Source organism: Agrobacterium sp. P15N1-A (assembly GCF_044626815.1).
Classification (GTDB): Bacteria; Pseudomonadota; Alphaproteobacteria; order Rhizobiales; family Rhizobiaceae; genus Agrobacterium; species Agrobacterium leguminum.
This window is the reverse complement of the sequence record NZ_JBIUPF010000001.1, coordinates 1,391,980-1,447,703: the sequence shown is the minus strand read 5'-3', so window position 1 is coordinate 1,447,703 and position 55,724 is coordinate 1,391,980. Positions and strand designations below refer to the sequence as shown.

Here is a 55,724-nt window from a genome sequence, read left to right as displayed (position 1 = left end):
TTCGACCTTCTGCTTCATCGCATCGCCGAGCTTGTTGGTGACCATCAGCGGGCCGTTCGGGATCAGCGGCGACTTCCAGACTTCGACGATATCGTCCATGTCGAGGTTGCCCTTCTTGACCATCTGGTAGAGGTTGCCGGCGGTGTAGCCTTCTTCCCACTTGCCGACGCCCGAACCGAAGGTGGTGCCGACGTCGAACTTCTTGTCGAGAACGGCGAGAACGAGGTTCTCATGGCCGCCGCCGAAGCCGGTTTCGGAGAAGTATTCCTTGACCGGAACGCCGGTTTCCTTCGGGATAGCCACGTTCGGGACGAGGAAGCCGGAGGTGGAGTCAGGGTCGGCGAAGCCGATCTTCTTACCCTTGGCGTCAGCCAGCGTCTTGATACCGCTGTCCTTGCGGGCAACCATGATCGTGTAGTAGCCGGTCGAACCATCGGCGCCGGCGGTGGTCAGGATCGGATCGACGGCCTTCGGATCGGCCAGAGCGATCTTGGCGTAGGAGGACGCACCCATGGAAGCGATGTCGATGGTGCCGCCGAGAAGGCCCTGGATGACGCCGTTATAGTCCGGCGACGGGAAAACCTGAACTTCGGAAACGCCGGTCGCGGCCTTCAGGCCATCGGCAACGCACTTGGTGTTGCGGATCTGGTCGGCTTCGTTTTCGGAACCGTCGAGACCGATGCGCAGAACCTTGACGTCCTGAGCCATGGCGGAACCGGCCAGAACGCCAAGGGCGACTGCCGAAAGAAGGACTTTCTTCAACATGGACTTTCTCCTGTTTCCCGGCGAGCCGGAGTTTGTTGTGAAGTATCGGCCCTTGACGCGGGCGCAAACGATGCTGAGCGGTTCCTCAGAGCCCGGCGAGAGCGAGCGGTTCGGGGCCGGCAGATTGCTGCACCGGACGCGCGGGAAGCTGCGCGCCGGGAATATTGATGCTGGTCGAGGTCATGGTCTCATCGATGCCCGACCCCTGCGAATCGGTTCCGTAAATCTCCGTAACGGCCGCAGCCGTCAGCTCAGTAGGGGTTCCGTCGAAAACGACGCGGCCCTGAGACATGCCGATGATGCGTTCGCAATAATTGCGCGCCGTATCCAGCGTATGCAGGTTGGTGATGACAGTGATGCCCTCGCGCTCGTTGATGTCGCGCAGCGCGTCCATCACAATCTTGGCATTGAGCGGGTCGAGCGATGCGATCGGCTCATCGGCCAGAACCATCTTCGGAGACTGCATCAGGGCGCGGGCGATGGCGACGCGCTGCTGCTGACCGCCGGAAAGCGTGCCGGCAGCCTGCATGGCCACATGTTCGATGCCGAGCCTTTCCAGGGCGGCTATCGCCATCAGGCGCTCATCATTGGTGAAGATGTTGAACAGGCTGAGCGCCGTTGAACGGTGGTTGAGGCGACCGAGCATGACATTGGTGAGAACATCGAGGCGCGGCACCAGATTGAACTGCTGGAAGATCATGGCGCAGTCGCGCTGCCAGCTGCGAAGCGCAGCACCCTTCAGCGCCGAAACTTCCGTGTCGTTGAAATGGATGGAACCCGAGGACGGATCGACGAGGCGGTTGATCATGCGCAGCAGCGTCGATTTTCCCGCACCCGAGCGTCCGATAACGCCAACCATCTGGCCCTGCGGAATTTCGACATTCACGGAATCGACCGCAGTGTGGTTGCCGAAACGGCGCGTGACTTGCTTCAGGTGAAAGCTCATTTCCCCGTCCAATCTTCTTTTTGACGGGGTTCGGCGTAACAGCGGTGCGTGAAGTGTGGATGTCAGTTTGATGAATAAAATATTACAGATTTCAAGGATCTCATGTCCGCCTGTTTGCCGACAAAGCTTTCGGGAGGAATCTCGGACCGTTCAAATCCGCGTGTCTTTTTTGATCGCATAAACAAAAATCCCGGGATTTGTGTCCCGGGATTTGCAGGTGTTCGGCAGAGTGAGATTTCATCCGCCATATTTCGCGACGAAATCCTCGGCGTCCAGGCTGCGGAAATCGTCGAGAGCGACGCGCAATGTAGCGTGGTCCCAGTCCCACCACTTCAGATTATCCATTTGCCGGCCCAGTTCCGCCGGGAAGCGCTCCCGGATCAGCCGGGCGGGCACGCCGCCGACGATGGTATAGGGCGCGACGTCTTTTGAGACGACTGCACCCGCCCCGATCACCGCGCCATTTCCGACCGTGACGCCGGGCAGGATCGTCGCACCATGGCCGATCCACACATCATGGCCGATGATCACGCGTTTGGCGCGGCGGGCGGCGAAGAAGTCCGTCTCATCCTCCGCATCGTCCCAATAGCTGTGGGCACGATAGGTGAAGTGATGCAGCGTCGCCCGCTGCATCGGGTGATTGGTGGCGTTGATGCGGACGGAAGCGGCGATGTTGACGAATTTGCCGATGGTGGCGCACCAGATCGCACCATCCTGCATGACATAGGAGTAATCGCCCATCTCGACCTCCTCGATGCGGCAGCGTTCCGAAACTTCGGTATAGCGGCCAATCGAGGAATTGCTGACACGGGCGGTCTCATGGATGACGGGTTCCAGGCCGACCTTGACGCTCATGCCGCTGCCTTTCTGGGAGAAAACTGTGAGACGTCCAGAATGCGGTCGGCGACGGCTTCCCGCACCTCCTCGTCATGGAAAATGCCGAGCAGTGCCGTGCCCTTCTGTTTTTTCTCGACGATCATATCGACGACGACACGCCGGTTAAGGGCGTCCAGCGAGGCTGTCGGCTCGTCCAGAAGCAGGATCGCATGGTCGGTGATGAAACCGCGTGCGATATTCACGCGCTGCTGCTCGCCGCCCGAAAAGGTCGCAGGCGGGAGCGACCATAGTTCCCGTGGCAGGTTGAGCTTCGAAAGCAGCATGGCTGCATGTTCGCGGGCTTCATCGGCGGCAACCTTGCGCGCCAGAAGCGGCTCGGCGACGACATCTATGGCAGCGACACGCGGCACGGTGCGCAGGAACTGGCTGACATAACCGATGGTGCGGTGACGAATATCGAGGATCGTGCGCGGCGAGGCGTTGCCGATATCGACGACCTGGCCCTCATGACGGACGAGAATCTGCCCGCTGTCGATGGCGTAATTGCCATAGAGCATTTTCAGGATCGAGCTTTTGCCGATGCCGGAGGGACCGCCGAGCACGACGCATTCGCCGCCGCAAACGGAGAAATTGACATCGCGCACAACGGGCAATTCGATACCGTCGCGAAGATGCATGGTGAAGCTTTTGAAGACTTCCGAAACGATGAGAGGCGTCGGCATGGCGTCAAACCTGCAGAATAGAGGAAACAAGCAATTGCGTGTAGGGCTCGCGCGGATCGTCCAGCACCCGATCGGTCAGTCCGTGCTCGATGACGTCACCGCCTTTCATCACCATCATGCGATGGGAAAGCAGCCGCGCCACGGCCAGATCATGGGTGACGACGACGACGGCGAGACCGAGATCGTTGACCAGACCGCGGACCAGATCGAGCAGGCGCGCCTGCACGGAGACATCAAGGCCGCCGGTCGGTTCGTCCATGAAGACGAGGCGCGGCGAGGTGACGAGGTTGCGGGCGATCTGCAGGCGCTGCCGCATGCCGCCGGAAAAAGCGCGCGGCTGGTCATCGATGCGGTCGGTGCCGATTTCCACCCGCTCCAGCCATTCGCTGGCCGATTGCCGGATATTGCCGTAATGTCGGTTGCCGACGGCCATCAGCCGCTCGCCGACATTGGCGCCGGCCGAAACCGCCATGCGCAGCCCGTCCGCCGGGTTCTGGTGCACGAAGCCCCAGTCGGTGCGCATCAGGAAACGCCGTTCAGCCTCACCCATGTGGTAAAGGTCACGTACCGAACCGTCGCGCATGCGATATTCCACGCTGCCCGCCGTTGGGATCAGCCGGGTGGAAATGCAGTTGAGTAGCGTGGTCTTGCCGGAACCGGATTCACCGACAATGGCCAGAACCTCGCCCGGATAAAGCTCGAAGGAGACGTTGCGGCAGCCGGCGCGGTCGCCATAATATTTAGAAACGTCCCTGACTTTCAGAAGCGGTGCGTCGCTCATTCTGCGGCCTCCTTCACATCCGCCAGCAGATGGCCCTTGTGGCCATGGGCGCGGCGGTCCTCGCAATGGTCGGTATCGGAGCAGACGAACATCCGCCCGCCCTTATCATCAAGCACCACCTCGTCCAGATAGACATTCTCCGCACCGCACAGCGCGCAGGGCTTGTCGAAGCGCTGGATTTCGAAGGGATGGTCCTCGAAATCGAGGCTGACGACGTCGGTATAGGGTGGCACGGCATAGATGCGCTTTTCGCGTCCTGCGCCGAAGAGCTGCAGGGCGTCCGACATATTCATTTTCGGATTGTCGAATTTCGGCGTCGGCGAGGGGTCCATCACGTAACGCCCGGCCACCTTCACCGGATAGGCATAGGTGGTGGAGATGCGTCCGTTGCGGGCGATGTCCTCGTAAAGCTTGACATGCATCAGGCCGTATTCCTCCAGCGCGTGCATGACACGCGTTTCGGTCTCGCGCGGTTCGAGGAAGCGTAACGGCTCGGGAATGGGAACCTGATAGACGAGGACCTGACCCGAATGCAGTTCCTCTTCGGGAATACGGTGCCGCGTCTGGATGATGGTTGCATCCCTGGTGCGGGTGGTGACGGCAACATTTGCCACCTTCTGGAAAAAGGCGCGGATGGAAACCGCATTGGTCGTGTCGTCCGCGCCCTGATCGATAACCTTCAGCACATCCTCTGGGCCGAGGATGGAAGCGGTTACCTGCACACCGCCGGTGCCCCAGCCATAGGGCATGGGCATTTCGCGGGAAGCGAAGGGAACCTGATAACCGGGAATGGCGATGGCTTTCAGGATCGCCCGGCGGATCATCCGCTTGGTCTGTTCGTCCAGATAGGCGAAGTTGTAGGCAGCCAGCCCGTCGTCAAATGAAACTTCTTCAAGCATTGCGCGTTAGCCTTGTGAAAAAAGGAGTACAAGCTCATGGAGATTGGAATTCTTGCAGCCGTGTTCTTTGCTGTGTTTGCAGCATCGACCGTCTTTTGCGCTTACTGGTTTGGCGAGCAACACAGCCGCTGAGCTACTCGGCCGCATCGCCCATCCATTCCGCACCATCGGCGTTAATCGCTTCGAAATCGGCACGCATTTTCCTGACCAGACCGAGTTCGGCCTGGAAATCCACGTAATGCGGCAGTTTCAGATGTTCTACGAAACCCGTCGCCTGAACGTTGTCGGCGTGTGAAATGACGAATTCCTCGTCCTGCGCGGGGGCCACGACGTCCTCGCCGAATTCGCCCGCCCGCAGCGCCCGGTCGACCAGCGACATGGCCATCGCCTTGCGCTCGCTCTGGCCGAACACCAGACCGTAGCCGCGGGTGAATTGCGGCGGCGCCTTGGCCGAACCCTTGAACTGGTTGACCATCTGGCATTCGGTGACCTGTATGTCGCCAAGCGAGACGGAGAAGCCGAGTTCCGGCACGTCCAGTTCAACCTCGACCTCGCCGATGCGGATTTCACCGACGAACGGATGGGTGCGGCCGTAACCACGTTGCGTCGAATAAGCGAGCGCCAGAAGGAAACCCTCATCACCGCGCGCCAGCGATTGCAGGCGTAGGTCACGCGGCATCGGAAATTCCATCGGCTCCCGCGTCAGGTCGCCGGCAATATGGTCAGCCGGCATATCGCCGTCGGTCTCGATCAGTCCCTCTTGCGCCAGAATATCGGAAACTCGCATGACATGTTCCGGCTCGCCTTCGCGCTGGGTGGCTGTCTCAACGGCCTCGTCCTCGAGAAGCGAAGGATCGAGCAGGCGATGGGTGTAATCGAAGGTCGGCCCCAGCAATTGCCCGCCCGGCAAATCCTTGTAGGTCGCGGAAACACGCCGCTGCACCGTCATGTCAGCGGTATCCACCGGAACCGAATAACCGAAACGCGGCAGGGTCGTGCGGTAGGCGCGCAGCAGAAAAATGGCCTCGATCATGTCGCCGCGGGCCTGCTTGACGGCAAGGGCTGCAAGTGACTGATCGTAAAGAGACGCTTCCGCCATCACCCGGTCGACGGCGAGCGAAAGCTGCGAAACGATCTGCGACACCGTCATGGCGGGCATGTCGCGGTCTCCGCGCCGCTTGTCGGCCAGAAGCCGGTGGGCGTTGGCAATGGCGGTTTCCCCGCCTTTGACAGCAACATACATCTTACGCCTCCACGGGTTGAATGCGCGTCGTGCGCGGCAGGCAGACAAATCTGTCGGCGGATGTCAGGATGACGTCGACGCCGCGCGGGAAAATGGCGTTGTTCTCCGCCCACAGCCGCGGGAATATGTCCGGCAGGCCGGTGGGGCTGATGATGTTGACGTGGCGGATACCGGGGCCGGAGAGCAGCAATTCCCGCCCGCCATCCAGATCAGGCAACTCGATGATGAGCGTGGTGGAGCGGTCGGGATATTCCTGACTTCCCTGCGCGAAGAGACCGAAGGAGGCTATGGCGCTGCCCGCTTCGATGACGGCGAAATGCGCTGCGCTTTTTTCTTCAGTCGGAACCGCACCGGTATGAAATCCGATCCAGCCGGGGACGGTGGTTTTCCGCAGGGCGCCGCTCAGCCAGACCGGCGTATCGTGATCGCAGAGCGCCAGCAGGACCGCGCCGGTGGCGGGGGCGAGAGGCGATGGCGGGGCGACCGCGGTTTCGATTGTCTGCGGCGTGCCCGGCCGGGCCATGCCATCCATGAGTTTCTTGAAAATCCGTTGGGAATCGAAGACGGCGTCGGAAAAACCGCCCGTCAATGCTTCGGCCTTGACGCTCATCAATCTTCTCCTCGAACCATGGTGAAGAAATCGACCCGGGTGGCGGCGGTCTCTTTTGTTTTCCTGTCCTTCTCCTCGGCCAGTCGTTTCTCGACCGGTGAAAGAAGCTCGGTTTCGATGAAGCCGCGGGTCGGGCTTTCTTGCCAGAGCGCATCGAAAACGGCGGCGTACCAGGCCTTCTTGCGGCCGGTGCCGAGAACATGGGCGTGACCGACGGTGCCCGAGGCAAGCTTGACGGTTGCCCGTGTTACGGTCGTCTCACCCAGATTGAAGGGTGCGCCGCCGCCGCCGATGCGGCCCTTTACCATGACGAGGCCGGTTTCCGGCCCGCGCACATTTTCCGTCCGGGGGCTCTCATCCTGCCGGTTCCAGACGCTTTCGAGTTCGTGCACGGTGGCGCGGGCAAGAATCGCCGCCACCCGCTTTCTGTCTGCATGCAAATCCGCAGTTTCGTGAATCATCGCTTGACCTATAATGTATATTGATATAGACAACTATACAATATAAGTTACATTTAACGTTGATGAATGACAAGCGTGTGACATGGGCCCTTCGGCAGCGATGAAAAGAAAGAACGGCGTGGCGCTCTGGCGGCAGATCGCCGACAGGATCAGAGGCGAGATCGCGGCGGGCGATCACGATGAAACCGGCATGTTGCCGCCGGAAATGACGCTGGCCGAAAAATTCGGCGTCAACCGCCATACCGTCCGAAGCGCCATTGCGGCGCTGGCCAGCGAAGGTATTCTCGAGCCGATGCAGGGGCGCGGGACCATGATCGCCCGCAAGGAGCGCCTGAGTTTTCCGATTTCACGGCGCACGCGATTTACGGAGGGCATCGGCGATCAGGTTAAGGAAATGGAAGCGCTGCTTCTGTCCCATACGACCGAACCGGCCAATGCCGATCTGGCGGCGCGGCTGCAATTGCCGGCGGGTGCGCCGCTCATACGTCTCGAAACGCTCCGCAAGGCCGATAACCGCCCGGTGTCCCGCTCGACCACATGGTTTCCGGCCGATCGTTTCGCCGGAATAGGGGAGGCCTATCAGAAGAGCGGCTCGATAACCGCTGCCTTCAATATGCTGGGCGTGGCGGACTACGTGCGTATTTCCACCGTCATCTCCGCCAGCCATGCGGATACGCAGGATCTGGCCGATCTCGAATTGTCGCCGGGCGCGATCCTGCTTGTTACTCAAGCATTGAACGCCGATATGGATGGCGTACCGGTGCAATACGCCATCAGCCGCTTTTCGGCCGATACGGTCGAATTCACGGTGGAGAATTAAGCCGAAAGCTTACTCCGCCTGCGAAAGCCCCAGCACATCCAGCATCGAATAGAAGCCCGGCTTCTTGTCGAAGGCCCAGACGGCTGCAGCAATCGCGCCGCGTGCGAAAATGGAGCGGTCGCCGGCATAGTGCGAAAGCTCCACGCGCTCGCCCTCTCCGGCGAAGATCACCGAATGTTCGCCGATCACCGAGCCGCCACGCAGCGTGGCAAACCCGATGGTCCCCGCTTCACGCGCACCCGTATGCCCGTCGCGCACGCGAACGGACGATGTGGTGAGATCGACCTTGCGGCCCGCCGCCGCCGCCTCGCCGAGCAGAAGGGCGGTGCCGGAGGGCGCATCCACCTTGTGCTTGTGGTGCATTTCAAGGATTTCGATATCCCAGTTCTGCGCATCCAGCGCCTGCGCCGCCTGCTGTGTAAGAACACTGAGCAGGTTGACGCCGAGGCTCATATTGCCCGACTTGACGATGCGCGCATGACGCGATGCGGCCTTGAATTTTTCCTCGTCTTCCGCCGAGCAGCCCGTGGTGCCGATCACATGCACGATGCGGGCCTGCGCGGCGAGGCCGGCAAAGGTGACGCTGGTTGCCGGCGAAGTGAAATCGATCACCCCTTCTGCGTGGAGAAATGCCTGCAGCGGATCGCTGGTGATCTCGACGCCGATGGGCCCAAGACCGGCAATCTCGCCGGCATCGCGGCCGACAAAGGCCGAGCCTTCGCGCGCGACGGCGGCATGCAGCTGGACGCCGGGGGTCTGGTGAATGAGGCGGATCAGCGCCTGTCCCATGCGGCCCGCCGCGCCGACCACCACCAGTTTCATGCCGCTGCTGCCCATGCTGTCACTCACTTTTCATCTCGGGCGGATCGAAATTCGCCGGTATCGGTCGATTGATGTTTTCAGCAGCGACGTTAAAGACCGCCCGCCTGTTTCGCAAGCATCACATAAGAACAGGCCGGGCGATCAAGCCCTCCAGCGTCGTCCGTCCAGCGACAGGCCGAAATCGGACGGCGTTCTCGAATAGGTGGCAAGCCCGGAAAGAGCCGCCTGCGGATGGGTAACGACGAAGGTGGGAATGGTCCGCATCAGCGCGCTGTGCGGCGCCTTGTCTTCGAAGGCGGCCCGGAATTCCGGGCTCTTCAGCGCCGGAATGATCTTCTGCGAAATGCCGCCGGCCAGATAGACACCGCCCTTGGCCATGAAGATCAGCGCGAGGTCACCGGCGACGCGGCCGAGATAGGTGCTGAAAAGGGACAGGGTCTCTTTCGCCTGCGGATTCTCGCCCGAAAGCCCTTGAGACGTAATGTCGGCCGGATCGGAAAAGACGGGCTCGATGCCATCGGCGGTGCAGACGGCCCGGTAAAGATTGACCAGCCCGCGCCCGCACAGGATCTGCTCCCCGGCGACACGGCCCTCGATGGTTTCGATATGCGGGAAAACCGCATAGTCGCGCGCGCTTCTCGGGCCGATATCGATATGGCCGCCTTCGCCGGGCACGGGGAACCACATATGGCGGGCGTACACCAGCCCGGCGACGCCAAGCCCCGTGCCCGGTCCAAGAACGACGCGCGATGCCAGCACATCCTTGCGGCCGGAGCCGATGGATTCGCGGTTGTCGTCGTCAAGCGCTGCAATCGCCAGAGCCTGCGCCTCGAAGTCGTTGATGACGATGACATCTTTCAAGCCAAGATTGGCCAGCATGTCCTTTGGCTTGACGACCCAATGGCAGTTGGTGAGCGGTATCTCGTCACCTTCGATCGGGCCGGCGATCGCCAGAATGGTCGAGACAGGCTGCAGCGAGGTCTTGTCCAGAACCGCCTGCTGGATGGCGTCGTCGATGGTCGGATATTCCGCCGTCTTCACGGTGGTGAGGTGCACCGGTTCGGCAAAGGAATCGATCAGAATGGAAAAGCGGGCATTGGTGCCGCCGATGTCGCCAAGAAGGATCGGAAAGGACAGATATTCGGTATCGGACGTCTTCGGCATTGCCTGTTCCATGTTGGGAGGTTCAGTTGGCGACGTGGAAGTCGATGAGATTTTCTGCGGTGGCGCGGTTGAGCGCCATGGGAATATCGTAAACCGTAGCAAGCCGCGTCAGCGCCTTCACATCCACGTCATGGGGCATGGCTGTCAGCGGATCGGTGAAGAAGATCAGCATGTCCACCTCGCCGGTGGCGATCATCGCGCCGATCTGCTGGTCGCCGCCGAGAGGTCCGCTTTTGAGGCGAATGACTTCAAGACCCGGACAGGCTTCCTGCACGCGCCCACCCGTCGTGCCGGTGGCGACGATCCTGAAGCCGGCAAGCGCCTTCTGGTGATGACGGGCGAAATCCGCCATATCGTCCTTTTTCTCGTCATGAGCGATGAGCGCGATACAGCGTTGTCCTTCCATGGTCCCAGCCCGTTCCATCAAGAATTAAATCGATTTGAAGCCTTCTATAACAGCTTGCCGCCATTTGAAAAGGGAAGCTGTTGAATGCCCCATTTCTGTTTCAGTTCAATGTCGGGCGCTGGGTGGGAAGCGGAATATCCGAAGGCGGCTGCAGGGCGGGGGCTGCCTGAATGACCTGTTCCACGCTTTGCTGGCGCGTTGCCGGAGCAGGGGAGTAGGCCTGGGCCGCAAGTCCCTCGGGGTTAGTGGAAGGGGCGGCGGCCACGGCGGCGCAGGCCGAGGGCAGATCGGAAACCATGACCGGGCGCGGTTTCACCGGTTTGGCATTGGGGTCCTTTTTCGGCGGCGCCCATGGTTCCTTGCTGAACCACCAGGCAAGCGACTTGTCGCAGCCGTCGCCTTTGCCCACGGCCGCCTGCGGTTTGCAATTGGGCGCGCCGGGCGGGCATTCGAGACGGATGTGGAAATGCTCGTCATGGCCGTAGATCGGCCTGATCTTGCCCATGAAGGTGCGGTCGCCGGTCCATGTCTGGCAGAGTTTCTGCTTGATGGCGGGGTTGACGAAGACACGCTCCACCTGCGGATAGCTTGCCGCCATCATCACCAGCCGGGCATTGAGCGGTGACCACTTGCGGTCATCGACCGTCAGGAACTTGCTCTTGTCCAGCATGGAGATGAAAGGCACCGTTTCGCGCTGCTCCACGCTCAGCCGTGGGGTCGGCATAGGTCGCCACCAGATGTCCACATCGAGGCCGATCTGGTGCGAAGCATGGCCTGTCAGCATCGGCCCGCCGCGCGGTTGGGAAATATCGCCCAGCAGCAGGCCCGGCCAGCCGATCTTCTGGGCATCCTGCGAAAATTGCTCGAGGAAGGAAATCATCTGCGGCTGGCCCCAGCGCCGGTTGCGGGAAAGGCGCATGGCCTGCCAGCCGGGACCGTCCGTCGGCATGGCGATGGCGCCGGACTGGCAGCCCTTGGCATAGGATCCGATCGGCTGCGAGCCCGTGGCGGAAGGCAGCGCCATGTGGCCGAACACTTCTTTCGCGGGCCTGTCCTCGGCCGATGCGGTTTCCATCTGCAACTGCAGCGCGGAGACGACCGAAATCGCCAGCATGGCCGCCTTGAAAACTCTCGATGATCCCGCCGTCATATAGTCGTGCCCGTCCGATCAGATGATTCTCTTCCCCTTAAGATAAACTGGAACGGGATTTTGTTGAAACCATGTTTCGCCCGCATCTCGCAAAGCGCGAAGATAAAGGCGTCGATAAAGAGCTTGTGAGCCGGCGCATCTGTTTTTTGCCAATCTTTGTTTTATGCTCTCTCCAACAAACGCGAAAACAGGGACATTCCCCCGATGATATTGGCACCACTGAAATCCCGTCTCCTCATTGCTCTTGCGGCATCCGCCCTGCTGATACCGGCGGCGGCCTCCGCACAATCGGCCGATGTGTGGCGAAAGGGGATTTCGACGGTCGGGGAACTGAAACATCCCGATGGCTTCGATCATTTCGACTATGTGAACACCAAGGCGCCGAAAGGCGGCACCCTTCGCCTGTCGACGGCGGGCACCTTCGATACCCTCAATCCGCTGCTCGCCAAGGGCGAGGCGGCGACCGGCCTTTCGCTGGTTTTCGATACATTGATGAAATCGACGGAAGAGGAGCTGTCGGCCTCCTACGGTCTTCTGGCCGAGGGCGTGAGCTACCCGGACGATATTTCGAAAGCCACATTCCGGCTGCGTGCGGAGGCCAAATGGGCCGATGGCAAGCCGGTGACGCCGGAAGATGTCGTCTTCAGCTTCGAAAAAGCCAAGGATTTGAGTCCGCAGCTTGCGACCTATTACACCCACGTCACCAAGGCGGAGGTGAGCGGCGAAAGGGACATTACCTTCACTTTCGATGAAAAGAACAATCGCGAATTGCCGCAGATTGTCGGGCAATTGCTGATCGTTCCCAAGCACTGGTGGGAAGCCGCCGGCCCGGATGGCAAGCCGCGCGACATATCGCGCGGCACGCTGGAGCCGGTGATGGGTTCCGGCGCCTACAAGATTGCGGCAGTCTCTCCCGGCTCGACAATCACTTACGAGCGCCGCGACGACTACTGGGGCAAGGACGTCAACGTGAATGTGGGGATGAACAATTTCAAAACCATCGCCTACACCTTCTTTGCCGATCAGGATGTGGAATTCCAGGCCTTCAAGTCCGGCACCGTTGATTTTCGCCAGGAAGCCTCCTCCAGCCGCTGGGTCACGGGTTATGATTTTCCGGCCGTCAAGGAAGGCCGCGTCAAGAAGGAAGAACTGCCGAATATCTATCGTTCCGTTGGCATCATGCAGGCCTTCGTGCCGAACATGCGCCGCGAAAAATTCCAGAACCCGAACCTGCGCAAGGCGCTCAATTACGCCTTCGATTTCGAGGAGCTGAACCGCACCCTGGCTTACAGCCAGTTCCAGCGCATCAACAGCTTCTTCATGGGCAGCGAACTGGCCTCTTCCGGCCTGCCCACCGGTCGAGAGCTGGAAATTCTTCAGGAGCTGAAGGATCAGGTTCCGCCGGAGGTCTTCACCACCGAATATCGCAACCCGGTCGCGGGTGATCCGGCCAAGCAGCGTGACAATCTGCGCGAAGCGGTCAAACTGATGAAGGAAGCCGGTTACGAGCTGCGCGGCAACCGCATGGTCAATGCGAAAACCGGACAGCCGCTCGATATGGAGTTTCTGATCGATTCCGCCGGCATGGAAAGAACCATCCTGCCTTATGTCCAGAATCTGAAGAAGATCGGCATCAACGCGACGATCCGTACCGTCGACGCCTCGCAATATACCAACCGCACCCGCAGCTTCGATTATGACGTGATCGTCAAGCTCTGGGCGACCTCGGCCAACCCCGGAAACGAACAGGCGGATTTCTGGGGCTCGGCCGCCGCCGACCGGCAAGGGTCCAACAATATCGCCGGCATCAAGAACCCCGCCGTCGATGCCTTGGTCAGAAAGGTCATCTTTGCGCCCAACCGGGATGAGCAGGTGGCGGCGGCACGCGCTCTCGACCGGGTGCTTTTGGCAAACAGCTATGTCATCCCGCAATTCTACCGTGGTGAGATGTTCATCGCCTACTGGAACACGCTTATCCGTCCGGAAAGCCTGCCCCAATATGGCGTCGGTTTTCCAGATGCATGGTGGTCCAACCAGGCCGGAAACTGACGCCGGCCTTGCTTTCGTGGCGAAGGCTTGATTCACATAGGGCGAGACGAATCGCTCAAAGCGCAGGCTGCGCTTTCAGGAAAGGACCGGGTTTGACTGAGACGAAAACCGCTGACGTATCGGCCGGGAGCAGAGGCTGATGGGCGCCTATATCCTCAGACGTCTGGCGCTGATGATCCCGACCATCGTCGGCATTATGGGCATTTCGTTTCTCGTCATCCAGTTCGCGCCGGGCGGGCCGGTGGAACAGGTCGTCGCGCAATTGACGGGGCAGGGCGACAGCGCCTCCGACCGGCTCTCGGGTGGTGGCGATCTTATGGGCCAGTCCGGCGGTTTCGATGACAGCGGTTCGAAATATCGCGGTGCGCAGGGTCTCGATCCGGAGCTGATCGCCAAGCTCGAAAAGCAGTTCGGCTTCGACAAACCGCCGCTCACCCGCTTTCTCGAAATGATGTGGAACTACATCCGCTTCGATTTCGGCGACAGTTTCTTCCGCAATTCCTCTGTCATTGATCTTATCATCGACAAGCTGCCGGTCTCGGCCTCGCTCGGTTTCTGGATCCTGATCATTTCATACATCATCTCCATTCCGCTCGGCATCAAGAAAGCCGTGTCCGACGGCTCGACCTTCGACGTCTGGACCTCCGGCATCATCATCATCGGTTATGCCGTGCCGAGCTTCCTTTTCGGCATTCTGCTTATCGTCCTCTTCGCCGGCGGATCCTTCTTCGACTGGTTCCCGCTGCGCGGCCTTGTGTCGGACAATTTCGCGCAACTGAACTGGTGGCAGAAGATCATCGACTATTTCTGGCACCTGACCCTGCCGCTGATCGCGCTGTCGCTCTCGGCCTTCGCGACGACGACGCTGCTGACCAAGAATTCCTTCATCGACGAGATCAAGAAGCAATATGTCATCACCGCCCGCGCCAAGGGGCTCACCGAGCGCAGGGTTCTTTATGGTCATGTCTTCCGCAACGCGATGCTGATCGTGATCGCCGGTTTTCCCGGCGCCTTCATCTCGGCCTTCTTCACCGGCTCGCTGCTGATCGAGAATATCTTCTCGCTCGACGGTCTAGGTCGCCTCGGTTATCTCTCGGTCGTCAATCGTGATTACCCGATCGTGTTCGGCACGCTCTTCATCTTCTCGCTGATGGGCCTCGTGGTCGGCCTGATTTCCGACCTGATCTATACATGGATCGATCCGCGCATCGATTTCGAGCGGAGGGACGTGTGATGACGCTTGCCCATGCCGCCGAAACGGAAACGCTGGTAAAGCCGAAGCGCCCGTGGTTTTCGCCCACCACCAAGCGCCGCTGGCAGAATTTCAAGGCAAACCGGCGCGGTTACTGGTCCTTCTGGCTGTTCCTGATCCTGTTTTTCCTGAGCCTGATTGCGGAATTCATCGCCAATGACAAACCCATTCTCGCCTCTTACAAGGGCGAGATTCTGGTGCCGGTCATGGTCGATTATCCGGAGGAAAAATTCGGCGGGTTCCTGGCCCAGACCGACTACAAATCCTCCTTCATTCAGGACGAGATCAACGCCAATGGCTGGATGATCTGGCCGCCGATCCGCTATTCCTATCAGACCGTCAATTCCAATATTCCGCATTCTGCGCCGACCGCGCCCTTCTGGCTGATGGATAAAAAGGATCGCTGCTCGGCTTACCCGCAAGGCGATGCCGATCCCGGCTGCACGCTTGGCAATCTCAACTGGCTCGGAACCGACAATCAGGCGCGCGATGTCACTGCGCGGATGATCTATGGATTCCGCATTTCCGTGCTGTTCGGCCTGACGCTGACCATTGCGTCGGCCCTTGTCGGCGTCACCGCCGGTGCGATCCAGGGTTATTTCGGCGGCTGGACTGACCTTTTGTTGCAGCGTTTCATCGAAATCTGGTCGTCCATGCCGGTGCTCTACATCCTGCTCATCATCGCGGCCATCCTGCCTCCAGGCTTCTTCGTACTGCTCGGCATCATGCTGCTCTTTTCATGGGTCGGTTTCGTCGGCATCGTGCGCGCCGAATTCCTGCGGGCCAGAAACTTCGAATATGTCCGCGCCGCCCGTGCGCTTGGCGTCGGCAACTGGACGATCATGTTCCGCCACCTTCTGCCCAACGCCATGGTGGCGACACTGACCTTCCTGCCCTTCATCCTTTCCGGCTCGATCACGACGCTCACCTCGCTCGATTTCCTCGGCTTCGGCATGCCGCCGGGATCGCCGTCGCTGGGCGAGATGATCGCGCAGGGCAAGAACAATCTTCAGGCCCCCTGGCTTGGCCTCACTGCGTTTTTCACCATGTCCATCATGCTCTCACTGTTGATTTTCGTCGGTGAAGCGGTGCGCGACGCCTTTGACCCACGCAAGACGTTCCGGTGATCGCCATGACGGAAACAAAGACCCAACCGCTTCTCTCCGTCCGCGATCTCTCCGTCGCTTTCCACCAGGGCGGCGCGACCAGCATCGCCGTCGATCATGTCTCCTTCGACCTGATGCCGGGCGAAGTCGTTGCCCTCGTCGGCGAGTCCGGTTCCGGCAAATCGGTTACGGCAAACTCGATCCTCAAACTGCTGCCCTATCCGGCGGCGAGCCATCCCTCGGGCAAAATCCTGTTCGACGGCAAGGATATGCTGACTTTGCCGGAACGCGCCCTGCGCGCGGTCCGCGGCAACGATGTCACCATGATTTTTCAGGAGCCGATGACCTCGCTCAACCCGCTCCACACCATCGAGCGGCAGATCGGCGAGATTCTGGAACTGCATCAGGCAATCACCGGAGCGGAGGCGCGGGCGCGCACGTTGGAACTGCTGTTGCAGGTGGGTATCCGCGAACCGGAAAAGCGCCTGAAGGCCTATCCGCACGAATTGTCCGGTGGCCAGCGGCAGCGCGTGATGATTGCCATGGCGCTCGCCAACCGGCCGAAACTGCTGATCGCCGACGAGCCGACGACGGCGCTCGACGTGACGGTTCAGGCCCAGATTCTCGAGCTGCTCGGCGATCTGAAAAGGCAGCACGGCATGTCCATGCTGTTCATCACCCACGATCTTGGCATCGTTCGCAAATTTGCCGATCGCGTCTGCGTCATGACCAAGGGCAAGATCGTCGAGACCGGCACCGTGGAGCAGGTTTTCAACGATCCGCAGCACGCCTATACGCGCCATCTTCTGGCGGCGGAGCCGAAGGGCGAGCCGCCGCATTCCGACGCGACCAAACCGGTGGTCATGCAGGGCGACGATATCAAGGTCTGGTTCCCCATCAAGGCGGGGCTGATGCGCCGGGTGGTCGACCATGTGAAGGCGGTGGACGGCATCGATATCATCCTGCGCGCCGGGCAGACGGTTGGTGTGGTTGGCGAATCCGGCTCCGGCAAAACGACGCTCGGCCTGGCCCTCTCGCGGTTGATTGCGTCTGAGGGGCGTATCAGCTTCATCGGCCAGTCGATCGACCACTATTCCTATGAAATGATGAAGCCGCTCAGAAACCGGCTGCAGGTGGTGTTTCAGGATCCTTATGGGTCGCTCAGCCCGCGCATGTCGGTCGGCGAGATCGTCGCCGAGGGCCTGAAGGTGCATGAGCGGTCTCTGTCTGCCGATGAGCGCGATACGCGTGTCGCCACCGCACTGGAAGAGGTTGGCCTCGATCCAGCCACCCGCTGGCGATATCCGCATGAATTTTCCGGTGGCCAGCGCCAGCGCATCGCCATTGCCCGCGCCATGGTGCTTAAACCCCGTTTTGTCATGCTGGATGAGCCGACATCCGCGCTCGACATGAGCGTGCAGGCGCAGGTGGTCGATCTGCTGCGCGATCTGCAGGCGAAACATGAACTCGCTTACCTCTTCATCAGCCACGATCTGAAGGTGGTGAAGGCGCTCGCCAACGACCTGATCGTCATGCGCCACGGCAAGGTGGTGGAGAGCGGCCCGGCGGCGGAAATCTTCGCCAACCCGCAGCAGTACTATACCAAGGCGCTGCTGGCGGCTGCCTTCAACATCGAGGCGATGAAAACGAAGGCGATAAGCCAGTAGGCCGCATTGCTGTTTCTGTTAAGGTGATGATTTTTCTGTTGCTTTGCGGAAAATGCCGACCCATGTTGAAGGGCATGTGACGCGGAAACGGATTGATTGCCATGGCAGCGGATGTGATCGTTTTGGGGGCGGGGATCATCGGGGTCTCCATCGCCCTGCAGCTGGCCCGCAGGGGTAAGTCGGTGGTGCTGGTCGACCGGCGCGGGCCGGGCGAGGAGACCTCCTTCGGCAATGCCGGGCTGATACAGAGAGAAGGCGTTGTGCCTTATGCCTTCCCGCAGGATCTCGCCCTGCTGCTGCGCTATTCCCTGAACAACAGCATCGATGCCCGCTATCATCTCTCCGCCCTGCCGAAGATCGCGCCGTTTCTCGGCCGCTACTGGTACAATTCCGCAGCCACGCGCCACGCGGCAATTGCCCGCGCCTATGCGCCGCTGATCGAGCATTCGGTTTCGGAGCACAATATCCTGATCGACGAGGCAAAAGCCGGTGATCTGATCGTCAAGAACGGCTGGATGGAGGCCTACAGGACCGCCGCAAGGCGGGATGCCGATTTTGCTTTCGCCGAGCGTCTGGCGCGCGACCACGGTATTTCCCATACGAAACTCGACGCCGAGGAGCTTGCCGCAGCCGAACCCCATCTCAGCCATGATTTCGTCGGTGGCCTGAAATGGAACGATCCCTGGTCGGTGCGCGATCCGCATGCGCTGACGCTCGCTTATGTCCGGCTGTTCGAGAGCCTCGGCGGAAGCTTCGTCAGGGGCGATGCCTCCACCCTTAGCCAGACGGTGAGTGGGTGGACGGTGCGCACCGAAACCGGCGCGGTCGAGGCCGAACATGCCGTCGTGGCGCTTGGCCCCTGGGCGGATACCGTCACGGAACGGCTGGGTTATCGCTTTCCACTCGGCGTGAAACGCGGTTACCACATGCATTACGCGCCGCAGGAGGGCACGAAGCTCAATAACTGGCTGATCGACGCCGAGCGCGGCTATTTCCTCGCGCCGATGCGAAAGGGCATCCGCCTGACGACGGGCGCGGAATTTGCCGAACGAGATGCACCGAAATCTCCCGTGCAGATCGAGCGGGCGGAGCGGGTGGCGCGCACCGTTTTTCCTCTCGGCGGCCGGCTGGATGCGGAACCGTGGATGGGCGCGCGGCCCTGCACGCCGGATATGATGCCGATCATCGGCAAAGCGCCGCGCCATAAAACATTGTGGTTTGCTTTCGGCCACGCCCACCATGGCCTCACACTTGGGCCGATCACCGGCCGGGTGCTGGCGGAAACCATGCTGGGCGAAACGCCGGTTATCGCCATCGACGCCTATCGCCCGGAAAGGTTCAATCCCTGATAGCTAAATCCGCTGGCCTTCCGGGGACAGGCCACGTAACATGGTCGCATGCTGGAGCGGGATGGCGAAAAGTGTAAGCGGTTTTCGCCTGAAATCCCGTTCTAACTATATAATTTAGATCATGTAATGATCTAAAGGGAAAAGGGGCAAAACGTCATCATGGTGGCGAGGTTTCTCATCTATCAGCAGCAGGACGACTTTCGTTAGCGCAACTCGCTGCGCATGAAACGAGATGGAAACGGCTTGCTGGTGCATGATGGATGATATTGAAAACGCAAAGAAATTTTTCGCCGATAACCCTGATATCGAAATTCTCGAAGCTTTCGTCATAGATGCGAACGGCGTGCCGCGCGGCAAATGGATTCCGCGCGAACGGGCAATCGACGTTCTTGAAAAGGGAATGGCCATTCCCCGTTCGGTCTATGCGCTGGATATCTGGGGCCGGGATGTGCATGCCGCAGGTCTTGCGGAAGGCACGGGCGATCCGGACGGGTTTTGTTTCCCCGTTCCAGGCACACTGTCGCGGGTGACATGGCTTGGTCGCCCGACGGCACAGGTTCTGCTGGCAATGAAAAATCCGGATGGAACCGGCTTTTATGGCGATCCGCGCCATGTTCTGGCGCAGGTTCTGGGCGCCTATAAAAAGGCTGGTCTCACGCCGGTGGTGGCTACCGAACTCGAATTTTACCTGATCGATCCCGTTCGCTCCGCGCTCGATCCCGTTCGTCCGCCGCACAGCCGCGAGGGTCGGTGGCATACGGGCCAGACACAGGTTTTGTCGATTTCCGAACTTCAGGATTTCGAGGACGTCTTCCATGATATTGCCACGGCCTGCCGCGCACAGGGCGTGCTTGCCGACACGACGCTGCGGGAAAACGGTCCCGGCCAATATGAGATCAATCTCAACCATGTGCCGGATGCATTGCAGGCGGCCGATTTCGCCGTCTTCCTGAAACGCATCGTCAAGGGCGTGGCGCGGCGGCATGATCTCGACGCCACCTTCATGGCCAAGCCTTATGGGTTGCAGGCCGGCAATGGCATGCATGTGCATTTTTCCGTTCTCGACAGGGACGGCAGGAACATCTACGCCGGGGAGGACGGTCCATCGGATGCCTTGATGCATTCGGTCGGCGGCCTCTTGGAAAACATGGGTGAAAGCATGGCGATCTTCGCCCCCCATGCCAATTCCTATCGCCGCCTGACACCCAGCGAACACGCACCGACCTACGCCTCCTGGGGCATCGACAACCGCTCCGCAGCTGTGCGTGTCATCGTTGCCAGCAAGGCCGCGACGCGTATCGAACACCGGGTCGCCGGCGCCGATACCAATCCCTATCTCGTTGTCGCGATGATCCTGAGCGCCGCATTGGCAGGCATGAAGGAGAAGCGCCAACCGGGCGGCGCGATTGCCGGCGACAGCCACGCGATCAATCACGAGCCGCTGCCCACCAACTGGGACTATGCGTTGCAGCGCTTCACGCGGTCGAGCTTTGCCTATGCAACGCTTGGCCAGAAGTACCGCACGCTGTTTTCCGCCTGCAAACAGCAGGAGCTTTCCGAATTTTCCCTGCGTGTAACCGACGTCGAATATGACGCCTATATCAGGACGGTGTGAAATGGCTGAGGTAACGAACATTCCCAATCCCGGCCACACATCGTCATGGTATGCGGCCTCCGCCAATGTCAAAACCGTGCGGCCGACACTCGAAGGCGCGCTGGACGCCGATGTCTGCATCATCGGCGGTGGCTTCACTGGCATTTCCGCCGCGCTGGAACTCAGTGAACGCGGCTATTCCGTCATCGTTCTGGAAGGCGTCCGCGTCGGCTTCGGCGCTTCGGGTCGCAATGGCGGCCAGATCGTCAACGGCTATAGCCGCGATCTCGAAACCATCGCTGGCCGCTACGGGCATGACAAGGCGGTGAAACTCGGCGAAATGTCGCTTGAAGGCGGCGCGATCATCCGCAACCGCATCGCCAAATACGCCATCGATTGCGATCTCGTCGATGGCGGTTTCTTCGCCGCCTTCACGCCGAAACAGATCCGCGAGATGGAGGCCCATAAGGCCCATTGGGAGAAACACGGCCATGGCGGGCTCGAAATGGTCTCGAAGGCGGATGTCGGCCACTATGTGAAAACCGATCGATATGCCGGTGGCATGATCGACCGCTTCGGCGGGCATATCCACCCGCTCAATCTGGTGCAGGGCGAAGCGGCGGCGGCTGAAAGCCTCGGTGCTCGCATATTCGAAAATTCGCGGGTCATTGCGGTGGAGCAGGGCGCAAACCCCGTGGTGCGCACGGCAACAGGCAGCGTCAAGACGAAATATGTCCTCGTCTGCGGCAACGCCTATCTCGGCAAACTCTTGCCGGAAATCGGCGACCGGATGATGCCGGTCTCAAGTCAGGTCATGGCGACGGAACCCCTCGATGCCGATCTGATCGAGGCTCTTCTGCCTGCCGATTATTGTGTCGAGGATGCCAACTACATTCTCGACTACTATCGCCGGACCTCGGACAATCGCCTGCTCTATGGGGGCGGCATCGGTTATGGCGGCAGCGATCCGGCCGATCTGACGGGTGTGATCCGCCCGAACATGCTCAAAACATTCCCGCAACTGGAAAAAACGAAAATCGACTTTGCCTGGAGCGGAAATTTCGCGCTGACCCTGACGCGCATTCCGCATATGGGCAGGCTGTCGGACAATATCTATTTCTCGCATGGCGACAGCGGCCATGGGGTTACGACAACCCATCTGCTCGGCAAGATACTGGGCGAAGCCGTTGCCGGCCACGCCGAACGTTTCGATATCTGGAGTTCGCTGCCGAACTATCCGTTCCCCGGCGGCAAGACCTTCCGGGTGCCGCTGACCGTGCTTGGCGCATGGTGGTACGGCCTGCGCGACAGGCTCGGATTTTAGAACGTCACCGTCTTCAAACCGGAAAGTGCGTTATTCGCAATATCCTCCGGTGTGGCATCGATGCTGACGGTCACGACGCCCGGTTCACCGGTCGGCACTTCCAGCGTGGCAAGCTGGGTCTGAAGTAACGAAAGCGGCATGAAATGGCCCTTGCGCTCGCCCATGCGCCGGCTGAGAAGCTCCAGGCTGCCATCCAGATAGACGAAAGCCAGCGGGCCGCCGGTGGCCTTGCGAAGGCGGTCGCGATAGATTTTCTTGAGCGCCGAGCAGGAAACGACGACACCGTTGCTTTCGCTGCCCTTGCGCAGTTCCGCGCCGATAAGATCGAGCCAGGGCCAGCGGTCTTCGTCCGTCAGCGGAATACCTTCGGACATTTTATCGACATTGGATTTCGGGTGAAGCTTGTCACCCTCTATGAAGGCAACGCCCAGTTTCTCCGCTACTGCTTCCGCGACCGTGGACTTGCCGGAGCCGCTCACTCCCATCACGACAATTGCCTGTGTCACCCGAACCTCGAATGTTTCTGTTTCGACGGTCAGCCCCTACCATGTGCGGCAGATATCGGGAATATAAAAATGCGGGGCTTGCCTGTGTCAGTGCCCGGTTTTGCGCGCCGCACTCTTCTCCAGCGCGGAAAAGGCAGCGTGAATCAGGATCGCCAGCGCCGCAACGATCAGCCCGCCTTGAAGAATGAAGGCGAGATTGTTGGATTGCAGGCCGGCGATGATCACTTCGCCGAGGGTACGCGCCGCGACGGTCGAGCCGATGGTCGCGGTCGAAAGGCTGATGACCGCCGAAAGCCGGATGCCGGCGAGAATGGCTGGAAGGGCAAGCGGTAACTCCACTTTGACAAGGCGTTGCCAGCCGGTCATGCCGCTGCCTCTCGCGGCATCCATCACCGTGGCGGGCAGGGTCGTAAGACCCGTCAGCGTATTTTCGAATACTGGCAAAAGCGCATAGAGAAACAGCGCAATGAGCGTTGGTTTTTCGCCAAAGCCGATCATCGGTACGGCAAGCGCCAGCACCGCTACCGGCGGAAAGGTCTGGCCGATATTGACGATGCTGCGCGACAACGGCAGGAAATCCGCTCCGAATGGCCGGGTGACGAGAATCGCGAGCGCTCCCGCCGTGAGCGTGGCGAGCCCCGTGGCAATCGCCACGATGGTTAGATGCGACAGCGTGAGGGAAAACAGATTGGCCTGCGTGTAGATTGCCGGTGCATTGGCCTGCACGAGAGGGCGGAACACCGGTGCGAAGACCAGCGGCACGGAAAGGAAGACGATCAGCGCCAGCACCAGTAGCCCGAGAGCAAAGAAGGATAAGGCGTTTTTCATGGGGCTCCGGCGGCACGCTGGAGGAGAACGTCACGCCGCACCCGGCCGGCAGGTTGTCCATTGTCCCTGACGACCGGCAGGACATCGCAGCCCGCCCATAACATTGCCGACAGGGCGTCGCGCTGGCTTGTATGCTCGGTGAGCGGTTCGCCCTCTGCGTTTCCCGGCTCCACGACATCGGCAACGGAGAGAACGGAAAGCAGTTTCAGCGCCCGTTCGTTTTCGCCGATCATGGTGCGCACGAAATCCGTCGCCGGTTTCAGCACCAGTTCGGCCGGCGGGCAGTCCTGCACGATGCGTCCCTTGTCCATCACGGCGATACGGTCCGCCAGATGAAAGGCCTCGTCCATATCGTGCGTGACGAGAACGACGGTCACGCCGAGCTTTTTCTGGATATCGAGAAGATCGTTCTGGGCCTTGGCGCGGATCACCGGGTCCAGTGCGCCGAAGGGTTCGTCCATCAGAAGAATGTTCGGCTCGGCGGCCAGCGCACGCGCCACGCCGACACGCTGCTGCTGACCGCCTGAGAGTTCATGCGGGAAACGGTCGGCATAAAGCGCGGGATCGAGCTGGAAGAGATGCATCAGCGCGTCGATCTTCGCCTCGATCCGCTTGCGATCCCAGCCGATCAGCTGCGGAACGGTCGCGATATTTTCGGCCACCGTCCGGTGCGGAAACAGACCATGGCCCTGAATGGCGTAGCCGATCTGGCGACGCAGCTTGAAGCCGGGTATCGCGCTGACATCCTCACCGTCGATACGGATCGTGCCGGAGGTGGGCTCCACCAGCCGGTTTATCATGCGCAGCAGGGTGGTTTTTCCCGACCCGGAAGTGCCGACGATGACGGTGACGGTGCGCGGCGCGACAGTCAGCGATACCTGATCCACGACGGCTGCTTCGCCATATCGTTTTGTAATGGTGTCGATTTCGATCATGCCTTTTGCCTTCCGCCTGCGCTGAAGAGATTGCTGTCGATGAGAGCGTCGAGTGTTATCGCGGCGGCAAAGCCGAGAAGGACGGTCGGCACGGTGCCGAGCAGCACGAGGTCCATCGCCGTCTGCCCGATGCCCTGAAATACGAAAACGCCAAAGCCGCCGCCGCCGATCAGGGCGGCAATCGTCGCCAGGCCGATATTCTGCACCAGCACGATGCGGATGCCGGTGAGGATGACCGGCATGGCCAGCGGAAATTCCACCCGCAGCAGCCGTTGCACCGGCGTCATGCCAAGCCCGCGCGCCGCTTCCCGGACCGCCTGCGAAACACCGGAAAGACCGACCACCGTGTTGGAAACCACCGGCAGCAGCGAATACAGAAACAGCGCCACGAAAGCGGGCGCCATGCCGATGCCGGCGATGCCGATTTTCGCGGCACCCGGCACAGTGGCCGCGATCCACCCGAGCGGGGCGATCAAAAGGCCGAAAAGGGCGATGGAGGGAATGGTCTGGACGATGTTGAGGCTGTTCAGTACGCCTGCGCGCAACCGCTCGACCTTGTAACAGAGTATCCCCAGGGGAATGCCCACTACGGTCGCCGAGATCAACGAGCCGATGGCAAGTTCCACGTGCCGCAAAGCCTCGGTCCAGAATATATCGGCCCGGCCGGTATATTCCTTGATGATGGAGAGGTCGTTCCAGAGGCCGCTTGTCAGCACGGCCGCGAGCGCGGCGATGGCCACCAGCAGCAACAAAATCCGGGCAGCGGGCTTCGGCTCAAGACGCGCAATACAATCCGTGGCGAGCAGAGCCAGCCCGGCAAATATCAGCCAGAAGCCGCTGGCAGGTGAAACGCGGGCAAAACCGTCACCCTCCGGCATGAGGAAAGAAGCCGCCTGCCCGACGAAAACCGCCAGTGCCGCAAGACCGACCAGCGCGACGGCGAGTTTCAATCGTGTGGGAAAGCGGAAAAAGGCGATGAAGGCCGAAAGAAGAACGATGGTGGCGAGAACAGTTGCAGCCGAACCCGGAAGAGCTTCGAAGACCGTTCGTGTCTCGCCCTGAACGATCCGGTTGGCACGGAATGTCATGAAAGGCGACGCAAAAAGCGCATAAAGAAGCAGGCACGAAATCACCACGCCCACTTTGTCAGGCCATTTCGTCAAATCCTGCTCCCCTGTCTTCTCGCCCGTGTACTCTGATTTGGGACGGGACCACGGGAACGCACCGGTTCCCGCACCCCGCTCCGGCGCCGCGAGCGGTTACTTGACGAAGCCGTTCTTTGTCAGAAAGTCGAGCGCCACGGTCTTGGCCTGTTCGCCGCCGACCTGCACGCGGGCGTTCAAATCCTGCAGTGTTGCCAGATCGAGTTTTTCGAACACTGGTTTCAGCAACTCTTCGATATTCGGGTGCTTTTTCAGAACCTCTTCGCGAATGATCGGCGCTGGCTGATAGACCGGCTGCACATGTTTGTCGTCCTCCAGCACCACGAGACCTGAAGGCGCGATGCCGCCATCCGTGCCATAGACCATGGCGGCATTGGCGTTGTTCGTCTGGTTGGCGGCGGCGGCAATCGTGGCCGCGGTGTCGCCGCCGGAAAGCGTGATCAGCTGGTCAGGCTTCATGGTGAAGCCATAGGTGGTCTGAAATGCAGGGAGCGCGGCGGCGGAGTTGACGAATTCGGAAGAGGCGGCAAGGACGACCTCGCCGCCATCGGCAACATATTTGCCGAAATCGGAAAGCGTCTTCAGATTGTTCTTGTCGGCGACATCCTTGCGCAGCGCAATGGCCCAGGTGTTGTTTGCCGGCGATGGCGTCAGCCAGACGATCTTGTTGGCGTCGAAGTCGAGTGTTTTCGCCTCTTCATAGCCCTTGGCTGCATCTTTCCAGAGCGGATCGTCCGCCTTGGAGAAAAAGAACGCGGCGTTACCGGTATATTCCGGATAGATGTCGATTTCGCCCGCCGTGATCGCTTTTCGCACAACCGGCGTGGCGCCAAGCTGGATGCGATCCGTCGTTTCGATCTTGTTCTGGTTAAGGACGGCGAGGATGATGTTGCCGAGAACACCGCCTTCCGTGTCGATCTTCGACGACACGACCACCTGCGCCTGCGCGATGGAAACAGAAAGGGCAAGCGCAAGTCCGGCGCCCGTCAACGTCATCAAGCGGTTCATGGATGTTCCTCCGGTGGGTCAGCCTGCCGAACAGGCGAAAGATCGCCGCCGCAATTGCGGCCGAATATAAACGGCCGGGAGGAAAAATGGTTGCATGCCATCTGCTTTTTCGCGTCGATGGCTCCGGCTACACGCCGATGGTCAGGTTTCGCCGTCGCGCTTGCGTGCATCCTTGCCCATGACGAGCGGCATGAGAACCGAAAGAAACAAGAGCCTGATGACGTGGTGGGAGCCGACATAGGCGGTATCGGCATGCATCATCACCGCCATCGCCGCCATGGTCTCCAGGCCGCCCGGCGAATAGGCGATCATGACGGCATTGAGCGGAACGCCGGTCACGCCGGAAATCATCCAGGCGATGCCGCCGGCAATCAGCATCACGGCGATGGTGACGACAAAGCCCGCCAGAAAGCCTTTCCGCACGTCCATTAGTGAGACATTCGAAAAGCGCGTGCCGATGAGGCAGCCGATCAGCACATAGACGGGCAGGCTGAGCCAGGTGGGAACGCCGCCTTCGGTAAGGCCGGTAATGTGGGTGCCGATGGAAATGGCGACGCCGCCAAGCAGCAGCGCGGCCGGAAACTTCCAGCGCAGGAAAAGCCAGCCGGTCAGAAGCGATGCGCCGATGGTCAGCGCCAGCGTGAAAAGGCCCATTGGCGGGTTGGCCACAAGCGGTTCCGTGCTGACGAGATCGAAATATTCGACGATCAGCGGCACGGAAAGCGTCAGCGCCAGCACCCGCACGCTTTGCACGATGCTGACGGTCGCAAGGTCGCTTTTCGTCTCGGCGCCGAGGCTGATGATATAGCTGAGATGACCGGGAGAGGCGCCCAGCATCGCCGTTGTCCGGTCGTACCCGAAGCCATAATGCAGGATCCAGTAGGCGACATAGAGCATGATGACGACAGCGACGAGCACAACGACGAAGCTTACGGGCCAGGTCTTTGCGGCGTCGATTACGGAGGGCGTCACGCTCGTTCCCATGGAAATGCCGACGACGACGAAACAGGCATTGCGGATGAAGGCGGGAACACCAAGCCTCACACCGGCTAGCCCCGTGATCGTCACGGCCAGCGCCGGGCCGGAAAGAAAAGGTGCCGGAATATCGATGAGGCTGGCGAGTAGCGCCCCTATGCTGCCGACGAGCGCGGTGAGCGCAAATGTATGGAATTCAGGCTTGATGATCATTGCGACGCTGATTGGTTGCTTGAAAAAGCTCGCGACCAAATGCGCCGCTTCCATTCGCGACGTCAACACGCAGGATCAAAAATATTACATTTCATGCGTATTCTATAAAAAAGCCCGTGGCCTCAAGGACACGGGCTATGGCAATTGCCGATGCGGCAATGGGATGATCAGGCAGCCGGAAGGGCAGCGATCTTCGGCATTTCCGTATCGAGGCCAAGCAGGAAGTTGATCTGGGGCCGCGCCTTGACGAGATCGTCGATCGAATATTCCGCCAGAACGTCGAAAAAGGCATTGAGCGCCTTGCGAAGCGCCGAGTTGAGGCCGCAGCTATCCACAAGCGGACATTCCACAGCACCGTCCTCGAAGCATTCGGCCATGGCGAAGCTGTCTTCGGTCACCTTCACCACGTCGAACAGGCTGATCTTTTCGGCAGGTTTGCCAAGACGCACGCCGCCGTTGCGGCCACGCACGGTTTCCACCAGGCCTGCCTTGTTGAGCGGCTGCAGGATTTTGAACAGGAACAGCTCCGAAACGCCATAAGCCTTGGCGATCTCAGGAATGCGGCTCAGATGGCCTTCATTGGCGGCGCAATACATCAACATGCGAACGGCATAGTTGGTCTGTTTGGTCAAGCGCATGCTGGTCTCCTAACTCTCAATGTGGAGTTATATAGTCTCTTTTTCAGTTTAGAACAATTCCAGAAACTGAAAAAACTGGCACCCATCCGATATTTCTCGAACAGCCTTGTTGACCGTCCGGATGATTCATGAACAAACAAGTCAAGAATCGGAATGTAATGGAGGCATTCATAATGGCAAGCTTGAAATCATACTTTTCCGCTGCCGTTTTTTCAGGGCTGACGATCCTTGTCACCGCGCCCGTCGCTCTGGCAGAGGGGGAGGTTAACGTCTATTCCTATCGCCAGCCTGAATTGATCCAGCCGCTGCTCGATGCTTTCACGAAGGAAACCGGGATAGAGGCGAATGTGCTTTTTCTCGACAAAGGGCTAGTGGAACGCATTCAGGCCGAAGGCGTCAATTCGCCGGCCGATGTGCTGCTGACGGTCGATATCGCCCGTCTCGTCGAGGCGAAGGAGGGCAAGGTTACCCGGCCGGTCCTCAACGATCCCGTCATCGAAAAGGATATCCCCGCCAATCTGCGCGATCCCGAGGGCGAATGGTTTGGTCTCACCACGCGCGGCCGGGTGGTCTATGCGTCGAAGGAGCGGGTGACACAGAAGGACATTACCTATGAGGAGCTTGCCGATCCGAAATGGAAGGGCAAGATCTGCATTCGCGACGGCCAGCATTCCTATAATATCGCGCTGATCGCCTCGATGATCGCCCATCACGGCGTCGATTATACCCGTACATGGCTGACCGGCCTGAAGAACAATCTCGCCCGCAAGCCTGACGGAACCGACCGCAGCCAGGCGAAATCGATCTTTTCCGGTGAATGCGATATCGCGCTCGGCAACACCTATTATGTTGGCCTGATGCTGACCAACGATCGCGAGCCGGAAGAAAAGGAATGGGCCGGATCGGTGCGGGTGATCTTCCCCAATGCGGGCGATCGCGGCACGCACGTGAATATCTCCGGCATGGCGCTGACGAAATACGCCCCCAACAAAGACAATGCTCTGAAGCTGATGGAATTCCTGGCCTCGCGCGAGGCGCAGGAAATCTACGCCAAGCAGGTCTTCGAATATCCGGTGCTGCCCGGCGCGGAGCCATCCGATGTCGTGAAGGGTTTCGGTCCCATCAATCCCGACAAGCTGCCGCTGACGGACATAGCCGCCCATCGCAAGCAGGCGTCCGAACTGGTGGATGAAGTGGGTTTCAACGACGGCCCGACCAACTGAGTTTGCTCTTGATCGAGCTCTGAGAGTTGCGATACCGGCGGGTCAGTTACCCGCCGGTTTGTTGTCCAGGGAAGCGTTGTAATCGAGAATGGCCTTGCGCCTTTCCGGCGTTCCGGGATGGGTGGAGACAATGCTGGTGCCGTCCTTGTCGCCCAGCTTTTCCTCCAGCAGCGCAAAGAACCGTTCGATGGCGGTTGGGTCGAGCCCGGCCTTACGCATCAGTTCGACGGAGCGCTGGTCCGCCTGCCGCTCGGCATCGCGTGAATGCGATAGCGCCAGAAGACCGCCGCCCTGGGTGAGAATATCTTCCATGGCCGAACCGACATCGCCGGCAATCAGCATGACGAGACCGGCAACTCCGGCGGCGCGGTAAAGCTGCCGCAGGCTGTGTTCATATTCCACATGGCCGATTTCATGGGCGAGAACCCCGGTGATCATCTGCCTGTCGTCGCCTGCGAGTTCCACCAGCTCGTCTGTCAGTACCAGCGTGCCATCGGGAAGCGCAAAGGCATTGGGGCCGATATAACCGCCCTTGCGGAAATTCAGCTTGTAGTCCTCGGGCGAACCTTCCGCATGGGCGGCGATCCGGGCAAATTCCGCACGGATGGCGTCCTGCTCTTCCTGCGGAAGTTCGCTTGGAGAAAATACCGCCTGGTCGAAGGCCTGCATGGTGCTGGCCGACATGACCTGCGGAACGATGGGCGGCGTTACGGCGACCGCCAGTTCCACCAGCGCCGGAAGCGCCAGCTTGTAGGTGCCGTAAGCCAGAAGAACGGCTGCGGCGGTGATGCCGATCAGTCGTGGGCGGAACTGTTCCAGCCAGTGCACGAAACCGGAACGCTTGGTAATGTGCTGGCCAAGCAGCCGGTCCACGCCCTCATTGTCACGGGTTTCGAACAGCGACCCATCGGGAAAATGCAACTCCCGGGGGATGGTGCCGACCCGATGGCTGATCTCGACCGTTTTTATCTCCGCCTGGGTTCTGACGTGGTTGTCCTTCGCGTCGAGCACGAGAAGGACCGTGCCGCCAAGCTTCAGCCTGGCGGCGCTGGAAAGGTTGGAGCGAGCGGCATGCCACTCGCCCGCCACGGTTTCTCCGGTATCAGAAACCAAATTCGAAACCTTCCATATCCATATATTCGGCGCTGACGGCGGCGCCTGTCGCCTCCATCGAGGACAGAACCTCGCCGACATCGCCATTGAAACGGATTGCCGTGCGTTCAACGGTATAACGCGCCTCGCGCACCGCCGCCCATGGCCGCATCAGGCCAAGCGTGAAGACGGTGACGATGAGGTTGGAGATGACGATCCACAGGTAGCGGCCGCGATGAAGATCGCTGTGCAGGTCGTGCTTTCCGTCCAGCAGCATGGAGGAGATGACGACATTGCGAACGCCGGTGCGATAGACGACACCCGCAAGACCATAGACCAGAAACGCGCCGAAAATTCCGACATAAAGGGAAGCTAGCGCCGTGGCCATGGCTGCCGTCTCGTCTTCGAGCATCGCGCTATTGGCCGCAAAGGCGGCAATGCCGAAAAAGCCGACCACGATGCCGCCGATCACGACCATGATCGCGGGAATGATCCAGACCCGGTAGAGCTTGCCGATTCTGGGATCGGCGCTGAAGGGCCGGTCGCCGTAACGCAGGTTGCTGAAAATATAGCGGTTCGCCCAGCGGCTGGACAGCGGCGCCAGAATGCCGAAGGAGAAGAACGCAACGAGGCTGCCAAGCAGGATGGAGACAAAAGCGCCCCATGCCGTTCCGACAAAATCAAAACGCACATTGCGATAGCTCGTCACCCGCGCATTGAAACGAATGCTGCGCGTGATCAGCCATGGAAAGAAGATCATTAGAAGGATTGCCGGCACGAAAACCAGGAACGGATGGATGAGGCCGACGAGCTGCGAGACGACGATGAAGGCAAAGGCGATCAGCCGGCCCTTGAAGATTTGCCCGCCGGTGGCGTGATAACCGAAGGCGCGACCGGCCAGCACGGTATTGCCATTGAAATAACGCTTGCGGCGCACCTTCGCCCAGGCGGAATAGATGCCGATGGTGACGATCGTCAGCAGAATATTGACGATCCAGATTCCGAAATATTCCTTGGCATTTCCGCTGAACGAGCCGCGTTCAAGCGCGCGCTGATCCGCACTCACTGAGATATCACTCATAATAGTCCCTCATGACATGCCCCTCTCCGGGCAGATTGAGTTTGCAGGCTTCCCCGTTATCGTCGGTTTGGCAGCGTCCCCACGCCGCAACTGCTCTCTTACGCCATAACAGCTTTAAGTGGAAATATTTTGAAGGAAAAACTTGATTTTTAAAGTTATCTTTTAATCGAAAAAGCCCCGCCGTGAAAACAGCGAGGCTCTTTGTAATTTAGAGGGCTCCGCCCGCTTACTTCATTGTCGGCATCACGAATTCGGCGCCCGACTTGATGCCCGACGGCCAGCGCGAGGTGATCGTCTTGGTCTTCGTCCAGAACTTGATGGAATCCGTCCCGTGCTGGTTGAGATCGCCGAAGCTCGAAGCCTTCCAGCCGCCGAAGGAGTGATAGGCAAGCGGAACCGGGATCGGGACGTTGACGCCGATCATGCCGATATTGACGCGGCTTGCGAAGTCGCGGGCGGCATCGCCGTCACGGGTATAGATCGCGACGCCGTTGCCATATTCATGCTTCATCGGCAGTTCCAGCGCGTCTTCGTAGTTCTTGGCGCGAACGACGGAGAGAACGGGTCCGAAGATTTCCGTCTTGTAGATGTCCATGTCAGGGGTCACGTGGTCGAACAGGCAGCCGCCGACGAAATAGCCGTCTTCATAGCCCTGAAGCTTGAAGTCGCGGCCATCGACCAGAAGCTTCGCACCCTGTGCGACGCCGCTGTCGATCAGGCCCTTGACGCGCGTCTGCGCTTCCTTGGTGACGAGCGGACCCATATCGGCCTTGTCGTCGGTATAGGGGCCGATTCTCAGGCTTTCGATCTGCGGAATGAGCTTTTCAACGAGACGGTTTGCCGTCTCCTCACCAACCGGAACCGCAACGGAAACAGCCATGCAGCGCTCGCCCGCCGAACCGTAACCCGCGCCCATCAGCGCGTTCACGGCCTGGTCAAGATCGGCATCCGGCATGATGATCATGTGGTTCTTCGCACCGCCGAAGCACTGCGCGCGCTTGCCGTTCATGGCGGCTGTGCCATAGACGTAACGGGCGATCGGCGTCGAGCCGACGAAGGAGACCGCGCCGATATCGGGATCGGTCAGGATGGCGTCGACGGCGCCCTTGTCACCGTTGACGACGTTCAGGATGCCGGCCGGAAGACCGGCTTCAACCATCAGTTCTGCAAGACGGATCGGCAGCGACGGGTCGCGCTCGGAAGGCTTGAGGATGAAGGCGTTGCCGCAGGCGATTGCCGGCGCGAACATCCACATCGGGATCATGCCGGGGAAGTTGAACGGGGTGATGCCCGCGCCGATGCCAACCGGCTGGCGGATCGAATACATATCGATGGCCGGGCCAGCGCCTTCGGTGAACTCACCCTTCTGCAGATGCGGAATGCCGCAGACGAATTCGCAGACTTCGAGACCGCGGACGATATCGCCCTTGGAATCTTCAACGGTCTTGCCGTGCTCGCTCGAGAGCAGCACCGCCAGCTCGTTCATGTCGCGGTTCAGAAGTTCGACGAACTTGAAGAAAACGCGGGCGCGACGCTGAGGGTTGGTGGCGGCCCATTTCGGCTGCGCAGCCTTGGCGCTCTCCACGGCGGCGCGCAGTTCGGCATCGCTTGCAAGCGCGACAGTTGCCTGAACTTCACCGGTGGCGGGGTTGTAGACATTCGATGTGCGGCCGCTGGTGCCGGGCACATGCTTGCCGTTAATGAAATGACCGATTTCCTTCATGGGCTTTCCTCCAGAATGTGATGGCGCAGCATTACCTTTCGATTTGCACAAATCAATCGCCTGAAATAAGCATCCATTGTGCAAAAATAGACATAAGGAGGGTGCCATGAACTGGGATGATGTGCGTTTGTTTCTAAGCGTGGCGCGAAGCGGCCAGTTTCTTTCGGCGGCCAGAAAGCTTGGCGTCAACCACGCCACCCTCAGCCGGCGCATTTCCGCACTGGAAGCGGCCATCGGCACGCAGCTCTTCCTGCGGAGCACCAATGGCTGCGAGTTGACCGAAGAGGGGCAGCGCCTTCTTGCCGGGGCCGAGCGCATGGAAACGGAAATGCTGAATGCCCAGGCAAATCTCGGCCGCGTCGATACGGCGGTGGCGGGAACGGTGCGCATCGGCGCGCCGGATGGTCTCGGCGTGTCGTTCCTCGCGCCACGGCTCGGCCGACTGACGGCGCGTTATCCCGATCTGAAAATCCAGCTCGTGCCGGTGCCGCGCTCTTTCTCACTGTCGCAGCGTGAGGCCGATATCGCCATCACCATCGAAAGGCCGGAGCAGGGCAGGCTGATGTTTTCAAAGCTCACCGATTATTCGCTGGGTCTCTATGCCTCGGCGGATTATCTGGCCGATTATGGAACGCCTGATGATGTCGAGGCGCTGAAGCGCCACCGGCGGATCGGTTATGTGGAGGACCTGATCTTTTCGCCCTCACTGAACTTTACCGGTGAGATCATGCGCGACTGGGACGCCGCCTTCGAAATCTCCAGCGCCACCGGGCAGACCGAGGCGGTGCGTTCCGGTGCGGGTATCGGCATCCTGCATAATTACATCGCCGGGCAATACCCCGAACTGCTGCGTATCATGCCGCAACTCACCATCAGCCGGTCCTACTGGACGGCCTATCACGAATCCGCCCGTCAACTGGTCCGCGTCCGCACGGTGGTCGATTTTCTCCAGGAACTCGTAGCCGAAGAACGGCGAATTTTCATCTGACATCCGCATGCCGATATTATTAGTACTATTAATTGTTCGAGCCCGGCCGTTCGGGGCTTGACAAAGGATGGCTGACTGGACGACCAATGCAGCCATTGGGAGAGATCGGAACTGACATGTCTATGATACGTAAGCTTTCGCCGACTGGCCTCGGCGTGGCCGTCATGCTGCTTGGAATGCTGCTTTTCGCACTGAACGACGCCATGGGAAAATGGCTCGTGGCCACCTATAGCCAGGGTCAGGTGATCCTCATTCGCAGCGCGGCGGCGCTTATTATTCTCGTTCCGATCGTCTGGCGCGCCGGCCTCTCTGGCCTTGTCAGAATTGAGCGTCCCGGCCTTCAGTTTGCACGCGTCTTCTTTTCCACCGCAGAGCTTTTCTGTTTCTATTTCGCGGTCGCGGCCCTGCCGCTCGCCGATGTCATGACCTATTGGCTGGCCGCCCCCATCTATGTGGCGGCGCTCTCGCCGTTTCTGCTCGGAGAAAAGGTGGGTTGGCGTCGCTGGACGGCCATCGCCATCGGTTTTGTCGGCGTTCTCATCGCGCTCAAACCCAGTTCGGCAAGCCTCACCTCCGCAGCATTGTTTTCGATCCTCGGCAGCGCCGCCTTTGCTTTCATGATGTTATCCGGCCGTCAGCTGCGCAATACGCCGGATACGGTGCTTGCCTTCTGGCAGATCATCGGTGCGGCGCTTGCGGGCATTGTCGCGGTATTCCTCACGCCATCGGGATGGCTGCCGGTTCAGTCCAGTTTCGATCTCGCCTTCCTCGGCCTGCTCGGCGTCGTCGCCATGACGGCGCATGTTCTGGTCAATCGGGCGCTTAAACTCGCCGACGCCGCGACCGTCGCGCCGCTGCAATATACGCTGCTGCTCTGGGCGGTGATTTTCGGCTGGCTGTTCTTCGGCGATGTGCCGCAGACGAGTATCGTCGTCGGCGCGGGCCTGATCGTTCTTTCCGGCCTTTATATCTTCTTCCGCGAAAATACTCTCAAGCGACGCCGCGAAACCGCTGAAGACCTGGCCGCGGAGCAGGTTTGATCTTTCTCACAGCCTTGATCACGATCACGGGACTTGACGAAGGCGTGATCTTCGGGGAGTAAGAAAGAGCCCTGCGATGATTTGTCTCGCAACGGCAGAGGAAACAAAGGTGCCGGGCCCCTCTGGCGAGAGTTTTACGGCGCTCTCGCGATGTCGGTACCGCCTGCAAAAATTGGCCGGCGGATTAAAAACTATGAAAAACCTGAATGTGCTTCGCGCGCGTGCTTTCTGCGTGCGGTCTGACGCCCCGCGTCGGTCCGTGAACGCCCTCTTTATGGGAGGCGACCGGACATGAGCGCTGCCCAGAAAAACACCCTTACCTACTTCAAGTGGGCCTTTATCGTCACCGTGGTCGGTTTGATCCTCGGCGGTTATCTCGGTTGGGAAATGACCGGAACGGTGGGCGGCACGGCGACGATCTTTTTCATCTGCGTCGTGCTGGCGGTGCTGGAAATCTCACTTTCCTTCGACAACGCTATCGTCAACGCCAACAAGCTGAAAGATATGACACCGGTCTGGCAGCACCGCTTCCTGACCTGGGGTATCCTGATTGCCGTTTTCGGCATGCGTATCGTCTTCCCGCTGCTCATCGTGGTCGTCGCGGCCAATGTCGGCCCGTGGACGGCAATCGTCATGGCGGCCACGCAGCCGGAACGTTATGCGGAAATCATGCGTGACGCCCATCTGCCGATTGCGGCTTTCGGCGGCACCTTCCTGATGATGGTCGGTCTCAACTTCTTCTTCGACCATGAAAAGGACGTGCACTGGGTGCGCTGGATCGAGGAAAAGGCTGCAACCTATTCCTCCGTCAAGGGCATCGAGATTGCCTTCGTGCTGGTCGTCATGCTGATCTTTTCCCGCATCATCGGTGCTAGCGACAATCCGGAACTTGGTCCGGTCGCGGCCAACACCTTCTTCCATTCGGCGATCTGGGGTCTTTTGACCTTCCTGCTGGTGGAAGTCGTCGGCGGCATTCTCGACCGCAGCCAGGAGATGCTGGAAGGCGCGGCGAAAGGCGGCTTCGGTGCGTTTCTTTATCTCGAAGTGCTGGATGCCAGCTTCTCCTTCGACGGCGTTATCGGCGCTTTCGCGCTGACGCAGAACCTCTTCATCATCGCCATCGGCCTCGGCATCGGCGCCATGTATGTGCGTTCGATGACCATCATGCTGGTCGAGAAGGGAACCCTGGCCGAATATCGCTATCTGGAGCACGGCGCCTTTTATGCGATCCTCATCCTGTCCGTCATCATGTACGTGCAGACCATGGTGCATATTCCGGAGGTCATCACGGGCCTTGGCGGCGCGGGCCTGATCGGCATCTCGCTCTGGTCGTCGATCCGCTATAACCGGCGACAGAATGCCGATGCGGTCGATGCCGCGCGCGGCGCGGAAATCTGATCCGCAATTGCCCTTGCCTTCCGCTGTCGCGGCGGAAGGCAGTTTTTAAGCATTGAATTATTTTTCGCCTGTTTTTGTTGCTGTTTATCCTTTGCGAAAAATTTCGCCAAAAGGCCGAATTTTCGTCTTAAGCCGCTGTTTTTACGATTATTTATGCGCTGCATCAAAATTGGCACGCTTCCTGCATCTCATTCTGCAAGTCCAGAGGGGACATTGGCTCGAAAACGGGTCAACAAATACCGCCGCGCCGCGCGATCTTTCCGATCTGCGCCGTGCGGCGGTTCTGTTTGTGCAGAATGGTTCTTGAGTTTTACGTTCGGTTGAATGAAAACGATAAGACAACGACTGGAAGGGTCACGGTTTGCCTGCACAATTGTCGCCCACGGAGGCCCTGGGTCTCTGGCATCGTGTATCCACGGTGCAGGTCATTGACGATCAGCCGGATTTGACCTTGCGTCAAACCGCCATCCTGCTGCAGATTTATCTCGTGCCGCCGCCGCACACCGTGCGGGGCCTCGCCGCCATGCTGGGTGTGACCAAACCCGTTATTACCCGCGCCCTCGACAGTCTGGGTGCTCTCGGACTGGTCGATCGGGTTCGGGATGAGCGGGACAAGCGCAATGTCGTGATAAAACGCACCGTGGCCGGTGCGCTTTATCTGGAAAAATTCGGCGATCTGATTATTGATCAGGCGCGCAAGATCTAACCTCTGGATGTGAAACCCATGATGCTCGACCGCCGCCTGAATGTCTTCCGCTCCGATCTCGCCGATGAAAAGCTGCAGGGCGTGGTGCAGGCCGAACGTTTTGTCAGCGGCTCGCCCGCGCAGATCGCGGTGCCGGTTGTTGGCCTGCGGCCGACGCCGGACCTTGCCGCCGGCATCGATACCGAGCTGCTGTCTGGCGAAACCGTCAGTGTTTTCGAGCACGCGAACGGCTGGGCCTGGGTGCAGGCGGATGCGGATGGTTATGCCGGCTATGTGCCGGAAACGGCGATTTGCGATGTCGCCGTCGCCACCCATCGAGTGGTTGCACCGCGCACTTTTCTCTATCCAGCTGCTGAATTGCGCAAACCGCCCGTCGCAGCGCTGTCCATGGGCAGTCTCATCCGCATCGTCGGCGAGGCGGAGACACGCGGCACCCGTTACCTGCTGACCGAAAAGGGCGAAGGCATCATCGCCGCCCATTGCCGCGCCGTCGATGCGGCGCTTGAAGAGGATTATGTGGCGGTGGCGCTGCGCTTTATCGAGACCCCCTATCTCTGGGGCGGCCGTTCCGGCTTCGGTATCGATTGTTCCGGCCTCGTGCAGCTTTCCATGGCCATGACGGGCCGGCGGGTTCTGCGCGATACCGACATGCAGGTGAAGTCGCTCGGTGTGGAAATAGAGCGGGATGAATTGCGCCGCGGCGATCTCGTCTTCTGGAAGGGCCATGTCGGCCTCATGGAAAACGAGGAAACTCTGCTGCATGCCAATGGCCATACGATGAATGTCGCACGCGAAAATCTCGATGCGGCCATCGAGCGCATCGGCTGGCTTTACGAAAAGCCGACGGCTTTCCGCCGCCTGGAAGGCTGAAAAGGCGGCTTTCACGAAATTGTGCCTGCCCGGCCCTTTGTGCCAGAGCCGCCGACAGCCTACATCGGTTGGATGATGGTACGGAACCGGCATCGATGAAGACAAGAACGGCGACACGATTGGCAGCGATCCTCACGGCGGTTTTGCTGAGCGCGTCGGCGCAGGCGCAGACTGTTTTCCAGAACGGTTTTGCTCCCGCGCCGGATGCCTATGCAAACCTGCCCGGCGTCAAGGATCCGCGCACGCTGCAGCCAAAGGTCCGTTACAACTGCCATAGCGCACTTGGCTCGACCGGATATTCGCGCGGCCCCTACCGGAATGTCTTCGGCAGCCGTGGACTTCCCGTTCAGGGTTACCGTTGCACCGATGAAAACGGAATTTCCAGCTTCGGCGGCAGAAATCCGGTTTCCAAGGACTGGTATCCCGGCATAAACCCCGTAGACCCGACCTTCTGAAGCAGCATCGCTCCCGGACCGGATCGAAAACCCCATCGCGCTTTTCGGAAAATCGATGCGCGGGCGGTGGCGGCAGGCATTTGCTCGGCCGGTGCTCTGGACTTGTTGTCGCTTTTTCAGATAAATCTTCCGCATGACAGGTTGATACCTGCCTGGGTGCGGAGTGACATCGGCTATTCTGACCTTAGCCGATATTGGGGAATGCGAGTATGACGAAGACCGATATAGCCACCCGTGTCCATAATCATACCTGGAAACTCGACCCTATCGTCCGCAGCTTGATCGATACGGATTTCTACAAGCTCTTGATGTTGCAGATGATCTGGAAACTCTATCCGGAAGTCGATGCGACGTTTTCGCTGATCAACCGCACGAAGACGGTGCGGCTGGCGGAAGAGATCGACGAGATGGAGCTGCGCGAACAGCTCGATCATGCACGCACGCTGCGTCTTTCCAAGAAGGAAAACATCTGGCTTGCGGGTAACACGTTTTACGGCCGCTCGCAGATTTTCGAGCCGGAATTCCTCTCCTGGCTTTCAAGCTATCAATTGCCGGAATATGAGCTTTTCAAGCGCGACGGGCAATATGAGCTGAATTTTCATGGCCGCTGGATGGACACGACGCTCTGGGAAATCCCGGCGCTCGCCATCATCAACGAGTTGCGCTCGCGCAGCGCCATGCGCTCGCTCGGTTATTTCACGCTCGATGTGCTTTATGCCCGCGCAAAGGCCAAGATGTGGGAGAAGGTCGAGCGGCTGCGGGAACTGCCGGGCCTGCGCATTTCCGATTTCGGCACCCGCCGCCGCCACAGCTTCCTTTGGCAACGCTGGTGCGTCGAAGCGCTGAAGGAAGGCATCGGGCCTGCCTTTACCGGTACGAGTAACGTCCTGCTCGCCATGGATTCCGATCTCGAAGCCGTGGGCACGAACGCGCATGAATTGCCCATGGTGGTCGCGGCGCTGGCGCAGACGGATGAGGAACTGGCTGCAGCACCCTATCAGGTTCTGAAGGACTGGAACCGGCTTTATGGCGGCAACCTGCTGATCGTGCTGCCGGACGCCTTCGGCACGGCGGCTTTCCTGCGCAACGCGCCGGAATGGGTGGCAGACTGGACGGGTTTCCGTCCCGACAGTGCGCCGCCGATCGAAGGCGGCGAAAAAATCATCGAGTGGTGGCAGAAGATGGGCCGCGATCCGCGCAAGAAGATGTTGATCTTCTCCGACGGTCTCGATGTCGACGCCATTATCGACACCTACAGGCATTTCGAAGGCCGCGTCCGCATGAGCTTCGGCTGGGGTACCAACCTCACCAATGATTTTGCCGGTTGCGCGCCAAAAACCATCGCCAGCCTCAAGCCGATTTCCATCGTCTGCAAGGTGAGCGACGCCAATGGCCGGCCGGCGGTGAAACTCTCGGACAATCCGCAAAAGGCAACCGGCGATCCGGCCGAAGTGGAGCGTTACCTGAAGTTCTTCGGCGAAGAGGACCACAAGGAACAGAAGGTTCTGGTTTAAAGCGTTTCCAGGAAAATTGGACCCCGGTTTTCCGTCCGGAAATGCTCTAAATTGAGAACGGGCGCTCCGGTTGAGGAAGCGCCCGTGGAAGCCTGCACCGATTCAGCAGATTACTTCGCGAATTGATGTGCGATGTAGTGGAAGAGTGCGCGGATACCCTGCGCTTCTCCGCCGATCGATGAGTGATGTCTCTCGCTCAGAGACCAGCCGTAAATATCGAAATGCGCCCAGCGCCTGGTATTGGTGACGAAACGCTTCAGGAACAGGGCGGCGGTGATCGATCCGCCCATGCCGCCCGAAGGCGCGTTGGTGATATCGGCTGCGCGTGAGCGGATATCCTTGTCGTAGCCCATATAGAGCGGCATGCGCCACAGCGGATCGTCCGTATCGATGCTGGCTTCCGCGATATCATGCGCCAGATCCTCATCATCGGTGTAGAAGGGCGGCAGATCCGGGCCGAGCGCGACGCGTGCGGCACCCGTCAGCGTCGCCATGTCGATCATCAGGTCCGGCGCATCTTCGTCCGCATAGGCCAGCGCATCCGCCAGAACAAGACGGCCTTCAGCGTCGGTATTGTCGATCTGCACCGTCAGCCCCTTGCGGCTGCGGTAGATATCGCCGGGGCGGAAGGCATTGGAGGAGATGGAGTTTTCGACCGCGGGCACGAGAACGCGAAGATCGACCGGCAGCTTCGCATCCATGATCATCAGCGCAAGGCCGAGCACATTGGCCGCGCCTCCCATATCCTTCTTCATCAGCGCCATGGAAGCGGCGGGTTTGATATCGAGGCCGCCTGTATCGAAGCAGACGCCCTTGCCGACAAGGGTGAGGCGCGGATTGCCCTTCTTGCCCCAGTTCATCTCCAGAAGCCGCGGTGCGCTTTCGCTGGCCCGGCCGACAGCATGGATCAGGGGGAAGTTTTCCTTGAGCAGTTCGTCACCAGTGGTGACCTTCACCTTTGCCTTGTAATGGGCGGCGAGCGCGCGGAAGGCAATCTCAAGCTCATCCGGTCCCATATCGTTGGCCGGGACATTGATGAGGTCGCGCGCAAGGAAAACGCCGGCCAGAACGCGCTTGATCTCGCCGTCTTCCGCATCCTGTGGAATAAGGAGCTTTGCCCCGTTCGTCTTGGTGGTCTTGTATTTGTCGAAGCGATAGCTGCCGAGACCGAAACCGAGAGCGAGGCGATTGGCCGTCAGGGGTGCGGTCTCGATGTGCCATTCGCCTTCCGGCAGCTCACGGGCGAGTTTCCCGGTGATGAAGGGGATTTCCGAGGGATTGCCGCCGAGGCCTAGAAGCACGCCGCCCAGCGAACCATCGGCGGAAGGAACGAGGAGGATGGCGCCTGCCTCGGCCTTGAACCCCGCCTTCTTCGCCCAGTCCAGAGCGACAGGGTCGATGGCGCCCTGTTCGATATGGGCCGGCGTGACGGCGAAAACCGGCAATGTGCTGCCGGCCTTGGAGCTGAAAGGGGTTGGGCGTTCGATGAACTGATAGGGCGCCATTGTATGCTTCCGTAAATGTCGAGAATCGGTGCGATTAACGCTCTGTTAGGGTTAACAGATTATTGCTTAAGCGAAAGTTGCGTCATGTGAGTCTGTCGTGTGTCGGGCGCAAGATTGATCATTCTTGGGCGGGGGCGCTGCCATGACTGCATTTTCTTTGGGCGAGACAGGCCGGACACGGTTGCTGCGGGGAGCATGTCTTGCCGCATTGGTTCTTGCGGTTTCGGGATGCGCGAGCACCAACAAGCCCGATCGCATGTCCACCGGCTCCATTCCTGCCGCCACACGCTCCTATGATCACATGAACATGGAGCAGCTTCGGCAGGCGGAAGAGAGCGCCGGCAAAGCCTATGAACGCAGCCCCAAGGATAAATCCGTCGGCATGAATTATGCCAGCGTGCTGATGATGACCGGCAAGAACACACAGGCTCTCGCCGTCATGCAACAGATCGCCATCGCCAATCCGGCCGACCGCGATGTCCTTGCCGCCTATGGCAAATCGCAGGCCGCCGCCGGCCAGCTGGAGCAGGCGCTTTCGACCATCCAGCGGGCACAGACGCCGGATCGACCCGACTGGCGGCTTTATTCTGCCGAGGGCGCCGTGCTCGATCAGCTTGGACGCTCGAACGAAGCGCGTTCCCGCTACAGGCAGGCGCTTGACCTGAAGCCGAACGACCCGAGCGTGTTGTCCAACCTCGGCATGTCCTATGTCCTGTCGAGCGATCCGCGCGCCGCCGAAACATATCTGCAATCCGCCATCGCCCAGCCGGGAGCCGATAGCCGCGTTCGCCAGAACCTCGCGCTCGTGGTCGGTCTACAGGGCCGCTTCGCCGAAGCCGAGCGCATCGCGGTTCAGGAACTCTCTGCGCAGCAGGCGCAGGCTAACCTCACCTATCTGCGTGCAATGCTTTCGCAACAGAATTCCTGGCAGCAACTGGCGAAGAAGGACGGCAAGCGGGCTGGTTGATATGTTCGAGCATCCGGCTGGCTGAGAGGCAATCGCCCTGCAACATTTTCTCTGTCAGAATGTATCCAGAACGCGGATGATAGCCGGTCCGAGAATGACTGCGATCAGTACCGGCAGGAAAAATACGATCATCGGCACAGTCAGTTTCGGCGGCAGCGCGGCAGCCTTTTTTTCGGCGTCATTCATGCGCTCGTCGCGGCCTTCCTGTGCGAGAACACGAAGCGCCTGGGCGAGCGGTGTGCCGTATCGCTCCGCCTGAATAAGCGCCTGTACCACGCTTTTGACGGTTTCGAGCTGGGTACGCGTGCCGAAATTCTCAAGAGCGACACGCCTGTCCTGAAGAAAGGATAGTTCCGCTGTCGTCAACATCATTTCTTCCGCCAGTTCGGGTGACTGCTCGCCCACTTCTTCCGCCACGCGACGCATGGCAGCTTCCATGGAGACGCCGGATTCGATGCAGATCAGCATGAGGTCGAGCGCGTCGGGCCAGGCCCGCTTGATTGATGCCTGCCGCTTGTTCATGCGATTCGATACGTAAATATTGGGAGCGTAAAAACCGATATAACCGAAAAGAAGCACAGCCATTAGCCGGATGATAAACGCTTTGTCGGCGAGGTTTCCGAGAACGAAGATCCAAGTGAAGGCGATGGCCAGAAAAATAAAAGGTAAGACGAACCGTGCGGCAAGGAACGTGTTGAAGGCGTTTTGTGAACGAAGCCCGGCCGCCCGCAGCTTGTTCATTGTGTTCTTGTCGGCCAATGCTTCTTGCAGATTGAATTTCTCAACGATGCGGCGGGCGGATTTGTTGTTGTTACCTCGCAGCGAGGTTTTGCCGTCTCTCGCAACAGCCGCCATACGATCGCGCTCGCGACTACGGATGAGGTCGCGTTCCGATGACACCGCTTTCATGCGCTTGGCGAAATCTTTCCGCTCAAAAACCGGCATGATAAGGGTATAGAAGGTCGCGAAAACCGCGAGCGTTACAAGAACGGCGATGATCGTTTGTGGGTCAGTCAGGCGAGAAAGAAGATTTCCTGTCATACCGCGACCTCAGATATCGAAATTGATCATTTGGCGCATGATGAATATTCCGATCAGCATCCAGATCGCGGATGCTCCGAGAATAATGTGGCCGCGCAAGTCGGTGAAAAGTACCGACAGATAGTCAGGCGATGTGAAATGCACCAGCAGCATGACGACGAAAGGCAGCGAGCCGATGATGACTGCGGAGGCCTTCGCTTCCATCGAAAGAGCGCTCACCTTGGCGCGCATCTTCTTGCGGTCACGCAAAACCTTTGAAAGATTGGACAACGCTTCCGAGAGGTTGCCGCCGGCCTGCGCTTGAATATTGATGACGGTGCTGAAGAAGCTTACCTCAAAAAGCGGCATGGTCAGCATCATGCGTTCGATCCCCTGCGGAATTCCAATGCCAACCTGTTGGGCATCGACGACGCGCTGAAACTCCGTTTTCACCGGTTCCTGACCGTCCGACGCGATTAGCCGCACGGCGTCGTTCAGCGGCAATCCTGATTTGATCGACCGGCACATGACGTCCAATGCATTCGGAAACTCTTCAAGAAATTTTTTCTGTCTGCGCTTGAGAACAAACGCCAGCGCCCACCGCGGTACGCCCAGCGCCACGACAACTCCTATGAGCAGAGCAAGAAGCGACGACAGGCCGTATAGAAGGGCCATGAGGGCGGAAAAAACAGCCGCGCCGAGGCTTAGCAGATGGAACTGCCGAGCGGAAAGCACCAGCCCCGCCTGAACCAGTTTGTCGCGCAGGCCGATATTCTTCGCTTTTTTTGCCTTTTCATTCTGTTTCTTTTCCATTTCCCGCAGGTTGTCCTGCATGGATTTGCGGCGCTTGCTGAGTTCCTGGACGCGGTCTCGTGCAGCTTTGATGTTTGTATGATCAGTCTCTGCGGCCTGTACCCGCTTGAAGCGGTTGGTGGTTTTTTTTTCGACCTCTATCTGCTGGAAAAGAAAGGCGTAGGCGAGCGCTCCCGCCGAGATGGCGACAAGTACGGCCAGTAACACTATTGTCGGGTCCATGGCGTCGCTTTCCCTTAGGATGTCTTTTCCATTTCATCGAGCGCGGCCGCCAGGCGTTTCTCTTCGCCGTAATAGCGTGCACGATCCCAGAAATTGGGCTTGCTGATGCCGGTCGATACGTGTCTGCCGATCAGCTTGCCGTTCGCATCTTCGCCTTCGATTTCGTATCGCATCAGATCCTGGGTGACGATGACATCGCCTTCCATGCCGATCACCTCCGTAATCTGCGTTATCCGGCGCGAGCCGTCACGCAGACGTGCTGCCTGAATGACGACATCGATCGATCCCGAAATGATCTCACGCACGGTCTTGGCCGGCAGGCTGAAACCACCCATGGCGATCATCGATTCGATACGGCTGAGGCATTCGCGTGGCGTATTGGCGTGCAGCGTTCCCATCGAACCGTCGTGACCGGTGTTCATGGCCTGGAGAAGGTCGAAAACTTCCGGTCCGCGCACTTCGCCGACGATGATGCGTTCGGGCCGCATGCGAAGGCAGTTCTTGACGAGATCGCGCATGGTGATCTCGCCTTCCCCTTCGATATTGGGCGGACGCGTTTCGAGCCTCACCACATGCGGTTGCTGCAGCTGCAGTTCGGCGGTGTCTTCGCAGGTGATGACACGTTCATCCCTGTCGATGAAGTTCGTCAGGCAGTTAAGAAGCGTCGTCTTGCCCGAGCCGGTGCCGCCCGATATGACGACATTGCAGCGGACGCGACCGATAATCTTGAGCAATGTCGCGCCTTCGGGCGTGATCGCCCCGAAGCGCACGAGCTGATCGAGTGTCAGCTTGTCCTTCTTGAATTTTCGGATCGTCAGCGCCGGGCCGTCGATGGCAAGCGGCGGAGCGATGACGTTGACGCGCGATCCATCCGGCAGGCGTGCGTCGCATATCGGGCTCGACTCATCCACGCGTCGGCCGACCTGGCTGACGATGCGCTGGCAGATGGAAAGCAACTGCGCATTGTCACGAAAGCGGATATCGGATTCGATGGTTTTACCGCCGACTTCGATAAAGGTCTGGCCGGAACCGTTGACCATGATATCGGCAATGTCGTCGCGCGCGAGGAGAGGCTCCAGCGGCCCGTAACCAAGAACGTCGTTGCAGATATCTTCGAGCAGCTCTTCCTGCTCGGCAATCGACATGGCGAAATTCTTGATCGTGATAATGTCATTGACGATATCGCGAATTTCCTCGCGCGCGCTTTCCGCGTCGAGCTTGGCGAGCTGCGAAAGGTCGATCGTATCGATAAGTGCGGAAAATACCTGGCTCTTGGTATTGTAGTAATCTTCCGTGCGTGCGCGTTTTCTCTGCGCGGGCGGTGCGCTTGCTGTTGCCTGACGCATTGCCGGTGATTGGCCGGGTTCAAGAGTGTCAATTGCAGCAGAACGAGGCTCAGGCGCTGTCGTCACCTGCATGGGCGCAGGTGCAACAAGATCCGGCTTCGTGCTTCTGGCTGGGCCTTCGGGCCCGCGTTTTCCGAACATCGGCGTTTCCGTCTAAGGACGCAGGCAAAAGACCTACTTGCGCTTGAGAATATTTTTCAGTTTTTCCAGACCGCCGCGCCTGCTTTTGCGCAGCACGGAGCGACCTGTGATGGTATGCGCGATTTGCGAGAAAGTTTCCGCCGTCTGGGATTTTTCATCCATCTCGCTGATCATGCGTCCGCTATTGGCGGCATTTCCGAACAATTGTGCGTCGAACGGAATGATCGCGATCGGCTCGATTTCCAGCGGCTCAAGGAAATCCGCCGGCGCGATTTCCGGACGTTTGGGCATGCCGACCTGATTGAGAACGAGATGCGGCAACTTGTCGTTGGGTCTCAGCTTGATCAGTGCGTCGAAGAGATTCTTCGTATTGCGCAGATTTGCCAGATCGGGAACGGCCGTTATGATCACCTCGTCGGCTTCCGCAAGGACTGCCCGTGTCCAGTCGCACCATTGGTGGGGAAGATCGAGAACCGCAACCGGGGCACTGCGCTGCAAAACCTCGAGGATCGGCAGAAAGGCCTGACGATCGAGATCATAGGTTCTGTCGAGAAGAGACGGCGCTGCCAAAAGCGACAGATGATCGGAACATTTCGTCAAAAGACGGTCGAGAAATACCTCGTCCAGCCGCTCCGGCGAAAAGACCGCTTCAGCCATGCCCTGGGCAGGGTCCTGATCGAAATCGATATTCGCCGTTCCATAGGCAAGGTCCATATCCGCCAGAATGGTTTCCGTGGAGAAAAGGCTAGAAATGCCGAAGGCGCAATTATGCGCTATGGTTGACGAGCCTACGCCGCCCTTGGCACCAATGAAGGCGATGTTGCGGCCCAGCGGCTCCGCTTCCGGATCGACGAAGATCGCGGCGATCGAAGCCAGGAGATCGGCCATATTGACCGGGGCGACGAGATATTCGGAAATGCCGTTGCGGATAAGATCGCGATACAGCGTTATATCGTTGTGCCGGCCGACGATGATGACCCGGGTGGAAGGATCGCAAACTTCTGCCAGGGGCGCGAGATCGTCCAGCAGCGAGGCGGGTGAGCTTGCTGTTTCGAGAACGATGAGATTGGGCGTGGGCGACGTGGAAAACATCGTGGCTGCCGCATTGATATCGCCTTTGGTCACCCGCAGGGTAACCTTGCTCATGCGCCGGTCGCTGGACAATGCGTCCATGACGCCTTGCATATTATCGCTGACGCAGAAAGCGTGAACGGAAATGCGGGGCAGGGGCCGCAGGTGGTCCATATCCGAAGCGCGTACGGGCGGCTCGGTTTCTGAGCCGCCGCTTGGCTTGATATCGTATTCTACAGCGCTCATCGTTGTTCCTGCCGTAACAAATGTTGGATCCGCATCAATTAGCCGTCGCCGTTGACTTGCCTTGGCGATAGTTGTCGATGACTACCGCGCGACGTTCCGCATCTATCGGGCTCATGCCGCGCGGACCAACCAGATCCATGGGATTGGCGATCTGCGCCGCGAGATTGCTTTGGGAAGCGCACCCGAAATTGTACCAGTTCTTGTTGGCGAAGGTATTATCCGAGAGATCCTCGGGCCACTGGCCGCACTGGCCAGTCATGGCGGTAACGGCGACATAGCTCAGACGGATGGGGGAGGCGTCGCCATTCGGGGAAGCGGCATAACGCGTCTCCATGATCTTGCCGGGCGCTACACCCGCACCGGAAAGCGTCGAGCGGATCTGTTTCGCCATTCGCGATGCGGCCGCCGAATTGGCCGATCCCGACGGGGTCTGAATATTGATGATTCCGGTCGACATCGACGCATAATTCTGGGCAAAACCGCGGACATTATCCGCCATCGCTGTGGTCAGCCGGCTGTCGCTGGCCGAGACCGGAATGTCCAGCGAATGCTCCGCTTCCGACAGGGTAATCGGGTGGCGTGTGCGATAATCGTCGGGAATGGCGTTGGTGGTCATCGGATCCCGCGCGCAGCCCTGCAACAGGCCGGCGGCAAGCGCGGCAACGACGACGAGGCCGGTCCGTCTTCCGGACAGGTAGGGGGAAAAGGAGGAATAGGGTTCCTTCATGACGTTTCCTGCCCTGACCGGGCTTGCTGTGAAGAGGGGATTTTGTGTGCGTGTCGTCATTTGTAGATGAACCCCACTGACCCCTGATAGGGCGCGGCCTGAACCTGGTCCTTGCGGCCATAGACCTTGTTGACGCGGTTCATGAAATACATGGCGGCGTCGTTTTCCGGATTGAAGTTATCGTCTGGCCGGGCGATCTGATTGCGGGCAACGGGCCGCACCAGATAGGGCGTTGCGATGATGACCAGTTCCGTTTCGTTGCGCAGGAAGTCCTTGCTGCGGAAAAGCGTACCGAAGATTGGGATTTTCGATATGCCGGGAAGGCCTGACATGGCTTGGCGGATATTGTCCTGGACCAAGCCGGCGATGACGATCGAGCCACCCGAAGGAAGTTCAACGGTTGTCGAGGTCTCGCGCTTGCGGATCGACATATAAGTCGAACCCGGGATGTTACGGCCCCCATTTCCTGTCACCACGTTGCCCTCATAGGTCGGCTCGGAAACATTGGTCTCGATCTTAAGGCTGATCCGCCCCGGCGAAAGCACGACAGGCCTGAAATTCAATGTTATGCCATAGTCAACTGTGTCGGTTGCACGCGTTATGGTCTGTTGGCCTGTATCGTTGTCGACGGAGATTTCCTGTTCTGCAGCCAGACGGAAGTCGCCTCCTACATAGAACTTGGCCTGTTCGCCGGAAATAGCGGTCAGGCTCGGTTCAGCCAGCGTGCGCACAACGCCGGCCTGTTCCATGGCGTTGAGATAGGTGGCAAAGTTAAGCGAGCCGGAACCGATCGCGCCGCTGGCGATCCGTGAGGCACCGCTGATTGCATTTCCGAGATTGGAAGGATTTGCGAATTCGAACCCGTTGTTGCTGGTCGAGCTGCTAATAGAGCCATTGAAGCCGAGCTGTTTCAGTACCTGCCGGCTGACTTCGGCGACAGTGACCTTCAGCGTCACCTGATCCTCGCCTTCGATCGTCAGCATATTGACGATCTGCGATACCTGACGGTTTTCGGCGAAAATTGCCGCATCGCCGCCATTGTCGCCACCGGTGAGCGATATATTGCGGGTGGTGGCTTCACCACCTTTCAGAAAGGCTTCCGCAAGCTGAACGGCGCGTGCCGAATCCTGCGGTGTGCGCACCGTTCCGGTCAGAACGATGTTATCCGAAACGATTTCGACCTTGATGTCGGATTCGGGAATGAAGCGGCGAATATTGCCTTCCAGCCCGACAATATCCCGCTCCACCTCCAGATCGAGGCTGACGATTTCGCGACCGCCCTCGCCGAAAATGAAAATATTGGTCTGCCCAACTGTTTTTCCGAAGAGATAGATACGTTTGGAGGTGCGGGTCACGGCGTCGGCAAGGCTGGGATCCGCAACAAGAATGTCATGGGCGTCTTCCGGCAGGTCGATGACCAGCGCCTTGTTGAGGCCGAGCTTCAGGCGCTTGCGCGTGCCCGTGCCGCTCTCGGTGATCCGGACGATGCTGGCGCTTTGCGCCTCTGCTTCGCCGAGACGAAGAAATTCAGGCAAATGCTTTCCTGGAATACCTGCAAAAGCCACGCATAATGCGAGGCCGCCGGTGATCGAAGAACGTAGGTGTTTCTTAAGATGCTTTAACATGCCCCCCCCGATCATTGGGATGCTCCCTGATTGCCCTTGACGATCGAGCCGGACTTGATCACCTGAATTTCCGGCTGGCCGGAACCGCCGTTGAGAAGGTAGTCGGCCGAAAGCGTATCGTTTTCCTGGGCATCGGCGACGGAGCGCAAGGCAAGGGTGAGGCGATCCGCCATTTGCTGTGCCACGGTTATGATCTTGGCCTGTTCGGGGGTCAGTTCCAGGGTCGCAGTCGCCCCCACGACAGCGGAGGTACCATCCTCGCCTTCCTTGATCTGCTGGTCGATCGCTAGAACGCGGACGTTGTTCAGAACATTCTCAGTCAAGAAATTGCCGGCATCGCCCTTGCGGACCATGATGACGTCCACCCGGTCATTCGGCAGCACGAAACCACCGGCACCTGTCGAGACGGAAATCTCGGTGGCGACGGCGCGCTTACCGGCCGGCAAAAGCGAAGACATGATGCGGGTGCTGGAATCGACCACTTTTTCCGATCGTATCGGTTCGCCCTCGAATAAGGGGAGACGCACGACTGCGCCAGCGAGTTCGGTGATCGCGTTCGGGCTTTTTGCTTCCGTTATGAAACTGTCGACGACATTACCCTGCGGCCATGGCGTCCAGCGTACTGAGCTATCGTTCAAGCGGCTGCCGACAGGCAGATTGACCGAGGAAACGAGAACATTGACCGTCGGCTCCTTCTGGATGATCGTTTCCGCTTTTTCGATGACCTGCTTTGCGCCGGAAATCTGCATGGCGACAAGGCCGGCAAGACCGGCGGCGACCAGGGCAACGGAAAGAATGACAATACGCGACGGCTTCATGCTGGATCCTTGAGGGAATCAGATTCGTTCTCCCTTCAGGATGGCGTGCGATTGGTATAATTATGGTTAATATTGTGCTTGGGTTTGTGGTTAACGAAGGTTTAATTCTAAATCTTCAGTAACGTATCAGGAAAGACTGGAGATCGCCGCCTTAACGATCGGCGCGTCCCCGTACGTTAAAAGCCCGGCAATAGCGATGCCAATACCATATGGAATCTTTTTCGCCACCATCAATGAATCCGGAATAGGAATACCGATGGCCATGACTTCCTGTGAGCGTGATCGCAAAAATAGGATGCCAAGGGTCAACAAACCGCCGATGAAGGTTACTGCGAGCAGAAATTCTATGAGGGAAATGTTGAAGCCATACCACACTGCCGTGGCAGTCAGCAGTTTGGCATCTCCTCCACCCATGGCATTGGTGGCGAAGAGAGCAAAGCAGGCCAAAAATACCGCGGCGGCGGCGGCAAGGCTCATCGCAAAAGTCTGCCAGTCCATGCCGGAAAGAGGAGCAACGATAATGAAAGATAGCAGTAGGAAAAGTGTTATTCTGTTGGGTATCGTCATACTGAAAAGATCGTTCAGGGCGGCAAAGGCGAGGCAAAAAGGCAATATGAGAAAAATTGCAGCAACTACCACGGCCGTCTCCTTAGTTCTATTAAGCAAAAGACACGCCACCTTAGAGGCGGCGTGTCTGTTTAGGATCTAGCGAAACGCTTAGACTGGGTTTGTAGCGGCCGGCGCGTTGGCATTGATTCGCTGGGAAAGTGCAGTGAAGAATGCATTGAGTCGCGTACCAACGGCCGAAGCGCCGCCGATAATTGCGACGGAAATGAGCGCAGCAATCAAACCATATTCGATTGCCGTGGCACCGGATTCATCCTTGAGGAAACGAGCGAAAATCTTGGTCATAGGGTCTCTCCTAACTCTGTGTTGGTTCAGCACGCCGACAACTGTTCTCCGTTGTTCGGTTGGGTTCAAACTACAGCCGAGCGATTTCCAAGCGCTTAAAAAAAACGATTAACTCAAAGTAAACGGCAGGATGAGTTTCTCTTGGTAAATAAAAGCAAAAAGTATTGTCTGCATTTTTATATTTGCTGATAAACAAATATATTCAGACGCTGGCCATCTCTCTCTTGCGGCAAAGTTTCCTTTGAAAGAGGCGCGGCTGTTCAGTTTTGACGCGGGGCGGAGAGACGTGAAAATATCAATACATTACGAATGGTTACCATCCTCGTTGCGGATTTCCGCCATTTAACGCTTCATTCACTAAAACCGCGCATTCTGTGGAACAATAAAGTGCGGGTAGTGAGCAAGGGCCAAACGCGTGTCATCCGGAAAACTGGCGAAAATTGTGGTCGGCTTGTCCGTCTTTCTATCGGGTTCGCTGCAGCCCGTTTTTGCTGAGGATGACATATTGCGTGTTTCGATGAATCACGCCCGTGTCCTTCGTCTCGACCGCGCCGTCAGCAAGGTTATCGTCGGCAACTCCAAAGTCGCCGATGCCACGGTTGCCGATGCCACCACGATTGTTTTGACCGGTCGCAGTTTCGGCACGACCAATCTCGTGCTTCTGGATGCCGATGGCAATCCAATCGTGGATGAACGCATTCTCGTTTCCATCGACGAGGGCAATACGGTGCGTGTTTTCCGCCAGACGGAGCGGACCGTTCTGTCCTGTACGCCGAATTGCGAACAGCATTCGCAAAATAGTGGCGACAAAGACGCTCAGCCATAACAGGCAAGGTCAATTGTATTCCAGACAGGACAACAGGCCTTCCGGCAAAAAACGGAAGCGGGCCTGTTCGCAGCTTTTCTGTAAGTGGAAAAGGCGAAAAAGCAACACGCTTCCCGGCGTTTACCGGTCGGCTATATGTTGCTGTTTTTTCGGCTAAGTTCTTGATCTGGCTAAGATCAAAAATGGAATGGTGCCCAGAAGAGGACTCGAACCTCCACACCCTTGCGAGTACCAGCACCTGAAGCTGGCGCGTCTACCAATTCCGCCATCTGGGCGACGGAGAGCGATGTACGAGGGCAGCCGCCCGGTGTCAACAGACTTTTTGAACTTTTATGACGATCATTGATTTTAAAGGGAAAAAACTTGGTTGGGGCTGTTGAAACATGTCGCCGGGTCAGGTGTCGAGCCCTTCATGCTTCGTTCTGTCCACATGACCGAGGTCGCGCTCCGGGTCGATGATGTCACGGATTCTCTGTTTGAGTTCTTTCGGGCCAGGAAAACCGCCATCGCGTTTGCGTTCCCATATGGTCGTGCCGTCCACGGTGATCTCGAACAGACCGCCGGTGGAGGGAACGAGGCTGACTTCGCCGACATCGGAAGCGAAGGTCTGCAGGATTTCCTGCGCCATCCAGCCTGCCCGAAGCAGCCAGTTGCATTGCGTGCAGTAGCGGATGGTTATGCGGGGTTTGGTCTCGGTCATCCTCAGGTCTCCTTCACCGCCCGGCGGCAATAATGTTCACGATAATGTCAACTATAATACTCATGTTTTTACCGGGCGTACGCTTGTTCTTATCATGCGGCTTTGCGAACAGAGAAGCTGTCGAAGGCTGAAACGTGGAGATCCTATGGCCCAGTTCGAGAATAATCGTCAGCGTCTTTTCGTTCCGGCGGTCGCACCGCTTTATAATGCGACACACGATCTGGTGGAGACGATCCTGCGCGTCACGGCCGGGCTTCTCCTCGTCACCCATGGTTTCGGCAAGATCGTCAATCCTTTCGGCGCAGTCGGCATGGTGGAGAGCCTCGGCTTTTATCCCGGCGTTTTCTGGTCGCCGCTGCTTGCCGCCACGGAATTTTTCGGCGGCATTCTGGTCGCCATCGGCCTGTTTACACGGCCGGCATCCTTCGCGGCCATGATCGTTCTTTTGGTAACGGTTTATTTTCACGGCATCGTAAAGGCGGAAGGTCTGGGCGGCGCGGAAAAATCGATTCTGTGGGCCGCGATTTTCCTGTTCTTCGCCGTTCGCGGCGGCAACCGGCATTCCGCAGACGCCAAGCTGGCGCGTGAATTCTAAGGCGCATCCGGTCAGGTCATCCGCCCGTTGTCGCACTGACGATGCCGCGGCTCTTGAAAATCGATTTTTCTCGTGGTGAAGCTGGATTCGATCGGCACTCTTGGCCGGTTGAATCCATTATCGTCTCCACGAGGTCTTATGCGCGTCGCAATCATAGAAAACATGGCGGGTACGCCGCACGGGCAGCTCGGCGTAGCGCTGGAAGAAGCGGCGGCGGAAATCCATGTCATCCGCGCCTATGCGGGTGAGCCTCTCCCCACCGATGCCGCCGACCATGATGCGCTCATCGTTCTGGGCGGCGAACAGAACGCGCTTGACGATGTGCTTCATCCCTATCTTGCCGATCTCGCCCTTCTCATGAAAGCCTTTGGCGATGCTGGTAAAGCGGTCATGGGTGTGTGCCTCGGCAGCCAGTTGCTGGCGCGTGCCTATGGCGGAGAGAATATTCTCTCGGGGCCGCCGGAATTCGGCTGGCAGGATATATCCCTGACGGAAGAGGGCATGTCCGATCCGTTATTGGCCGGGTTGAAAAAGACCTTCCCGATTTTTCAGTGGCATTGCGATACATTTACGCTTCCGCCGGACGCCACGCGGCTTGCGACCAATGGCGCGACACGAAATCAGGCCTTTCGCATCGGCCGGGCGGTCTATGGCACGCAATTCCATTTCGAGGCCTCGACCGCCGTGGTTGATGGCTGGTGTCAGGCGTTTCCTGCTTCCGTCGAAAGAATGTCGCCGGGCTGGCTGGAGAATTATCGTGACCATCGTGACTTGCGCGCAGAAATGGCCGATGCAGCCGGGCTGGAAATCGCTCGAGCCTGGGTACGGCTCATCCAGATCGGCGATTTTCCGTTGCGAAAGTGATCGAGGCCGAACAGAGTTGCGGCTGAAAGACGACCGCGCGAAAGGAGGCGCAAAGATCATGTACAAATTCGAAATCTATCAGGACAAGGCTGGCGAATACCGTTTCCGCTTCAAGGCATCAAACGGGGAAACAATGTTCTCGTCGGAAGGATACCAGCAGAAGGCGTCGGCCATCCATGCGATCGAATCGATCAAGAGAAATGCCCCCGGCGCCGATACTGTCGATCTGACCGCCATGACGGCCTGAGCCGCGCCGCTGCGTGTGAACTCGAACCGTTTCGCCTGCCAGAAATGACGGGCGCATCGGCAGGTGCCGACGTAAAGATAAGATTCAGTCTTTTTTGATAATCTTCCGTTAGCATTTGTATTTCGAGGTCTCCGGGCGGCATCAGAGTGCCCCCGATTTGTTTTGCGTACGGGTTCTCATGCGTTCATCGGCTGTGCCAGCACTTTTCTTCGGTTGCTTCCTGCTTGGAGGCTGCACGTCCAGTTCCGGGCCGGAAAGCCTGATGGCCGGCTTGCCCTCGAAGGAAACGACGAGTTCGGTCACGCCATCCGCACCGGTGCCGCAGGCAGGCGTCGGCACCCAGGCCATCGCGGCCCAGCCACGGCAGGAAGTTCTGGCATGGGGCGGGCCGGTGCCCGATGAACCCAAGGCCTTTTCCGCCGTCACCCCTAGGGCGTCGCTAACGCAGAATGCACCTGAAATCCGTTTGCCGGTTCCGTCACAGGCGGCGGGAATGGTGCGGCCGGCGGAGCGCCCGACGATCAACCAGATGGAGCGTCCGGTACAATTGGCGATGGCTGCGGCCCCGGCGGCGAGCGCCGGTGCGCAGATCCGCTCGCGCATTTTCCGCTCCAGCTTCAGCGATGCCAAGCCGATCAATTTCGGCAGGGTCCAGCCCCGTCATTTCCAGGTCCATGGCGTCGATGTATCCCGCTGGCAGGCCAATATAAACTGGCCGCAGCTGCGCACGCGCGGCGCCAATTTCGCCTTCATCAA

Annotated in this window: 57 protein-coding genes and 1 tRNA gene (2 of these 58 only partly in view); 23 read left to right on the top strand and 35 right to left on the bottom strand. The window is 59.0% G+C overall.

What is annotated here, in order from left to right; all coding sequences use genetic code 11:
• From phnD to phnG, 9 genes are all read right to left on the bottom strand, one after another.
• A protein-coding gene (gene phnD, locus ACIK7D_RS07320) for a phosphonate ABC transporter substrate-binding protein (RefSeq protein ID WP_065114564.1) crosses the window boundary here: on the bottom strand, positions 1-765 show its 5' portion. It extends 141 nt beyond the left edge of the window; only the first 765 of its 906 coding nucleotides appear in the window; the start codon lies at positions 763-765; its stop codon lies off the left edge, out of view.
• 85 nt (positions 766-850) lie between these two features.
• Positions 851-1,711, bottom strand: a complete 861-nt coding sequence (gene phnC, locus ACIK7D_RS07315) for a phosphonate ABC transporter ATP-binding protein (RefSeq protein WP_035264410.1) — start codon at positions 1,709-1,711, stop codon at positions 851-853.
• A gap of 237 nt (positions 1,712-1,948) precedes the next feature.
• Complete coding sequence (locus ACIK7D_RS07310; protein WP_400155960.1) at positions 1,949-2,566, bottom strand: DapH/DapD/GlmU-related protein; 618 nt, start codon at positions 2,564-2,566, stop codon at positions 1,949-1,951.
• A complete protein-coding gene (gene phnL / locus ACIK7D_RS07305; RefSeq protein ID WP_003524417.1) occupies positions 2,563-3,270 on the bottom strand; it encodes a phosphonate C-P lyase system protein PhnL in 708 nt (235 codons plus the stop codon). The genes ACIK7D_RS07310 and phnL overlap by 4 nt, the downstream gene beginning before the upstream one ends.
• A 4-nt stretch (positions 3,271-3,274) precedes the next feature.
• Entirely contained in the window at positions 3,275-4,051 is a 777-nt protein-coding gene (gene phnK, locus ACIK7D_RS07300) for a phosphonate C-P lyase system protein PhnK (RefSeq protein ID WP_400155959.1), read from the bottom strand.
• Positions 4,048-4,950, bottom strand: coding sequence for an alpha-D-ribose 1-methylphosphonate 5-phosphate C-P-lyase PhnJ (locus tag ACIK7D_RS07295; protein ID WP_400155958.1), 903 nt, complete (start codon positions 4,948-4,950; stop codon positions 4,048-4,050). Before ACIK7D_RS07295 ends, phnK begins: the two co-directional genes overlap by 4 nt.
• Positions 4,951-5,083: 133 nt before the next feature.
• Positions 5,084-6,193, bottom strand: coding sequence for a carbon-phosphorus lyase complex subunit PhnI (locus tag ACIK7D_RS07290; protein ID WP_400155957.1), 1,110 nt, complete (start codon positions 6,191-6,193; stop codon positions 5,084-5,086).
• A 1-nt stretch (position 6,194) separates the two neighbouring features.
• Positions 6,195-6,803, bottom strand: a complete 609-nt coding sequence (gene phnH, locus ACIK7D_RS07285; protein ID WP_400155956.1) for a phosphonate C-P lyase system protein PhnH — start codon at positions 6,801-6,803, stop codon at positions 6,195-6,197.
• On the bottom strand, positions 6,803-7,264 hold the full coding sequence (gene phnG / locus ACIK7D_RS07280; protein WP_400155955.1) for a phosphonate C-P lyase system protein PhnG: 462 nt from the start codon (positions 7,262-7,264) through the stop codon (positions 6,803-6,805). Before phnG ends, phnH begins: the two co-directional genes overlap by 1 nt.
• 82 nt (positions 7,265-7,346) lie before the next feature.
• Between phnG and phnF the strand changes: the two genes are divergently transcribed.
• Positions 7,347-8,084, top strand: a complete 738-nt coding sequence (gene phnF, locus ACIK7D_RS07275; RefSeq protein ID WP_080818329.1) for a phosphonate metabolism transcriptional regulator PhnF — start codon at positions 7,347-7,349, stop codon at positions 8,082-8,084.
• Between the two features lie 9 nt (positions 8,085-8,093).
• On the opposite strand, the gene dapB is transcribed toward phnF, so the two are convergent.
• The 4 genes from dapB to mepA form a co-directional block, all read right to left on the bottom strand.
• A complete protein-coding gene (dapB, locus tag ACIK7D_RS07270) occupies positions 8,094-8,921 on the bottom strand; it encodes a 4-hydroxy-tetrahydrodipicolinate reductase (protein WP_142844295.1) in 828 nt (275 codons plus the stop codon).
• A gap of 126 nt (positions 8,922-9,047) precedes the next feature.
• Positions 9,048-10,070 carry a glucokinase gene (locus ACIK7D_RS07265; RefSeq protein ID WP_080818324.1) on the bottom strand — a complete coding sequence of 341 codons (1,023 nt, stop codon included), beginning with the start codon at positions 10,068-10,070 and terminating at the stop codon, positions 9,048-9,050.
• A 22-nt stretch (positions 10,071-10,092) separates the two neighbouring features.
• Entirely contained in the window at positions 10,093-10,476 is a 384-nt protein-coding gene (locus tag ACIK7D_RS07260; protein ID WP_003524431.1) for a methylglyoxal synthase, read from the bottom strand.
• Positions 10,477-10,576: 100 nt separating this feature from the next.
• Positions 10,577-11,626 carry a penicillin-insensitive murein endopeptidase gene (mepA, locus tag ACIK7D_RS07255; RefSeq protein WP_137452510.1) on the bottom strand — a complete coding sequence of 350 codons (1,050 nt, stop codon included), beginning with the start codon at positions 11,624-11,626 and terminating at the stop codon, positions 10,577-10,579.
• Between the two features lie 204 nt (positions 11,627-11,830).
• On the opposite strand from mepA, the gene ACIK7D_RS07250 reads away from it, so the two are divergent.
• From ACIK7D_RS07250 to ACIK7D_RS07220, 7 genes are all read left to right on the top strand, one after another.
• On the top strand, positions 11,831-13,675 hold the full coding sequence (locus ACIK7D_RS07250) for an extracellular solute-binding protein (RefSeq protein ID WP_400155954.1): 1,845 nt from the start codon (positions 11,831-11,833) through the stop codon (positions 13,673-13,675).
• Between the two features lie 139 nt (positions 13,676-13,814).
• Entirely contained in the window at positions 13,815-14,909 is a 1,095-nt protein-coding gene (locus ACIK7D_RS07245; protein ID WP_080818317.1) for a microcin C ABC transporter permease YejB, read from the top strand.
• Entirely contained in the window at positions 14,909-16,054 is a 1,146-nt protein-coding gene (locus ACIK7D_RS07240) for an ABC transporter permease (protein WP_400155953.1), read from the top strand. The genes ACIK7D_RS07245 and ACIK7D_RS07240 overlap by 1 nt, the downstream gene beginning before the upstream one ends.
• 5 nt (positions 16,055-16,059) lie before the next feature.
• Complete coding sequence (locus ACIK7D_RS07235; RefSeq protein ID WP_400155952.1) at positions 16,060-17,700, top strand: ABC transporter ATP-binding protein; 1,641 nt, start codon at positions 16,060-16,062, stop codon at positions 17,698-17,700.
• 101 nt (positions 17,701-17,801) lie between these two features.
• Positions 17,802-19,049, top strand: a complete 1,248-nt coding sequence (locus ACIK7D_RS07230) for an NAD(P)/FAD-dependent oxidoreductase (protein ID WP_400155951.1) — start codon at positions 17,802-17,804, stop codon at positions 19,047-19,049.
• A gap of 253 nt (positions 19,050-19,302) precedes the next feature.
• Positions 19,303-20,664, top strand: coding sequence for a glutamine synthetase family protein (locus ACIK7D_RS07225; protein ID WP_003524441.1), 1,362 nt, complete (start codon positions 19,303-19,305; stop codon positions 20,662-20,664).
• A 1-nt stretch (position 20,665) separates the two neighbouring features.
• Positions 20,666-21,967, top strand: coding sequence for an FAD-binding oxidoreductase (locus ACIK7D_RS07220; RefSeq protein WP_162936750.1), 1,302 nt, complete (start codon positions 20,666-20,668; stop codon positions 21,965-21,967).
• Here the strand turns inward: ACIK7D_RS07220 and ACIK7D_RS07215 are convergent.
• The 7 genes from ACIK7D_RS07215 to rirA form a co-directional block, all read right to left on the bottom strand.
• Positions 21,964-22,452: a gluconokinase gene (locus tag ACIK7D_RS07215; protein WP_162934145.1), complete on the bottom strand. Its 489-nt coding sequence runs from the start codon at positions 22,450-22,452 to the stop codon at positions 21,964-21,966. The two genes, ACIK7D_RS07220 and ACIK7D_RS07215, sit on opposite strands and share 4 nt — an antisense overlap.
• A gap of 108 nt (positions 22,453-22,560) precedes the next feature.
• Complete coding sequence (locus tag ACIK7D_RS07210; protein ID WP_400155950.1) at positions 22,561-23,301, bottom strand: ABC transporter permease; 741 nt, start codon at positions 23,299-23,301, stop codon at positions 22,561-22,563.
• Positions 23,298-24,236 carry an ABC transporter ATP-binding protein gene (locus ACIK7D_RS07205; RefSeq protein ID WP_080818304.1) on the bottom strand — a complete coding sequence of 313 codons (939 nt, stop codon included), beginning with the start codon at positions 24,234-24,236 and terminating at the stop codon, positions 23,298-23,300. Before ACIK7D_RS07205 ends, ACIK7D_RS07210 begins: the two co-directional genes overlap by 4 nt.
• On the bottom strand, positions 24,233-25,399 hold the full coding sequence (locus ACIK7D_RS07200; RefSeq protein ID WP_400155949.1) for an ABC transporter permease: 1,167 nt from the start codon (positions 25,397-25,399) through the stop codon (positions 24,233-24,235). Before ACIK7D_RS07200 ends, ACIK7D_RS07205 begins: the two co-directional genes overlap by 4 nt.
• A gap of 96 nt (positions 25,400-25,495) precedes the next feature.
• Positions 25,496-26,407, bottom strand: coding sequence for an ABC transporter substrate-binding protein (locus tag ACIK7D_RS07195; RefSeq protein ID WP_003524447.1), 912 nt, complete (start codon positions 26,405-26,407; stop codon positions 25,496-25,498).
• 141 nt (positions 26,408-26,548) lie between these two features.
• Positions 26,549-27,595, bottom strand: coding sequence for an AbrB family transcriptional regulator (locus ACIK7D_RS07190; RefSeq protein ID WP_400155948.1), 1,047 nt, complete (start codon positions 27,593-27,595; stop codon positions 26,549-26,551).
• A gap of 167 nt (positions 27,596-27,762) precedes the next feature.
• Entirely contained in the window at positions 27,763-28,233 is a 471-nt protein-coding gene (rirA, locus tag ACIK7D_RS07185) for an iron-responsive transcriptional regulator RirA (RefSeq protein WP_059759126.1), read from the bottom strand.
• 173 nt (positions 28,234-28,406) lie between these two features.
• Here rirA and ACIK7D_RS07180 point away from each other — a divergent pair, with 173 nt between their 5' ends.
• Entirely contained in the window at positions 28,407-29,456 is a 1,050-nt protein-coding gene (locus ACIK7D_RS07180; RefSeq protein ID WP_400155947.1) for a Fe(3+) ABC transporter substrate-binding protein, read from the top strand.
• Positions 29,457-29,498: 42 nt separating this feature from the next.
• Here the strand turns inward: ACIK7D_RS07180 and ACIK7D_RS07175 are convergent, their stop codons facing one another.
• From ACIK7D_RS07175 to ACIK7D_RS07165, 3 genes are all read right to left on the bottom strand, one after another.
• Positions 29,499-30,569: a M48 family metallopeptidase gene (locus tag ACIK7D_RS07175; protein ID WP_400155946.1), complete on the bottom strand. Its 1,071-nt coding sequence runs from the start codon at positions 30,567-30,569 to the stop codon at positions 29,499-29,501.
• Positions 30,559-31,629 (bottom strand): YjgN family protein, encoded by a 1,071-nt coding sequence (locus ACIK7D_RS07170; RefSeq protein WP_400155945.1) that lies wholly within the window; start codon positions 31,627-31,629, stop codon positions 30,559-30,561. Before ACIK7D_RS07170 ends, ACIK7D_RS07175 begins: the two co-directional genes overlap by 11 nt.
• Positions 31,630-31,855: 226 nt before the next feature.
• Positions 31,856-33,352, bottom strand: a complete 1,497-nt coding sequence (locus tag ACIK7D_RS07165; RefSeq protein WP_262534579.1) for a CoA-acylating methylmalonate-semialdehyde dehydrogenase — start codon at positions 33,350-33,352, stop codon at positions 31,856-31,858.
• 106 nt (positions 33,353-33,458) lie between these two features.
• Here ACIK7D_RS07165 and ACIK7D_RS07160 point away from each other — a divergent pair, with 106 nt between their 5' ends.
• The 8 genes from ACIK7D_RS07160 to pncB all read left to right on the top strand — a co-directional run bounded on the left by ACIK7D_RS07160 (position 33,459) and on the right by pncB (position 40,323).
• Positions 33,459-34,340: a LysR family transcriptional regulator gene (locus tag ACIK7D_RS07160; RefSeq protein ID WP_137004218.1), complete on the top strand. Its 882-nt coding sequence runs from the start codon at positions 33,459-33,461 to the stop codon at positions 34,338-34,340.
• A gap of 122 nt (positions 34,341-34,462) precedes the next feature.
• Entirely contained in the window at positions 34,463-35,380 is a 918-nt protein-coding gene (locus ACIK7D_RS07155) for a DMT family transporter (RefSeq protein ID WP_121490394.1), read from the top strand.
• A gap of 291 nt (positions 35,381-35,671) precedes the next feature.
• On the top strand, positions 35,672-36,778 hold the full coding sequence (locus ACIK7D_RS07150) for a DUF475 domain-containing protein (protein ID WP_080818286.1): 1,107 nt from the start codon (positions 35,672-35,674) through the stop codon (positions 36,776-36,778).
• Positions 36,779-36,830: 52 nt separating this feature from the next.
• The gene (locus tag ACIK7D_RS07145) at positions 36,831-37,085 is read left to right on the top strand and encodes a hypothetical protein (protein WP_400155944.1); all 255 of its coding nucleotides are present in this window, start codon (positions 36,831-36,833) and stop codon (positions 37,083-37,085) included.
• A 54-nt stretch (positions 37,086-37,139) separates the two neighbouring features.
• The gene (locus ACIK7D_RS07140; RefSeq protein WP_080818284.1) at positions 37,140-37,484 is read left to right on the top strand and encodes a MarR family winged helix-turn-helix transcriptional regulator; all 345 of its coding nucleotides are present in this window, start codon (positions 37,140-37,142) and stop codon (positions 37,482-37,484) included.
• Between the two features lie 18 nt (positions 37,485-37,502).
• The gene (locus tag ACIK7D_RS07135) at positions 37,503-38,354 is read left to right on the top strand and encodes an NlpC/P60 family protein (RefSeq protein WP_400155943.1); all 852 of its coding nucleotides are present in this window, start codon (positions 37,503-37,505) and stop codon (positions 38,352-38,354) included.
• 95 nt (positions 38,355-38,449) lie between these two features.
• Complete coding sequence (locus tag ACIK7D_RS07130; RefSeq protein ID WP_031233696.1) at positions 38,450-38,809, top strand: hypothetical protein; 360 nt, start codon at positions 38,450-38,452, stop codon at positions 38,807-38,809.
• A gap of 209 nt (positions 38,810-39,018) precedes the next feature.
• On the top strand, positions 39,019-40,323 hold the full coding sequence (gene pncB / locus ACIK7D_RS07125) for a nicotinate phosphoribosyltransferase (RefSeq protein WP_065654709.1): 1,305 nt from the start codon (positions 39,019-39,021) through the stop codon (positions 40,321-40,323).
• A 110-nt stretch (positions 40,324-40,433) separates the two neighbouring features.
• On the opposite strand, the gene ACIK7D_RS07120 is transcribed toward pncB, so the two are convergent.
• Positions 40,434-41,828, bottom strand: a complete 1,395-nt coding sequence (locus ACIK7D_RS07120; RefSeq protein WP_137004220.1) for a M17 family metallopeptidase — start codon at positions 41,826-41,828, stop codon at positions 40,434-40,436.
• 256 nt (positions 41,829-42,084) lie between these two features.
• Between ACIK7D_RS07120 and ACIK7D_RS07115 the strand changes: the two genes are divergently transcribed.
• Positions 42,085-42,795 carry a tetratricopeptide repeat protein gene (locus ACIK7D_RS07115; protein ID WP_400156022.1) on the top strand — a complete coding sequence of 237 codons (711 nt, stop codon included), beginning with the start codon at positions 42,085-42,087 and terminating at the stop codon, positions 42,793-42,795.
• A gap of 54 nt (positions 42,796-42,849) precedes the next feature.
• On the opposite strand, the gene ACIK7D_RS07110 is transcribed toward ACIK7D_RS07115, so the two are convergent.
• From ACIK7D_RS07110 to ACIK7D_RS07070, 9 genes are all read right to left on the bottom strand, one after another.
• Positions 42,850-43,836, bottom strand: coding sequence for a type II secretion system F family protein (locus tag ACIK7D_RS07110; RefSeq protein ID WP_137004222.1), 987 nt, complete (start codon positions 43,834-43,836; stop codon positions 42,850-42,852).
• A gap of 9 nt (positions 43,837-43,845) precedes the next feature.
• Positions 43,846-44,850, bottom strand: a complete 1,005-nt coding sequence (locus ACIK7D_RS07105; RefSeq protein WP_400155942.1) for a type II secretion system F family protein — start codon at positions 44,848-44,850, stop codon at positions 43,846-43,848.
• A 14-nt stretch (positions 44,851-44,864) separates the two neighbouring features.
• Entirely contained in the window at positions 44,865-46,337 is a 1,473-nt protein-coding gene (locus ACIK7D_RS07100; protein ID WP_400155941.1) for a CpaF family protein, read from the bottom strand.
• A 33-nt stretch (positions 46,338-46,370) separates the two neighbouring features.
• Positions 46,371-47,654, bottom strand: a complete 1,284-nt coding sequence (locus ACIK7D_RS07095; RefSeq protein ID WP_400155940.1) for a CtpF protein — start codon at positions 47,652-47,654, stop codon at positions 46,371-46,373.
• Between the two features lie 34 nt (positions 47,655-47,688).
• On the bottom strand, positions 47,689-48,381 hold the full coding sequence (locus ACIK7D_RS07090) for a CpaD family pilus assembly protein (protein WP_137004225.1): 693 nt from the start codon (positions 48,379-48,381) through the stop codon (positions 47,689-47,691).
• 56 nt (positions 48,382-48,437) lie between these two features.
• Positions 48,438-50,021, bottom strand: coding sequence for a type II and III secretion system protein family protein (locus ACIK7D_RS07085; protein ID WP_400155939.1), 1,584 nt, complete (start codon positions 50,019-50,021; stop codon positions 48,438-48,440).
• A complete protein-coding gene (gene cpaB, locus ACIK7D_RS07080) occupies positions 50,018-50,824 on the bottom strand; it encodes a Flp pilus assembly protein CpaB (RefSeq protein WP_400155938.1) in 807 nt (268 codons plus the stop codon). The genes ACIK7D_RS07085 and cpaB overlap by 4 nt, the downstream gene beginning before the upstream one ends.
• A 126-nt stretch (positions 50,825-50,950) precedes the next feature.
• Entirely contained in the window at positions 50,951-51,463 is a 513-nt protein-coding gene (locus ACIK7D_RS07075; protein ID WP_400155937.1) for a prepilin peptidase, read from the bottom strand.
• 78 nt (positions 51,464-51,541) lie between these two features.
• Entirely contained in the window at positions 51,542-51,736 is a 195-nt protein-coding gene (locus ACIK7D_RS07070; protein WP_400155936.1) for a Flp family type IVb pilin, read from the bottom strand.
• 415 nt (positions 51,737-52,151) lie between these two features.
• On the opposite strand from ACIK7D_RS07070, the gene ACIK7D_RS07065 reads away from it, so the two are divergent.
• Positions 52,152-52,562: a pilus assembly protein N-terminal domain-containing protein gene (locus ACIK7D_RS07065; RefSeq protein ID WP_162936746.1), complete on the top strand. Its 411-nt coding sequence runs from the start codon at positions 52,152-52,154 to the stop codon at positions 52,560-52,562.
• A gap of 188 nt (positions 52,563-52,750) precedes the next feature.
• Here ACIK7D_RS07065 and ACIK7D_RS07060 read toward each other — a convergent pair.
• Positions 52,751-52,837: transfer RNA gene (locus ACIK7D_RS07060), tRNA-Leu, on the bottom strand.
• 119 nt (positions 52,838-52,956) lie between these two features.
• On the bottom strand, positions 52,957-53,262 hold the full coding sequence (locus tag ACIK7D_RS07055; protein WP_003524477.1) for a SelT/SelW/SelH family protein: 306 nt from the start codon (positions 53,260-53,262) through the stop codon (positions 52,957-52,959).
• Positions 53,263-53,407: 145 nt separating this feature from the next.
• Between ACIK7D_RS07055 and ACIK7D_RS07050 the strand changes: the two genes are divergently transcribed.
• From ACIK7D_RS07050 to ACIK7D_RS07035, 4 genes are all read left to right on the top strand, one after another.
• Positions 53,408-53,857 carry a DoxX family protein gene (locus tag ACIK7D_RS07050; RefSeq protein ID WP_003524478.1) on the top strand — a complete coding sequence of 150 codons (450 nt, stop codon included), beginning with the start codon at positions 53,408-53,410 and terminating at the stop codon, positions 53,855-53,857.
• Between the two features lie 138 nt (positions 53,858-53,995).
• Complete coding sequence (locus ACIK7D_RS07045) at positions 53,996-54,721, top strand: type 1 glutamine amidotransferase (protein ID WP_400155935.1); 726 nt, start codon at positions 53,996-53,998, stop codon at positions 54,719-54,721.
• A gap of 58 nt (positions 54,722-54,779) precedes the next feature.
• Positions 54,780-54,968: a YegP family protein gene (locus ACIK7D_RS07040; RefSeq protein ID WP_080818849.1), complete on the top strand. Its 189-nt coding sequence runs from the start codon at positions 54,780-54,782 to the stop codon at positions 54,966-54,968.
• A gap of 178 nt (positions 54,969-55,146) precedes the next feature.
• Positions 55,147-55,724: the 5' portion of a GH25 family lysozyme gene (locus ACIK7D_RS07035; protein ID WP_035240397.1), read on the top strand. The gene runs 535 nt beyond the window's last position; 578 of the gene's 1,113 nt are visible here — the first part of the coding sequence; its start codon is at positions 55,147-55,149; its stop codon lies beyond the right edge, outside the window.

Excerpts from the sequence above, each read along its gene's own strand:
- ACIK7D_RS07310 (WP_400155960.1), bottom strand. The coding sequence starts at position 2,566 with ATGAGCGTCAAGGTCGGCCTGGAACCCGTCATCCATGAGACCGCCCGT.
- ACIK7D_RS07130 (WP_031233696.1), top strand. The coding sequence starts at position 38,450 with ATGAAGACAAGAACGGCGACACGATTGGCAGCGATCCTCACGGCGGTT.
- ACIK7D_RS07090 (WP_137004225.1), bottom strand. The coding sequence starts at position 48,381 with ATGAAGGAACCCTATTCCTCCTTTTCCCCCTACCTGTCCGGAAGACGG.
- ACIK7D_RS07240 (WP_400155953.1), top strand. The coding sequence starts at position 14,909 with ATGACGCTTGCCCATGCCGCCGAAACGGAAACGCTGGTAAAGCCGAAG.
- ACIK7D_RS07225 (WP_003524441.1), top strand. The coding sequence starts at position 19,303 with ATGATGGATGATATTGAAAACGCAAAGAAATTTTTCGCCGATAACCCT.
- phnC (WP_035264410.1), bottom strand. The coding sequence starts at position 1,711 with ATGAGCTTTCACCTGAAGCAAGTCACGCGCCGTTTCGGCAACCACACT.
- ACIK7D_RS07245 (WP_080818317.1), top strand. The coding sequence starts at position 13,815 with ATGGGCGCCTATATCCTCAGACGTCTGGCGCTGATGATCCCGACCATC.
- ACIK7D_RS07095 (WP_400155940.1), bottom strand. The coding sequence starts at position 47,654 with ATGAGCGCTGTAGAATACGATATCAAGCCAAGCGGCGGCTCAGAAACC.
- ACIK7D_RS07070 (WP_400155936.1), bottom strand. The coding sequence starts at position 51,736 with ATGACCAAGATTTTCGCTCGTTTCCTCAAGGATGAATCCGGTGCCACG.
- ACIK7D_RS07150 (WP_080818286.1), top strand. The coding sequence starts at position 35,672 with ATGAGCGCTGCCCAGAAAAACACCCTTACCTACTTCAAGTGGGCCTTT.
- ACIK7D_RS07165 (WP_262534579.1), bottom strand. The coding sequence starts at position 33,352 with ATGAAGGAAATCGGTCATTTCATTAACGGCAAGCATGTGCCCGGCACC.
- ACIK7D_RS07040 (WP_080818849.1), top strand. The coding sequence starts at position 54,780 with ATGTACAAATTCGAAATCTATCAGGACAAGGCTGGCGAATACCGTTTC.
- ACIK7D_RS07085 (WP_400155939.1), bottom strand. The coding sequence starts at position 50,021 with ATGATCGGGGGGGGCATGTTAAAGCATCTTAAGAAACACCTACGTTCT.
- ACIK7D_RS07220 (WP_162936750.1), top strand. The coding sequence starts at position 20,666 with ATGGCTGAGGTAACGAACATTCCCAATCCCGGCCACACATCGTCATGG.
- phnH (WP_400155956.1), bottom strand. The coding sequence starts at position 6,803 with ATGAGCGTCAAGGCCGAAGCATTGACGGGCGGTTTTTCCGACGCCGTC.
- ACIK7D_RS07100 (WP_400155941.1), bottom strand. The coding sequence starts at position 46,337 with ATGTTCGGAAAACGCGGGCCCGAAGGCCCAGCCAGAAGCACGAAGCCG.
- ACIK7D_RS07135 (WP_400155943.1), top strand. The coding sequence starts at position 37,503 with ATGATGCTCGACCGCCGCCTGAATGTCTTCCGCTCCGATCTCGCCGAT.
- dapB (WP_142844295.1), bottom strand. The coding sequence starts at position 8,921 with ATGGGCAGCAGCGGCATGAAACTGGTGGTGGTCGGCGCGGCGGGCCGC.
- ACIK7D_RS07050 (WP_003524478.1), top strand. The coding sequence starts at position 53,408 with ATGGCCCAGTTCGAGAATAATCGTCAGCGTCTTTTCGTTCCGGCGGTC.
- ACIK7D_RS07260 (WP_003524431.1), bottom strand. The coding sequence starts at position 10,476 with ATGGAAGGACAACGCTGTATCGCGCTCATCGCTCATGACGAGAAAAAG.
- ACIK7D_RS07265 (WP_080818324.1), bottom strand. The coding sequence starts at position 10,070 with ATGCCGAAGACGTCCGATACCGAATATCTGTCCTTTCCGATCCTTCTT.
- ACIK7D_RS07055 (WP_003524477.1), bottom strand. The coding sequence starts at position 53,262 with ATGACCGAGACCAAACCCCGCATAACCATCCGCTACTGCACGCAATGC.
- ACIK7D_RS07295 (WP_400155958.1), bottom strand. The coding sequence starts at position 4,950 with ATGCTTGAAGAAGTTTCATTTGACGACGGGCTGGCTGCCTACAACTTC.
- ACIK7D_RS07230 (WP_400155951.1), top strand. The coding sequence starts at position 17,802 with ATGGCAGCGGATGTGATCGTTTTGGGGGCGGGGATCATCGGGGTCTCC.
- ACIK7D_RS07110 (WP_137004222.1), bottom strand. The coding sequence starts at position 43,836 with ATGACAGGAAATCTTCTTTCTCGCCTGACTGACCCACAAACGATCATC.
- ACIK7D_RS07170 (WP_400155945.1), bottom strand. The coding sequence starts at position 31,629 with ATGAGTGATATCTCAGTGAGTGCGGATCAGCGCGCGCTTGAACGCGGC.
- ACIK7D_RS07105 (WP_400155942.1), bottom strand. The coding sequence starts at position 44,850 with ATGGACCCGACAATAGTGTTACTGGCCGTACTTGTCGCCATCTCGGCG.
- ACIK7D_RS07045 (WP_400155935.1), top strand. The coding sequence starts at position 53,996 with ATGCGCGTCGCAATCATAGAAAACATGGCGGGTACGCCGCACGGGCAG.
- ACIK7D_RS07120 (WP_137004220.1), bottom strand. The coding sequence starts at position 41,828 with ATGGCGCCCTATCAGTTCATCGAACGCCCAACCCCTTTCAGCTCCAAG.
- rirA (WP_059759126.1), bottom strand. The coding sequence starts at position 28,233 with ATGCGCTTGACCAAACAGACCAACTATGCCGTTCGCATGTTGATGTAT.
- ACIK7D_RS07215 (WP_162934145.1), bottom strand. The coding sequence starts at position 22,452 with ATGGGAGTGAGCGGCTCCGGCAAGTCCACGGTCGCGGAAGCAGTAGCG.
- ACIK7D_RS07195 (WP_003524447.1), bottom strand. The coding sequence starts at position 26,407 with ATGAACCGCTTGATGACGTTGACGGGCGCCGGACTTGCGCTTGCCCTT.
- ACIK7D_RS07205 (WP_080818304.1), bottom strand. The coding sequence starts at position 24,236 with ATGATCGAAATCGACACCATTACAAAACGATATGGCGAAGCAGCCGTC.
- phnG (WP_400155955.1), bottom strand. The coding sequence starts at position 7,264 with ATGATTCACGAAACTGCGGATTTGCATGCAGACAGAAAGCGGGTGGCG.
- ACIK7D_RS07115 (WP_400156022.1), top strand. The coding sequence starts at position 42,085 with ATGTCCACCGGCTCCATTCCTGCCGCCACACGCTCCTATGATCACATG.
- ACIK7D_RS07160 (WP_137004218.1), top strand. The coding sequence starts at position 33,459 with ATGAACTGGGATGATGTGCGTTTGTTTCTAAGCGTGGCGCGAAGCGGC.
- ACIK7D_RS07250 (WP_400155954.1), top strand. The coding sequence starts at position 11,831 with ATGATATTGGCACCACTGAAATCCCGTCTCCTCATTGCTCTTGCGGCA.
- phnK (WP_400155959.1), bottom strand. The coding sequence starts at position 4,051 with ATGAGCGACGCACCGCTTCTGAAAGTCAGGGACGTTTCTAAATATTAT.
- ACIK7D_RS07290 (WP_400155957.1), bottom strand. The coding sequence starts at position 6,193 with ATGTATGTTGCTGTCAAAGGCGGGGAAACCGCCATTGCCAACGCCCAC.
- pncB (WP_065654709.1), top strand. The coding sequence starts at position 39,019 with ATGACGAAGACCGATATAGCCACCCGTGTCCATAATCATACCTGGAAA.
- ACIK7D_RS07235 (WP_400155952.1), top strand. The coding sequence starts at position 16,060 with ATGACGGAAACAAAGACCCAACCGCTTCTCTCCGTCCGCGATCTCTCC.
- ACIK7D_RS07180 (WP_400155947.1), top strand. The coding sequence starts at position 28,407 with ATGGCAAGCTTGAAATCATACTTTTCCGCTGCCGTTTTTTCAGGGCTG.
- mepA (WP_137452510.1), bottom strand. The coding sequence starts at position 11,626 with ATGACGGCGGGATCATCGAGAGTTTTCAAGGCGGCCATGCTGGCGATT.
- cpaB (WP_400155938.1), bottom strand. The coding sequence starts at position 50,824 with ATGAAGCCGTCGCGTATTGTCATTCTTTCCGTTGCCCTGGTCGCCGCC.
- phnL (WP_003524417.1), bottom strand. The coding sequence starts at position 3,270 with ATGCCGACGCCTCTCATCGTTTCGGAAGTCTTCAAAAGCTTCACCATG.
- ACIK7D_RS07210 (WP_400155950.1), bottom strand. The coding sequence starts at position 23,301 with ATGAAAAACGCCTTATCCTTCTTTGCTCTCGGGCTACTGGTGCTGGCG.
- phnF (WP_080818329.1), top strand. The coding sequence starts at position 7,347 with ATGGGCCCTTCGGCAGCGATGAAAAGAAAGAACGGCGTGGCGCTCTGG.
- ACIK7D_RS07190 (WP_400155948.1), bottom strand. The coding sequence starts at position 27,595 with ATGATCATCAAGCCTGAATTCCATACATTTGCGCTCACCGCGCTCGTC.
- ACIK7D_RS07155 (WP_121490394.1), top strand. The coding sequence starts at position 34,463 with ATGATACGTAAGCTTTCGCCGACTGGCCTCGGCGTGGCCGTCATGCTG.